At 71.7% G+C, this 53,727-nt stretch carries 56 protein-coding genes (1 of these 56 only partly in view); 27 read left to right on the forward strand and 29 right to left on the reverse strand.

The features are described 5' to 3' along the window. The first annotated feature begins 211 nt into the window (after positions 1 to 211). Positions 212 to 877: a hypothetical protein gene (locus tag ACGFU6_RS31965; protein ID WP_393616032.1), complete on the forward strand. Its 666-nt coding sequence runs from the start codon at positions 212 to 214 to the stop codon at positions 875 to 877. Between the two features lie 80 nt (positions 878 to 957). Then, positions 958 to 1,686 (forward strand): HEAT repeat domain-containing protein, encoded by a 729-nt coding sequence (locus ACGFU6_RS31970; protein ID WP_393616034.1) that lies wholly within the window; start codon positions 958 to 960, stop codon positions 1,684 to 1,686. A 61-nt stretch (positions 1,687 to 1,747) separates the two neighbouring features. Here ACGFU6_RS31970 and ACGFU6_RS31975 read toward each other — a convergent pair whose 3' ends face one another. Continuing rightward, the gene (locus ACGFU6_RS31975; RefSeq protein ID WP_123524347.1) at positions 1,748 to 2,101 is read right to left on the reverse strand and encodes a beta/gamma crystallin domain-containing protein; all 354 of its coding nucleotides are present in this window, start codon (positions 2,099 to 2,101) and stop codon (positions 1,748 to 1,750) included. A 332-nt stretch (positions 2,102 to 2,433) separates the two neighbouring features. Between ACGFU6_RS31975 and ACGFU6_RS31980 the strand changes: the two genes are divergently transcribed. Next, on the forward strand, positions 2,434 to 2,928 hold the full coding sequence (locus tag ACGFU6_RS31980; protein WP_393616035.1) for a hypothetical protein: 495 nt from the start codon (positions 2,434 to 2,436) through the stop codon (positions 2,926 to 2,928). Positions 2,929 to 2,964: 36 nt separating this feature from the next. On the opposite strand, the gene ACGFU6_RS31985 is transcribed toward ACGFU6_RS31980, so the two are convergent. Both ACGFU6_RS31985 and ACGFU6_RS31990 read right to left on the reverse strand, forming a co-directional pair. Then, positions 2,965 to 3,492, reverse strand: a complete 528-nt coding sequence (locus ACGFU6_RS31985; RefSeq protein ID WP_393616037.1) for a cupin domain-containing protein — start codon at positions 3,490 to 3,492, stop codon at positions 2,965 to 2,967. Positions 3,493 to 3,619: 127 nt separating this feature from the next. Continuing rightward, on the reverse strand, positions 3,620 to 3,829 hold the full coding sequence (locus tag ACGFU6_RS31990) for a hypothetical protein (protein ID WP_393616038.1): 210 nt from the start codon (positions 3,827 to 3,829) through the stop codon (positions 3,620 to 3,622). Positions 3,830 to 4,339: 510 nt separating this feature from the next. Here ACGFU6_RS31990 and ACGFU6_RS31995 point away from each other — a divergent pair. Next, positions 4,340 to 5,416 (forward strand): lytic polysaccharide monooxygenase, encoded by a 1,077-nt coding sequence (locus tag ACGFU6_RS31995; protein WP_393616040.1) that lies wholly within the window; start codon positions 4,340 to 4,342, stop codon positions 5,414 to 5,416. 303 nt (positions 5,417 to 5,719) lie between these two features. On the opposite strand, the gene ACGFU6_RS32000 is transcribed toward ACGFU6_RS31995, so the two are convergent. Further along, on the reverse strand, positions 5,720 to 5,959 hold the full coding sequence (locus ACGFU6_RS32000; RefSeq protein WP_393616042.1) for a DUF397 domain-containing protein: 240 nt from the start codon (positions 5,957 to 5,959) through the stop codon (positions 5,720 to 5,722). Continuing rightward, positions 5,956 to 6,750: a Scr1 family TA system antitoxin-like transcriptional regulator gene (locus tag ACGFU6_RS32005; RefSeq protein ID WP_393616140.1), complete on the reverse strand. Its 795-nt coding sequence runs from the start codon at positions 6,748 to 6,750 to the stop codon at positions 5,956 to 5,958. Before ACGFU6_RS32005 ends, ACGFU6_RS32000 begins: the two co-directional genes overlap by 4 nt. Before the next feature lie 527 nt (positions 6,751 to 7,277). On the opposite strand from ACGFU6_RS32005, the gene ACGFU6_RS32010 reads away from it, so the two are divergent. From ACGFU6_RS32010 to ACGFU6_RS32020, 3 genes are all read left to right on the forward strand, one after another. Further along, entirely contained in the window at positions 7,278 to 8,291 is a 1,014-nt protein-coding gene (locus tag ACGFU6_RS32010; protein WP_393616043.1) for a MarR family transcriptional regulator, read from the forward strand. A gap of 153 nt (positions 8,292 to 8,444) precedes the next feature. Next, entirely contained in the window at positions 8,445 to 9,734 is a 1,290-nt protein-coding gene (locus ACGFU6_RS32015) for an ATP/GTP-binding protein (RefSeq protein WP_393616045.1), read from the forward strand. Then, positions 9,718 to 10,338, forward strand: coding sequence for an RloB family protein (locus ACGFU6_RS32020; protein ID WP_393616047.1), 621 nt, complete (start codon positions 9,718 to 9,720; stop codon positions 10,336 to 10,338). The genes ACGFU6_RS32015 and ACGFU6_RS32020 overlap by 17 nt, the downstream gene beginning before the upstream one ends. A gap of 13 nt (positions 10,339 to 10,351) precedes the next feature. On the opposite strand, the gene ACGFU6_RS32025 is transcribed toward ACGFU6_RS32020, so the two are convergent. The 9 genes from ACGFU6_RS32025 to ACGFU6_RS32065 all read right to left on the reverse strand — a co-directional run bounded on the left by ACGFU6_RS32025 (position 10,352) and on the right by ACGFU6_RS32065 (position 21,435). Then, on the reverse strand, positions 10,352 to 10,900 hold the full coding sequence (locus tag ACGFU6_RS32025; protein WP_393616049.1) for a GNAT family N-acetyltransferase: 549 nt from the start codon (positions 10,898 to 10,900) through the stop codon (positions 10,352 to 10,354). A 152-nt stretch (positions 10,901 to 11,052) separates the two neighbouring features. Beyond that, on the reverse strand, positions 11,053 to 11,646 hold the full coding sequence (locus ACGFU6_RS32030) for a TetR/AcrR family transcriptional regulator (protein WP_393616051.1): 594 nt from the start codon (positions 11,644 to 11,646) through the stop codon (positions 11,053 to 11,055). Continuing rightward, positions 11,634 to 12,371, reverse strand: a complete 738-nt coding sequence (locus ACGFU6_RS32035) for an enoyl-CoA hydratase family protein (protein WP_393616053.1) — start codon at positions 12,369 to 12,371, stop codon at positions 11,634 to 11,636. Before ACGFU6_RS32035 ends, ACGFU6_RS32030 begins: the two co-directional genes overlap by 13 nt. Continuing rightward, positions 12,368 to 13,993, reverse strand: a complete 1,626-nt coding sequence (locus tag ACGFU6_RS32040) for a 4-coumarate--CoA ligase family protein (protein WP_393616055.1) — start codon at positions 13,991 to 13,993, stop codon at positions 12,368 to 12,370. The genes ACGFU6_RS32035 and ACGFU6_RS32040 overlap by 4 nt, the downstream gene beginning before the upstream one ends. A 156-nt stretch (positions 13,994 to 14,149) precedes the next feature. Next, positions 14,150 to 15,310: an acyl-CoA dehydrogenase family protein gene (locus ACGFU6_RS32045; RefSeq protein ID WP_393616057.1), complete on the reverse strand. Its 1,161-nt coding sequence runs from the start codon at positions 15,308 to 15,310 to the stop codon at positions 14,150 to 14,152. Continuing rightward, a complete protein-coding gene (locus ACGFU6_RS32050) occupies positions 15,307 to 17,310 on the reverse strand; it encodes an acetyl/propionyl/methylcrotonyl-CoA carboxylase subunit alpha (RefSeq protein ID WP_393616059.1) in 2,004 nt (667 codons plus the stop codon). The genes ACGFU6_RS32045 and ACGFU6_RS32050 overlap by 4 nt, the downstream gene beginning before the upstream one ends. Positions 17,311 to 17,321: 11 nt before the next feature. Next, the gene (locus ACGFU6_RS32055) at positions 17,322 to 18,929 is read right to left on the reverse strand and encodes an acyl-CoA carboxylase subunit beta (RefSeq protein ID WP_393616061.1); all 1,608 of its coding nucleotides are present in this window, start codon (positions 18,927 to 18,929) and stop codon (positions 17,322 to 17,324) included. Continuing rightward, positions 18,926 to 20,629: an acyclic terpene utilization AtuA family protein gene (locus tag ACGFU6_RS32060; RefSeq protein ID WP_393616141.1), complete on the reverse strand. Its 1,704-nt coding sequence runs from the start codon at positions 20,627 to 20,629 to the stop codon at positions 18,926 to 18,928. Before ACGFU6_RS32060 ends, ACGFU6_RS32055 begins: the two co-directional genes overlap by 4 nt. A gap of 11 nt (positions 20,630 to 20,640) precedes the next feature. Then, the gene (locus ACGFU6_RS32065) at positions 20,641 to 21,435 is read right to left on the reverse strand and encodes a TIGR03084 family metal-binding protein (RefSeq protein WP_393616062.1); all 795 of its coding nucleotides are present in this window, start codon (positions 21,433 to 21,435) and stop codon (positions 20,641 to 20,643) included. Positions 21,436 to 21,652: 217 nt separating this feature from the next. On the opposite strand from ACGFU6_RS32065, the gene ACGFU6_RS32070 reads away from it, so the two are divergent. From ACGFU6_RS32070 to ACGFU6_RS32080, 3 genes are read left to right on the forward strand one after another with little or no spacing between them, the layout of a single operon-like run. Further along, complete coding sequence (locus tag ACGFU6_RS32070) at positions 21,653 to 22,198, forward strand: hypothetical protein (protein WP_393616064.1); 546 nt, start codon at positions 21,653 to 21,655, stop codon at positions 22,196 to 22,198. Positions 22,199 to 22,218: 20 nt separating this feature from the next. Beyond that, positions 22,219 to 23,448 (forward strand): sensor histidine kinase, encoded by a 1,230-nt coding sequence (locus ACGFU6_RS32075; protein WP_393616066.1) that lies wholly within the window; start codon positions 22,219 to 22,221, stop codon positions 23,446 to 23,448. Positions 23,449 to 23,459: 11 nt separating this feature from the next. After that, positions 23,460 to 24,125, forward strand: a complete 666-nt coding sequence (locus ACGFU6_RS32080) for a response regulator (RefSeq protein ID WP_393616067.1) — start codon at positions 23,460 to 23,462, stop codon at positions 24,123 to 24,125. Between the two features lie 11 nt (positions 24,126 to 24,136). Here ACGFU6_RS32080 and ACGFU6_RS32085 read toward each other — a convergent pair whose 3' ends face one another. Together ACGFU6_RS32085 and ACGFU6_RS32090 are read right to left on the reverse strand one after the other, a co-directional pair. Next, positions 24,137 to 25,096: an alpha/beta fold hydrolase gene (locus ACGFU6_RS32085; protein WP_393616069.1), complete on the reverse strand. Its 960-nt coding sequence runs from the start codon at positions 25,094 to 25,096 to the stop codon at positions 24,137 to 24,139. A 227-nt stretch (positions 25,097 to 25,323) separates the two neighbouring features. Then, entirely contained in the window at positions 25,324 to 25,842 is a 519-nt protein-coding gene (locus ACGFU6_RS32090; RefSeq protein ID WP_393616071.1) for a DinB family protein, read from the reverse strand. A gap of 197 nt (positions 25,843 to 26,039) precedes the next feature. Here ACGFU6_RS32090 and ACGFU6_RS32095 point away from each other — a divergent pair, with 197 nt between their 5' ends. Beyond that, the gene (locus ACGFU6_RS32095; RefSeq protein WP_393616073.1) at positions 26,040 to 26,519 is read left to right on the forward strand and encodes a hypothetical protein; all 480 of its coding nucleotides are present in this window, start codon (positions 26,040 to 26,042) and stop codon (positions 26,517 to 26,519) included. A 48-nt stretch (positions 26,520 to 26,567) separates the two neighbouring features. Here the strand turns inward: ACGFU6_RS32095 and ACGFU6_RS32100 are convergent, their stop codons facing one another. After that, complete coding sequence (locus ACGFU6_RS32100) at positions 26,568 to 27,830, reverse strand: MFS transporter (RefSeq protein ID WP_393616075.1); 1,263 nt, start codon at positions 27,828 to 27,830, stop codon at positions 26,568 to 26,570. A gap of 113 nt (positions 27,831 to 27,943) precedes the next feature. Here ACGFU6_RS32100 and ACGFU6_RS32105 point away from each other — a divergent pair, with 113 nt between their 5' ends. Next, positions 27,944 to 28,321 (forward strand): ArsR family transcriptional regulator, encoded by a 378-nt coding sequence (locus ACGFU6_RS32105; RefSeq protein WP_393616076.1) that lies wholly within the window; start codon positions 27,944 to 27,946, stop codon positions 28,319 to 28,321. Positions 28,322 to 28,355: 34 nt separating this feature from the next. Here ACGFU6_RS32105 and ACGFU6_RS32110 read toward each other — a convergent pair whose 3' ends face one another. Beyond that, complete coding sequence (locus tag ACGFU6_RS32110; RefSeq protein WP_393616078.1) at positions 28,356 to 29,129, reverse strand: SDR family oxidoreductase; 774 nt, start codon at positions 29,127 to 29,129, stop codon at positions 28,356 to 28,358. Between the two features lie 128 nt (positions 29,130 to 29,257). Here ACGFU6_RS32110 and ACGFU6_RS32115 point away from each other — a divergent pair, with 128 nt between their 5' ends. Continuing rightward, a complete protein-coding gene (locus tag ACGFU6_RS32115; protein ID WP_393616079.1) occupies positions 29,258 to 29,596 on the forward strand; it encodes a winged helix-turn-helix transcriptional regulator in 339 nt (112 codons plus the stop codon). A 33-nt stretch (positions 29,597 to 29,629) separates the two neighbouring features. On the opposite strand, the gene ACGFU6_RS32120 is transcribed toward ACGFU6_RS32115, so the two are convergent. Then, entirely contained in the window at positions 29,630 to 30,634 is a 1,005-nt protein-coding gene (locus ACGFU6_RS32120; RefSeq protein WP_393616081.1) for a DMT family transporter, read from the reverse strand. A 191-nt stretch (positions 30,635 to 30,825) separates the two neighbouring features. Between ACGFU6_RS32120 and ACGFU6_RS32125 the strand changes: the two genes are divergently transcribed. Further along, positions 30,826 to 31,728 carry a LysR family transcriptional regulator gene (locus tag ACGFU6_RS32125; RefSeq protein WP_393616082.1) on the forward strand — a complete coding sequence of 301 codons (903 nt, stop codon included), beginning with the start codon at positions 30,826 to 30,828 and terminating at the stop codon, positions 31,726 to 31,728. Between the two features lie 56 nt (positions 31,729 to 31,784). On the opposite strand, the gene ACGFU6_RS32130 is transcribed toward ACGFU6_RS32125, so the two are convergent. Then, on the reverse strand, positions 31,785 to 33,200 hold the full coding sequence (locus ACGFU6_RS32130; protein WP_393616083.1) for a sensor histidine kinase: 1,416 nt from the start codon (positions 33,198 to 33,200) through the stop codon (positions 31,785 to 31,787). Further along, a complete protein-coding gene (locus tag ACGFU6_RS32135) occupies positions 33,197 to 33,874 on the reverse strand; it encodes a response regulator transcription factor (RefSeq protein ID WP_393616085.1) in 678 nt (225 codons plus the stop codon). Before ACGFU6_RS32135 ends, ACGFU6_RS32130 begins: the two co-directional genes overlap by 4 nt. 64 nt (positions 33,875 to 33,938) lie before the next feature. Here ACGFU6_RS32135 and ACGFU6_RS32140 point away from each other — a divergent pair, with 64 nt between their 5' ends. Continuing rightward, on the forward strand, positions 33,939 to 35,087 hold the full coding sequence (locus tag ACGFU6_RS32140; protein WP_393616087.1) for a glycosyltransferase: 1,149 nt from the start codon (positions 33,939 to 33,941) through the stop codon (positions 35,085 to 35,087). Then, positions 35,084 to 36,082: a GDP-mannose 4,6-dehydratase gene (locus ACGFU6_RS32145; protein WP_393616089.1), complete on the forward strand. Its 999-nt coding sequence runs from the start codon at positions 35,084 to 35,086 to the stop codon at positions 36,080 to 36,082. Before ACGFU6_RS32140 ends, ACGFU6_RS32145 begins: the two co-directional genes overlap by 4 nt. On the opposite strand, the gene ACGFU6_RS32150 is transcribed toward ACGFU6_RS32145, so the two are convergent. After that, positions 36,070 to 38,925: an FAD-binding and (Fe-S)-binding domain-containing protein gene (locus ACGFU6_RS32150; protein ID WP_393616091.1), complete on the reverse strand. Its 2,856-nt coding sequence runs from the start codon at positions 38,923 to 38,925 to the stop codon at positions 36,070 to 36,072. The two genes, ACGFU6_RS32145 and ACGFU6_RS32150, sit on opposite strands and share 13 nt — an antisense overlap. A gap of 267 nt (positions 38,926 to 39,192) precedes the next feature. Here ACGFU6_RS32150 and ACGFU6_RS32155 point away from each other — a divergent pair, with 267 nt between their 5' ends. The 8 genes from ACGFU6_RS32155 (at position 39,193) to ACGFU6_RS32190 (ending at position 46,717) form a co-directional block, all read left to right on the forward strand. Continuing rightward, entirely contained in the window at positions 39,193 to 40,716 is a 1,524-nt protein-coding gene (locus ACGFU6_RS32155; protein WP_393616093.1) for an ATP-binding protein, read from the forward strand. Then, a complete protein-coding gene (locus ACGFU6_RS32160; RefSeq protein WP_393616094.1) occupies positions 40,713 to 41,159 on the forward strand; it encodes a roadblock/LC7 domain-containing protein in 447 nt (148 codons plus the stop codon). Before ACGFU6_RS32155 ends, ACGFU6_RS32160 begins: the two co-directional genes overlap by 4 nt. After that, on the forward strand, positions 41,156 to 41,521 hold the full coding sequence (locus ACGFU6_RS32165) for a DUF742 domain-containing protein (RefSeq protein ID WP_393616096.1): 366 nt from the start codon (positions 41,156 to 41,158) through the stop codon (positions 41,519 to 41,521). The genes ACGFU6_RS32160 and ACGFU6_RS32165 overlap by 4 nt, the downstream gene beginning before the upstream one ends. Next, entirely contained in the window at positions 41,502 to 42,158 is a 657-nt protein-coding gene (locus tag ACGFU6_RS32170) for an ATP/GTP-binding protein (RefSeq protein WP_393616097.1), read from the forward strand. Before ACGFU6_RS32165 ends, ACGFU6_RS32170 begins: the two co-directional genes overlap by 20 nt. Then, a complete protein-coding gene (locus ACGFU6_RS32175) occupies positions 42,155 to 43,420 on the forward strand; it encodes a cytochrome P450 (RefSeq protein WP_393616098.1) in 1,266 nt (421 codons plus the stop codon). Before ACGFU6_RS32170 ends, ACGFU6_RS32175 begins: the two co-directional genes overlap by 4 nt. Then, a complete protein-coding gene (locus ACGFU6_RS32180) occupies positions 43,417 to 44,625 on the forward strand; it encodes a cytochrome P450 (protein WP_393616099.1) in 1,209 nt (402 codons plus the stop codon). The genes ACGFU6_RS32175 and ACGFU6_RS32180 overlap by 4 nt, the downstream gene beginning before the upstream one ends. Before the next feature lie 105 nt (positions 44,626 to 44,730). Then, positions 44,731 to 45,849: a phosphoserine transaminase gene (gene serC / locus ACGFU6_RS32185; protein WP_393616100.1), complete on the forward strand. Its 1,119-nt coding sequence runs from the start codon at positions 44,731 to 44,733 to the stop codon at positions 45,847 to 45,849. 160 nt (positions 45,850 to 46,009) lie between these two features. Beyond that, a complete protein-coding gene (locus ACGFU6_RS32190; RefSeq protein ID WP_393616101.1) occupies positions 46,010 to 46,717 on the forward strand; it encodes a Uma2 family endonuclease in 708 nt (235 codons plus the stop codon). Positions 46,718 to 46,736: 19 nt separating this feature from the next. On the opposite strand, the gene ACGFU6_RS32195 is transcribed toward ACGFU6_RS32190, so the two are convergent. Beyond that, entirely contained in the window at positions 46,737 to 47,762 is a 1,026-nt protein-coding gene (locus ACGFU6_RS32195; protein WP_393616102.1) for a S41 family peptidase, read from the reverse strand. Beyond that, positions 47,759 to 48,274 carry a GNAT family N-acetyltransferase gene (locus ACGFU6_RS32200; RefSeq protein WP_393616103.1) on the reverse strand — a complete coding sequence of 172 codons (516 nt, stop codon included), beginning with the start codon at positions 48,272 to 48,274 and terminating at the stop codon, positions 47,759 to 47,761. The genes ACGFU6_RS32195 and ACGFU6_RS32200 overlap by 4 nt, the downstream gene beginning before the upstream one ends. A gap of 104 nt (positions 48,275 to 48,378) precedes the next feature. Between ACGFU6_RS32200 and ACGFU6_RS32205 the strand changes: the two genes are divergently transcribed. Next, the gene (locus ACGFU6_RS32205) at positions 48,379 to 48,774 is read left to right on the forward strand and encodes a PPOX class F420-dependent oxidoreductase (RefSeq protein WP_393616104.1); all 396 of its coding nucleotides are present in this window, start codon (positions 48,379 to 48,381) and stop codon (positions 48,772 to 48,774) included. Between the two features lie 6 nt (positions 48,775 to 48,780). On the opposite strand, the gene ACGFU6_RS32210 is transcribed toward ACGFU6_RS32205, so the two are convergent. Then, positions 48,781 to 49,773 carry a WD40 repeat domain-containing protein gene (locus ACGFU6_RS32210; protein ID WP_393616105.1) on the reverse strand — a complete coding sequence of 331 codons (993 nt, stop codon included), beginning with the start codon at positions 49,771 to 49,773 and terminating at the stop codon, positions 48,781 to 48,783. Here ACGFU6_RS32210 and ACGFU6_RS32215 point away from each other — a divergent pair. Further along, positions 49,772 to 50,602: a GDSL-type esterase/lipase family protein gene (locus ACGFU6_RS32215; RefSeq protein WP_393616106.1), complete on the forward strand. Its 831-nt coding sequence runs from the start codon at positions 49,772 to 49,774 to the stop codon at positions 50,600 to 50,602. The two genes, ACGFU6_RS32210 and ACGFU6_RS32215, sit on opposite strands and share 2 nt — an antisense overlap. Here the strand turns inward: ACGFU6_RS32215 and ACGFU6_RS32220 are convergent. The 4 genes from ACGFU6_RS32220 to ACGFU6_RS32235 all read right to left on the reverse strand — a co-directional run bounded on the left by ACGFU6_RS32220 (position 50,538) and on the right by ACGFU6_RS32235 (position 53,557). Further along, the gene (locus ACGFU6_RS32220) at positions 50,538 to 51,179 is read right to left on the reverse strand and encodes a helix-turn-helix domain-containing protein (protein WP_393616107.1); all 642 of its coding nucleotides are present in this window, start codon (positions 51,177 to 51,179) and stop codon (positions 50,538 to 50,540) included. The genes ACGFU6_RS32215 and ACGFU6_RS32220 overlap by 65 nt on opposite strands. A 74-nt stretch (positions 51,180 to 51,253) precedes the next feature. Next, on the reverse strand, positions 51,254 to 51,892 hold the full coding sequence (locus ACGFU6_RS32225) for a TetR/AcrR family transcriptional regulator (RefSeq protein ID WP_393616108.1): 639 nt from the start codon (positions 51,890 to 51,892) through the stop codon (positions 51,254 to 51,256). Between the two features lie 102 nt (positions 51,893 to 51,994). Continuing rightward, entirely contained in the window at positions 51,995 to 53,020 is a 1,026-nt protein-coding gene (locus tag ACGFU6_RS32230; protein WP_393616109.1) for a hypothetical protein, read from the reverse strand. A 111-nt stretch (positions 53,021 to 53,131) separates the two neighbouring features. After that, a complete protein-coding gene (locus ACGFU6_RS32235; RefSeq protein ID WP_393616110.1) occupies positions 53,132 to 53,557 on the reverse strand; it encodes a hypothetical protein in 426 nt (141 codons plus the stop codon). 117 nt (positions 53,558 to 53,674) lie between these two features. Between ACGFU6_RS32235 and ACGFU6_RS32240 the strand changes: the two genes are divergently transcribed. Further along, positions 53,675 to 53,727 carry the start of a Scr1 family TA system antitoxin-like transcriptional regulator gene (locus tag ACGFU6_RS32240; RefSeq protein WP_393616111.1) on the forward strand. It continues 724 nt past the right edge of the window, so only the first 53 of its 777 coding nucleotides appear in the window; it begins with the start codon at positions 53,675 to 53,677; its stop codon lies off the right edge, out of view.

Raw genomic sequence — 53,727 nt, forward strand, 5'->3', positions numbered from 1 at the left:
GGGGGGCGGCGCGCGTGCCGCCCGCGTGCCCCCTGGGTGTCATTCAGTTCTAAATTCCCCCCCTCTTTGTCGCCCGCCCCGGGGGGGGGCGGCCCCCCCCCCCCGCCCCCCCGCCGCTCCGGCACGTCCGGCCGAGTGGCCGAGCGCTTTGTCCAGTTGTTGAACGCATCGGCTGCCCTGTCGGGCAGCTCTCACTGTCAGTTAGGTCAAAATGACACACAAGGGACGCATACTCCTCGCGGCTGCTCTCGCGACCATGGGGCTCGGGCTCACGGCCTGCAATGACAGCGACGACTCGGCATCGGCACAGGACTCGCCGTCGGCCTCCGCCCCGGCCTCGGCCGACCCGGCGGCGTCCGACTCGGCGGCGGCGGACCCGAGCAGCCCGTCCGCGGACACCGGCGACGACGGTGGCGCGCCGGCCGGAGGTGACGTCGCCGCACCGGGCACGAAGCTCAAGGTCGGCGAGAAGGCGGTTCTGCCGTTCGAGTACGGCGACAAGAAGGGCACCATCGCGGTGACCGTCACGGCGATCCAGAAGGGTGCCGAGGCAGACATGGCCGGATTCGGCGCGAAGGCGAAGGGCATGACGCCCTATTACATCCGGATGAAGGTGGAGAACGTCGGCGGCACCGACCTGTCGTACTCGTCGCTGAAGCTGCGCGGCGAGCTGGCGGACGGCGGTCCCACGGGCATCGTGCTGATCGGCGACCTCCCGGGCAAGTGCGACAACGACGGGGCGCCGCAGGACTTCAAGTCCAAGGGCGCGTCGTACGAGACCTGCTCGCTCAGCGCCACGAAGACGACGCCCATCGCGGCCGCCTCGTTCGACGAGGGCGACGCGTACAGCGACAGCCCGGTCCTCTGGACCAACTGAGCCTCCCCTCCCGTGCCTCCCGTGCCTCGCGCGCCGGGCGTCCCGTCCCCGACGGAACGCCCGGCCGGAAGGAACCTCGCGTGACCTCCCGCCTCGAAGACCTCGTCCGCCGGATGGACGGTGGCACGGAGGAGTCCATGGACGCGCGCGCCGAGCTGATCCACATCGGACGCCCCGCCATTCCGGTCGTCATCGACGGTCTGATGTCGCTCGGCCGGTTCGGCCGGCTGACGGCCATCGAGGTCTTCGAGGCGGTCAGGGACGTGCGCTGCGGACCCGCGTTGACCGGTCTGCTCGTCAGCGAGGAGAGCACCGAGCGGGAGTGGGCCGCCGTGGCCCTCGCGGACCTGGGCATCAGGGACGCGGTCGGGCCCCTGTGGGACGCGTACCGCGCCTGTGTGCGGCGGGCGACGCCGCCGGACCTCAGTGAGCCGGTCGCCTTCCGTGCGGCCCTCACCGGTCTCGGCGCCCGCCACCCGGTCCTGCCCGCGTCGATGGCAGGCTTGCGCACCGCGGCGCCGCCGGCTATCGGTCCCGCGTGGCCTGCCTTCCGCTGCGAGGCGATCGTGAACGCCCTCGCCGATCTGGAACAGGTCGTCCTGAACACCGTGTTCTGGTCGGTGGACGGCGACGCCACCCACCTGGTCCACGGCCCCCAGCTGGACTGGGACCTCGACTGGACGTCACCGTGGCCGGAGTTGGTGGAATCGGCCCGCGAGTGGGCACTGCTCGAAGCCTCCGAAACTCCCGCCGGCGAGAACATCGTGGTGACCGTCGAATGGATCGACCGCACCGACCTCCACCTGTGACCGCCGCTGCCCATTCGGGCGCCGGAGCGCGGGGCCCGAATGGACAGCGGCCACAGAGAGGTCAGAGGATTTCGATGTCCTTGACCTTCGGCGGGTTGTTCGGGAACGTGATGTCGGTCCACCGGTTGATGCGCACGGAATCGCCGTTGGCGTCGTAGTAGATGAGGTCGTTGTTGCCCGTCGAAATGCGGTCGACCCACCAGTTACCGAAGCCGGTCCGGCCCTTGTTGGCGTAGCAGTCCACGCTGGTGCGGCCGTCCAGGTGGGACCAGACCTTCAGGAAGTTCTCCCCGCCTCGGCACTCGACGTGGTCGATCGCGAAGGCGTTGCTCGTCGGCGTGACCATCGTGACCGCCGCGGTGGCCGCGATCGCCACGCCCACGGAACGGGCGATCCTCTTCGTCTTTGAAATCACAAGATCTCCTTCATTCGATATTCTGCATTCGGCATTCAGATTCGAACGGGAGAGCCATGCCGCCGCGAGCGAACAAAGAGACGTCGAAAACCCGTCCGCCCACTGCGAATTACTTCCACTCCCGCCCTCTTTCCTGCATGACGAAGATCGCTCAAGGTGCCTGCACATAGCAATCACCCGCGACTCCCAGGTCTGGAAATAGACCCTTTATGTCCAGATCAGGACGTGCGGGCGCTTTGCCGGAATTCGCCGTTGCGGGAGTTTCGACGCGCCCCTGACAATGCAGCCGGAGCACTGGGCTCATTGTCAGAGGGGTCATCTACGTTGCCCGCATGAAGCATTGGATACGTCGCCCGCTCCCGCATCACGAAGAGACCAATGTCGTCTTCTTCCGGGGAATGTCTCTGGACGCGCTCGTGCGGGGGCTCCTCGGCACCGAACGCATGCCGCTCGCGTACGGCACCGGCGGCGAGTGGGGGCTGGTCATGCACGACATGTTCAGCTGGGAGAGCGGTAACTACGACCTCGTCCGTTACGAGTCGTTGTGCCCGCCCGGCGCGGAGCTCGTCGTCCTGGTGACCGAGCCCTGCATCGCCAAGGCGCACGGCCCCGCGTTCGCGTACTACCGCGACGGGGACCTGATCACGCACTTCAGCTTCGAGAGCCCGTCCCAACCGGGGGGCGAGGAGCCCGGCCTGCTGACGCCCGCCCTGACCGCGGCGAGGCTGACCGGCCCGCACGCGGAGCTCGACGGAGATGATGACGAGGAGCGGATCATGGCCGCCGTCGCAGGCTTCTTCTCGCTCCCCGATCTCGACATGCCGTGAGGGACGCGGGGGTGTGAACGCTCCTGCCGCGTACGGCTATTCCGCCCGGCCGTTCCCGAAGTCGAAGTCCTCCACGAAGTAGCTGTCGTGCCGGATACGGAACTCCTTCAGCTCCTCCGGACCGCGCCCCGACATTTCCGCGACCTGCTCGAAGTACTCCTCACGCGGGGAGCCCGGGGAGAAGAGCATCAGCATGGACATGGGGTCGTCGGTCACGTTCTTGAAGGCGTGCAGACCGCCTACCGGCACGTACAGGAAGTCGCCCTCGCGGCCCGTGACCCACTTCTCTCCGTTGAAGAGCTCCAGTTCGCCGGAGAGGATGTAGAAGGACTCCGACATCGCCCGGTGGAAGTGCGTCTTCGCACCTGCCGAATTTGGCCCCAACACCCCTTTGTACAGACCGAATTCGCCGCCCGTCGATTCCTGCGTGGCGAGGTAGCTGGTCGACCCGCCCGGTGACGAGACCTCCGGCGGGGTGGCGGCCGGCCGGAAGGAGGCGTTCACTTCACCCCCGGTGCCGTGGTAGCGGGGCTCCGGGTAGCGCATGTTCTCGATGTACGACATCACGTACTCCTTCTCGGCGGGTTCACGATAAGGATGTCCGCCCACTCCGGGGTGCCGCATCGGGCCCGCGAACGATCCTCGCGGGTCCGGGGACCGAGGTCCGGCGACCTAGTCGGTTTCGTTTGGATCAACCGGTGTGGGTCGGATCGATGGTCATGGAAGGCGCCTTCGACTGGACGATGATCTCGCCCCAGTCGCCCAGGATCTTGTAGCTGTCCTCGTCGAGCTCGGTCAGGGCATCAATTGATCCGTGGTCGGCACTGCCGCTCGCGTCGATCGCAGCCTTGACGACGCCCTGGCCCGTCCAGTGCAGGGCACGTACGGATGAGAAGACCACTGTGGCCGGTCGAAAGCAGGCACGTTCCCCTGGTAGAGGGGCCCGGTATCTGGGGTGCCGTGGCAGAAGCAACAGATCGAGTGTGAGGATCAGGAGACCAGGGTGGACAGCGATGTCCAGTACGTAGCTGTCCTCCAGGCTGACGTTCTCGAACCTCGGGACGCTCGGGTGGTTGTCTTGCATTGTTTCCCCTAGGTGTTCTGTCCGGGGTGGTACCGCGTCCGACGAACACGCCTCCGCCTCCGCCGAGCAGACTGCTCGAAAGAGACCGGACAATGTCCGTCCGCCGGGGTTGCCAGAGGGTGGGGGCACTCCTACAGTCCCCTCCCAACACCTCATTTGGGAGCGCTCCCACAAAGTTGGCGGGAGCTCGCTCATTCCGTGCGCGCGTCCGGTTGCCACTTCGAAGGGGGCGTCATGCGACCGTCACCGCGCCGTACGGCGAAAGAGCGCTTGCCTCGCCAGCTGACCCCCCTCACAAGAAGGCACAGGAGAATCATGGTTCACAGCATGATCGGAAACAGAAGACGACTGGTTTCCTTAGTGGCCGTCCTGGCGACTCTACTGGGCGGCCTCGGCCTGGCCCTGGTCGGACAGGGCAAAGCGGAAGCGCACGGCGTGGCGATGATGCCCGGTTCGCGCACCTACCTCTGCTACGTGGACGGCCACACCAGCACGGGCGGCATGGACCCGTCGAACCCGGCGTGCCAGGCCGCGCTCGCCGAGAGTGGCGCCTCGGCGCTGTACAACTGGTTCGCGGTGCTCGACTCGAACGCGGGCGGTCGCGGCGAGGGCTATGTGCCGGACGGCACGCTGTGCAGCGCCGGTGACCGGTCCCCGTACAACTTCACCGGCTACAACGCCGCGCGGGACGACTGGCCGCGCACGCACCTCACCTCCGGCTCGACCATGACGGTCCGATACAGCAACTGGGCGGCCCACCCGGGGGACTTCAGGGTCTACTTGTCCAAGCCGGGCTACTCACCGACCACCGCGCTGGGCTGGGACGACCTGGATCTGATCCAGACGGTCACCAACCCGTCGCAGACGGGCTCCCCGGGCACGGACGGCGGTTCGTACAACTGGGACCTGAAGCTGCCTTCGGAGCGCTCGGGCAACGCACTGCTGTTCATCCAGTGGGTACGGTCGGACAGCCAGGAGAACTTCTTCTCCTGCTCCGACATCGCCTTCGACGGCGGCAACGGCGAAGTGACCGGGATCGGGGGGTCCGGCACCACTCCCACGCCGACCCCCACACCTACTCCGACGGACCCGCACACCGGGGACTGCATGGCGGTCTACACCGTGACCTCCGCCTGGAACGGTGGCTTCCAGGGCAGCGTGGAGGTCATGAACCACGGCACGACTCCGCTCAACGGCTGGGCCGCCGCGTGGAAACCGGGCGTCGGTACAGAGGTAAGCACTGTCTGGAACGGCGCGCTGAGCACCGCATCCGATGGCACGGTCACGGTCAGGAACCTCGATTACAACCGGACCGTCGCCCCCGACGACAGCACCAGCTTCGGCTTCACCGCCACCTCGACCGGAAACAACTTCCCGTCCGGCACGATCGGCTGCGTCGGCTGACAGTCGCCGTGGCACGGTGCCGACGCCCGCAGTGCGCCGGAGTCGCACCGTGCCACGGCAGGCCCGTCAGTCGGGCGAGGGCCACCGTGTGCGCCTGGCCGAGGGAGTCAGCGGCGGCGCAGGGGACGTCCGGCCGCACACCGGCGCCCTCCCGGTTCGTGCCGGACACGGGGTTGATGGCGCGGCCGGCTTCGAGGTGCGGGTGCACGGTCCAGCCCTGGCACGGGTGCGCGCCGCATGCCAGCAGGCCCTGCCGACCAGTAATACCCCGCCCGCCTAGGGCCGGCTTGGCCGTGCGGCGCCTCAGCTGCTGACGTGTGCGGTGAACGCGGACCAGGCGGTGGGCGGGAGGGCGAGGGCCGGGCCGTCGGGGTTCTTGGAGTCGCGGACGTGTACGGCGGCGGGGTGCGCGGCGACTTCGACGCAGGCATCGCCCTCGTCGCTGCTGTAGCTGGACTTCCGCCACTCGTAGGCGACTTCGAGGCACTGGCCGCCCTCGCTGCCGCTGTAGCTGGACTTGAACCACGTGCGTTCAGTGCTCATCGTTCTCCCAGCTCTCCCAGCAGACGGTCCAACAGGCCCAAACTGTCCTGTGGGCTGAGGGCCTGCGCTCGCAGCATCGCATATTTCTGGGACAGGATGCTGATCTCATCTGGGTCGGCGACCAGCAGGCTGCCGCGCTGTGTCTCGGAGTAGGCGACCTGTTGATAGTCCGGTGTTTCCAGCAGCGTGAACGGCCCGTCTAGCCCCGCGTGAGCGCGGTGGCTCAGGGGGAGGATCTGGAGGCTGACGCCCGGCAGCGTCGCGCACGTACGCAGGTGGCGGAGCTGCTCCGCATGCGCCTCGTCGTCCACGAGTTGGAGTCTCACGACCGGCTCCCAGATGACGAAGCTGATCGTCGGCGGCTCGCTGCGGTGCAGGATCTCCTGGCGTTCCAGCCGGGACGCGGTCTGGATCGCGATCTTCTCCTCGCTGAACACGGGCACGCGGTTGCGGAACACCGCCCGCGCGTAGGCCTCGGTCTGGAGCAGTCCGGGCAGGACCTGGTTGTCGTACCAGGACAGGGCCAGCGCCGTCCGTTCCAGGTCCATGTACCGCTCGGCCCAGGCGGGTACGAGGTCGACCTCCGGCATGTGTTCCACCGCCGTGGCCAGTGCGCCCTTCGTCTCCAGCAGCTCGTCGAGCCGGTTCGCCAGGTCCGGGAGGAGCGAGCGGCGGCCCTGCTCGATGGAGGCGATCGTCTCCACCTGCACCCCGGCTAAGTCGGCGAGTTGAGCTTGGGTCAGACCGGCCGCCACGCGGAACCGGCCGAGCAGCTTGCCTACGAGCTTCATGGCCGACGCGTTCTTGCGCTGCCGATTCCTGGGGTGCATACGGTCCCCACTCCCCACCCTTGTCCGTGGTTCACGCCTCGGCGCACTCGTACAAAAAATCTGTACGGGTGCCCTGTCGTCGGCCGGTCCGGCCGCGAGGCTCCTGGTCCGAAGCTCGCAGCTCGGGTCCCGAGCCTCGGGCTTCGGGAGGGGTGGTTCACTCGTTCGAGCGTACGCAGGGGTGGGTGCGGCCCGGGGCTCGGGGCTTGGGACCCGAGCTGCGAGCCACGAGCTCCGAGATTCGAGCGCCTTCTTTTAACCGGTAGGTAAAGAAGGGTGGTTGGGAAAACCTCCCCACCTCCCGGACCCACCTCCCGGACCCGCCTCCCTGGCCCGCGCCTGGCCTGTCGCGGGCTGCAAGTATGACTAATGGTGACGGCTTGCGACGGAGCGTGGTGACTGTCTACGGTGCGAGAAACTAAACGACCCCGACGCGGTGTAATCAGCACCGAGCCGGGGTCTGACCTCAAGATCGGGAAACACGATCCGTGGCTGTTCAGAACTTTAGTCCCGCCCTGCCCGCGTCAGCTGTGTCGCCCCCGTACCCGATGTCCCATCCCGGTTACGGCAAGCGCACCGTGCCGGACGAACTCCCGCCCCGCGCTGATGATTTCGCGCTGCTGCCGTTGCGGGAGCGCTATGTCGCCGGGTTCATCGAGCGGCTTCCCGAGGGCGCCACGATGAGTGTGAAGTGCCTCGCCAAGCAGATCCCGCTCTACGGGCAGCAGGCCGTCGGCTCGGCGCTGACCGCGCTGTCTGTGGCCGGGCACCTGCGGCGCGTGCGGTGTGCGGTCGGTGAGGGCGACCAGGTGCGGTGGGTGTTCAGGACCTACTGGTCACGGACCTCCCGGGGCGATGAGTGGTGGGCCGCGCACCTGGCCCCCGGGAGCGTGATCCAGGAGGACTGCGCACCCGTACCCGTGCTGGTGGCGAAGGTTGAGCCCGTGGAAGCTGCGGTGGCGGTGGCGGTGCCCACGCAGCGACCCCCCGAGCCGGAACGGCCCGCACCCGCACGCGTGCCCGTAACCACGTCCCCGTCGTCCCCCTCGCCCGCGTACCTCGCGCTCGCCGGGCTCGGGCGGGTCGACGCACGCCTGGCGCTCTCCGCCGCCGACTGCACAGCCCTGGAAGCCCTGGCCCAGCGGTGGTTCGCACGCGGCGTGGACGCCGACTACCTCACCCGTGCCCTCACCGCCGGACTGCCCGCCCACGTCGACTCACCCCTCGGCCTGATCCGCCACCGCCTCACCACCAAGATCCCGCCCGCACTCCCCACCACCCCCACACCACCACCCGCCAAAACCCCCACCCGCCGCGCGATGATGGAGTGCACCCAATGCGGCACCCCCGGCCGCCCCGAAGCACTCCCCGACGGACTCTGCCACCCCTGCCGCGAACCCGCGACAGCCATGGGCACCCCCGCTACCCCGACGAGCCAGCCCGCCGAACGCGACGTCACCACCCTCGTCGCCGGACTCCGCGACCTCCTCAAAACCCCCTGAGACGAATTCCGCCTCTCGGGCCCGGCACTGAGCCACGCAGACTGAGCCTGTAGGACCAATGCTGTGCGAAATTCCTTGATTGAGGTTGCCAGACCCCTCACTGCGCGTTTCACTTGCGCACATACGCGGAAAATCACACAGGGGAGGGCTCGCATGTTGCTGAACTTCAGGGTGTCGAACCATCGCTCCGTCCGCGAGGAACAAGAACTCCAGCTTCACCCCGCCTACGATGCCGACCGTCCTGCGGGTACGGCCTGGGCCGCAGTCCCCGTGGCGGGCCTCTTCGGTGCCAACGCCGCAGGCAAGTCGAACCTCGTGGGCGCGCTGGGATACATGGCCGAGATGGTCCTGAACTCGCATCGCGATGCGGAGCCGGGCGACGGTGTCTCCCGCAGCGTGTTCCGCCTGGACGCCGCGGCTGCCGACGAGCCGTCCTGGTACGTGGTGGACCTCCTGCTGCACGGAGTGCGCTACACCTACGGCTTCAGCGTCGACGACGAGCGAGTCCTCGACGAATGGCTCTACAGCTATCCGCACGGGAAGAAGCGCAAGATCTTCGAGCGCTCCGAGGGAGAGGTGGATCCGGGCGACTCACAGGCCAGACGCGAACTGGAACTGGTCGAGAACATCACTGAGCCGAATGTGCTGTTCCTGACGATGGCCGCACGCTCCAAGCAGAAGGACTTCCGCCCCGTCTACGACTGGTTCGCGACGGGCCTGGAGTTCAGCCGGAGCCGGTTCCGCTCCGGGCTTGGATTCGCCCCGGAGGCGCCAGGACCCGCGTGGGACACCCCCGGCCTCTTGGCTCTCTTGCGCTCGGCGGACTTGGGGATCGAGGAGTACGGCACCGAACGGCAGGTGCTGGACGAGGACGGCCTGCGTCGGCTGTACCGCGGACGAGTACCCCGGCGTGAGCTCGCCAGACTGGCGGCAAACGGGCCGAGGGAGTCGGTGCGACCGTGGATCGGCCACCGTGGGCGGGCCGGCGTGGTCCGCATGGACCTCCACGAGGAGTCCGCGGGCACCAAAGCGCTGCTGGAGCACGCCCCACGATTCCTGTCCGTACTGAGCCGAGGTGGCACGTTCATCGTCGACGAGATCGACTCCAGCCTTCACCCGCTGCTCACCACCCAGCTCATCAAGTTGTTCCAGGGACCGGAGACCAACCCGCGCGGCGCGCAACTCGTCTTCACCTCCCACGACGCCAGCCTGCTCGGCCGCGTCGACGGCGAGGACATCCTCAAGCGGGATCAGGTCTGGTTCGTGGAGAAGGACCAGTACGGGGAAACACGGCTGTTCGCCCTGTCCGAGTTCAAACCACGTTCCGGCGAGAACCACGAACGGCGATACCTGGGGGGCAGCTACGGCGGAGTGCCGTTCATCGACGAGAGCCTTGCCAAAGCTCTGGCAACACGGGGGGAACAGCATGGCTCGGCAACCTAAGCCGGACGGGCGCAAGCGCCCCTTACGCGAGTCCCGGCTCGGCAGGAGGACCGAGCTTCGCACTCCCCGCCTGCGATTACTGGTCGTCTGCGGCGCCGAGGTGACAGAACACACCTACATCCAGGGCCTCAAGAACGCCGCCCGGAACCCAGCGGTCTCGGTCAAGATCGTCAAGCACCCCAAGGCGCCCTCCCAAGTCGTAGAGCACGCGGCGAAACTGCTTGAGGCGGCCGATGGCGCCTATGACGAGGCATGGTGTGTTCTGGACGTCGACGAGTTCACCGACCTCGATCAGGCCCTGCGCGACGCCGACCGCCACCACGTCGGTATCGCTCTGTCGAACCCGTGCTTCGAAGTGTGGCTGCTGCTGCACTTCACCGATCACCGCAAACACGCCCCCTCTTACGACGGGCTCGTTCCGATTCTGAACAAGCACACGCCGGGCGGATACTCCAAGACGGACCTTGACTTCCGTCATTACCAGGACGGCTGGCGCGAGGCGGTCCGCCGGGCGAGGCAACTGGCTCCGGAGGGCAAGGAGCGGGAGGCCAACCCCTCGACGGGCATGTGGAAACTCGCGCTCGCCATCGGCGGGCCGCAGTAGGGCGGCGCCCCCCTCAGAGCCCAGGCCGGCTCAGCCCCCACGTCTGCAGGACGTACGGGCGCCCCTTCTCCTCGCCCTCGATCAGGGGGATGTCCAGCAGGCTGAAGCCCGCCCGGGTGGCGACCCCGACGCTCGCGGCGTTGTCGGCCTCCAGCTCCAGGATCACCTGGTCCGCGCCCAGCTCCTCGAAGGCGTACCCCGCCATCAGCCGTACCGCCCGTGCGGCCAGGCCGTGGCCCCGGTGGGCGGGGCCGACGGCGTAACCCAGCTCCGTGCCCTCCGGGGCGCGGCGCAGCATCACCTCGCCGAGCGGGGCGCCGCCGTCCACGGTGATCGCGAGCAGGATGGTCGAGCCCTCCTCCCGCAGCTGCCGGGCCTTGTCCAGGCGGGCCTGGGCGGCCTTCTCGTCGAAGGGCGAGACGATCGGGGTCCAGTGCGCGACGTCGGCGTGGTCGAACAGATCCGGCATCGCGGTCAGGTCGGCCTCCGTCCAGTCGCGCAGGACGAGGCCCTCCCCCGTCAGCTCGATCCGGGCGGGGAAGGGTGACGTGTCGCTGGTCATGGTGCGGGGCCTCCCTGGCCTGTCGGGACGGAGCAGGATATCCGGGCCCGGCGCTCCCCGGTGGGAGGCCGTTTCCCTCAACGACGAAACCGGTGGGCGGACTTGTGACATCGCCCCGGCATCGCCGCCGGACGGGCGGTGCCGCACCCCGGTCAGCCCAGCGCGTCCTCGATCATCGCCGCCCACTGCTCCACCACCCGGCGGCGGCGGGCCGTGTCGTCGGTGAGGACGTTGGCCAGGCCCAGGCCGCGTGCCATGTCCAGGAGCCCCTGGACCGTTTCGCGTACGCCGGGGCGGTTCTCGTCGGCGTACAGGAGGCCGACGGCGATGCGGTGGGTCTCGCGGCCCACGCGGGCTTCGAGTTCGGTGACGCGGGGCCGGAGCTGCTCCTCGTTGGAGGCGGCGACCCAGAGCTGGAGGGCGGCGCGGAAGAGCGGCCCGGTGTAGAGGTCGACCAGGGCGGCGACGACCGCCGCGCGGTCCTGGTCGGGCAGGGCCCGCAGGGCGGCGGAGCGTTCCTCCGCGACGTACTCGACGGCGGCGGTGAACAGGTCCTCGCGGGTGGGGAAGTGGTGCTGGGCCGCACCCCGCGAGACCCCGGCGCGTTCCGCGACGACGGAGACGGTGGAGCCCGCCCAGCCGTGTTCGGCCAGGCAGGACACCGCGGCTTCCAGGAGCCGCTTGCGGGTGGCCCGGCTGCGGTCCTGCTTGGGGCCGGGGCTTCTGCCCTGTGTCACCACACCCATGCGGGATCCCGTCGTTCGAGGAAGGCCGTCATCCCCTCGCGGGCTTCCTCGGAGGCGAAGAGGGCCGCCGATCGGGCGATGACGTCGTCCGCGTGCTGGTCGAAAGTCTCCAGCACACTAGCCGCGACCAGCTCCTTCGATGCCCGCAGCCCCTGTGGGGAGGCCCGGCGCAGTCCGTCGAGGACGGGGGCGAGGGCCTCGTCCACGTCGCCGTCGGCGGCCAGCGTGATGAGGGAGATCCGGGCGGCCTCGGCGGCGTCGAAGCGTTCGCCGGTGAGGTAGTAACGGGCGGCGGCGCGCGGGTCGGTGCGGGGCAGCAGCGGGAGGGAGATGACGGCGGGGGCGAGGCCCAGGCGGGACTCGGTGAGGGCGAAGGTGGCGCCCGGCCCGGCCACCGAGATGTCGCAGGAGCCGAGCAGCCCGAGGCCGCCGGCCCGGACGTGGCCGGTGACCCGGGCCACCACCGGTTTGGGCAGGGTGACGATCTGCCGCATCAGCGCGACGAAGGCCGCCGGATCGGCGGGGGCGGTCAGGTCGGCGCCCGCGCAGAAGGTGTTGCCGGTGTGGGTGAGGACGACGGCCCGGACGGTGTCGTCGGCCGCGCACGCGGCGAGGGCGGCCGAGAGCTCGCCGACCAGCCGCGCGGAGAGCGCGTTGCGGTTGGCCGGCGAGTCCAGGGTGAGGGTGGTGATGCCGCGCTCGTGCGTGGGGGCGGCCAGCGTCATGGGGTCTTCTCCGGGGTGTCGGGGGCGGTGCGGGTCTTCTCGCGGTCGCGCAGTTCGCGGCGCAGGATCTTGCCGGAGACGGCGCGCGGTACGACGTCGATGAACTCGACCCGCCGGACCTTCTTGTACGGGGCGACGCGCTCGGTGACGTAGGCCATGACGTCGTCCGCCGTGAGGTCGACGGGGGCGACGGTCCCCCGGCGGACCAGGAATGCCTTGGGGACCTCGTTGCCGTCGGCGTCGTACACGCCGATCACGGCGGCGTCGGCTATGGACGGGTGGCCGAGCAGCAGTGCCTCCAGTTCGGCGGGGGCGACCTGGTAGCCCTTGTACTTGATGAGTTCCTTGACCCGGTCGACGACGAACAGCCAGCCGTCCTCGTCCACCCGCCCGATGTCCCCGGTGTGCACCCAGCCGTCGGAGTCGATCATCGCGGCGGTGGCGTCGGGGCGGCCGAGGTAGCCCTTCATCACCTGCGGGCCGCGGATCAGGATCTCGCCGTCGGTGTTGGTTCCGGCGTCCTCGCCGGGGGCGTCGAGGGCGACGATGCGCATCTCGGTGTTGGGCAGCAGCGTGCCGACGGCCCCGGGCGGCGGGTTCTCGGCGGCCAGCGGGACGACGTGGGTGCCGGGCGACAGCTCCGTCATCCCGTACGCCTGGCGCACGGGCGGCAGGCCGAGGCGGCGCGAGCAGGCGGCGGCGAGTCCGGCGTCGAGCGGGGCGGCGGAGCTGACGATGTACTCCAGCGAGGACAGGTCGTACCGGTCGACGACCGGGTGCTTCGCGAGGGCCAGCACGATCGGCTGGGCCACGTACAGGCCGGTGATGCGGTGCGTCTCGATCGCGGTGAGGAACTGGGCGAGGTCGAAGCGCGGCAGGACGACGACGGTGGCGCCGGTCCGCAGCGGTGCGTTCATCAGGGCGGTGAGCCCGTAGATGTGGAAGAAGGGCAGCACGGCCAGGATGCGGGCGTCGGTGCCCATGGGGACGAAGGGGCGCAGCTGCTCCAGGTTGGTGGCCATGGAGCGGTGGGTGAGCATGACGCCCTTGGGGATGCCCGTGGTGCCGGAGGAGTACGGCAGGGCCGCGATGTCCTCGGCCGGGTCGATGGTGATCATCGGTTCGGGGGCGGTGGTGGCGAGCATGTCGAGGACCGAGGTGTGGCCTTCGGCCTGGTCGCAGACGAAGATCTCCTGGATGCCGCCGACGAGTTCGGCCGCGCGTCGGGCGGTGTTCAGGAGCGGGGACACGGTGACGATCCAGCGCGCGGAGGAGTCGCGGAGCTGGCCCGCGAACTCCTCGGCCGTGGCGAGCGGGTGCGCGGTGGTGACGGTTGCTCCGGCCCGGGTGGCGCCGAAGAAGACGGCCGGGTAGGCGATGGTGTTCGGGCTGTGCAGGGCGAGCACGTCGCCCTTGACGAGTCCGGCGTCGGCCAGCCCTGCGGCGATCTTCCGGTGGAAGGAGTCGAGCTGCCGGTAGGTGAGCCGGCTGTTCCCGTCCGTGCCGTCGATCAGGGCGACCCTGTCTCCGAACTCCGCGGCGGCCTGGCCCAGCACCGCGTCGTGGATGGCCGTGTCGAGTGGCAGGACGTCGGGGTAGTCGCTCCGGAACACGTGCGCCATGACGGGGAGTCCCTTCGATGCGGAATGGCGGGGCGGCAGCGGCGGGAGCCGGGCCGCCGCCCCGTACGACGCGTGGCGAGATGGCGTGCGGCGCCGGGCCGGGCCCCGGTGGGTGCGGTGGGTCCCGTACGGCGTGGAGGGACAGAATGGCGGCTGTCAGTACGACTTGGGGAGACCCAGGGACTGATGGGATACGTAGTTCAGGATCATTTCCCGGCTGACCGGTGCGATCCGGGCCACCCGGGACGCGGTGATCAGGGAGCCGAGGCCGTACTCGCGGGTGAGTCCGTTGCCGCCGAGGGTGTGCACGGCCTGGTCGACCGCCTTCACGCAGGCCTCGCCCGCCGCGTACTTGGCCATGTTGGCGGCCTCGCCCGCGCCGATGTCGTCGCCGTCGTCGTAGAGCCGGGCGGCCTTCTGCATCATCAGGCGGGCCAGTTCGAGTTCGATGTGGGCCTGGGCGAGGGGGTGCGCGATGGCCTGGTGGGCGCCGATGGGCTCCTTCCACACCTGCCGGGTCTTCGCGTACTCGACGGCGCGGCCGAGCGCGTAGCGGCCCATGCCGATGCCGAAGGCGGCGGTCATGATGCGTTCGGGGTTGAGCCCGGCGAAGAGCTGGAGGAGGCCCGCGTCCTCGTCCCCGACCAGCGCCTCGGCGGGCAGCCGCACGTCGTCGAGCACGAGCTCGAACTGCTTCTCCGGCGCCTGGAGTTCCATGTCGATCTGCGAGCGCTGGAAGCCGGGGGCCTCGCGCGGGACGATGAAGAGGCAGGGCTTGAGCTTGCCGGACCTGGCGTCCTCGGTGCGGCCGACGATGAGTGTGGCGTCGGCTATGTCGACGCCGGAGACGAAGACCTTGCGGCCGGTGAGCACCCACTCCTCGCCGTCGCGGCGGGCGGTGGTGGTGATCCGGTGCGAGTTGGACCCGGCGTCCGGCTCGGTGATGCCGAAGGCCATGGTGAGGCTGCCGTCCGCGAGGCCGGGCAGCCACTGGCGCTTCTGCGCCTCGGTGCCGAAGCGGGCGATGACGGTGCCGCAGATGGCGGGCGAGACGACCATCATCAGGAGCGGCGATCCGGCGGCCCCCAACTCTTCCAGAACGATGGAGAGTTCGGCCATTCCGCTGCCTCCGCCGCCGTGCTCCTCGGGAAGGTTCACGCCGAGGTAGCCGAGCTTGGCGGCCTCCGCCCACAGCTCGCGGGGGTGGGCGCCGTCGCGGACGACGGAGGTCATGTAGTCGCGCCCGTACCGCTTGCCCAGGGCGGCGACGGCTGCGCGCAGGGCCTGGTGCTCTTCGGTTTCGAGGACGGTGCTCATGCGGTCTCCTCAGCAGGTGTGGATGCGGCTTCCGTGACGACTGCGTGGTCCGGCTGCTCGGTGACGACGGCGAGCAGCGCGCCGACCTCCACCTGGAGGCCGGTGGTGGCGTGCAGGGCGGTGAGGGTGCCGGTGGCGGGGGCGAGGATGCGGTGCTCCATCTTCATCGCCTCCAGCCAGATCAGCGGCTGCCCGGCCTCGACGGCGGCTCCGGCGGCCAGCCCCTCGGCCAGGCGGACGACGGTGCCGGGCATCGGGGCGAGCAGGGAGCCGGGCTCGGTCCGCTCGGCGGGGTCGGTGAAGCGGGGCAGGGCGGTGAAGGCGTACAGGCCGGTGGCGGTGTCCACGTACCGCCGGTCGCCGTGGCCCCGGACCTCGAAGTGCCGGGTGACGCCCCCGGATTCGAGGCTGACGCGGGCCCGCCCGGCGGAGACGACGCGGATGCCGTCCGTACCGACGTCCAGGCCGTCGCGGGTGGGGCGGTAGGCGATCTCGTACTCGGCGCCGTCCGGTTCGCCGCGGTAGCGCCGGAGCTGGGGCTGCGAGGGGAGGTTGCGCCAGGCGCCGAAGCGGGCGGGGCCGGCCGCGGCCCCGCCGCCGGTGCCCGGCGCGGTGTCGCGGGAGGCCTCGGCGACGGCGGCGGCGGTCGCGGCCAGTCGCACCGCCGCCTCGTCGGGTGCGGGGGTCAGGGCCGCCAGGTGGCGTTCGTAGAAGCCGGTGTCGAGGCGGGCCGCCGCGAAGTCCGGGTGGCGCAGGGAGCGCACGAGGAGGTCGCGGTTGGTGACCGGGCCGTGCACGCGGGCGCGCTCCAGGGCGCGGGCCAGCAGGCGCACGGCTTCGGCGCGGGTGGGGGCGTGGGCGATGACCTTGGCGATCATCGGGTCGTAGTGCACGCCGATGGTGTCGCCGCCGGCGTACCCGGTGTCCAGGCGCACACCGCTCTCGTCCGGCACCTCGAACGAGAGCAGTGCTCCGGTCTGTGGCTGCCAGTCGCGGGCCGGGTCCTCGGCGTAGAGCCGGGCCTCGACGGCGTGCCCGGCGGGCTGCGGGGGCTCGGCGGCGGGCAGCGGTTCGCCCTCGGCGGTGCGCAGCTGGAGGGCGACCAGGTCGAGGCCGAACACGGCCTCGGTGACGGGGTGTTCGACCTGGAGCCGGGTGTTCATCTCCAGGAAGCAGGGCCGCCCGTCCTCGGTGACCAGGAATTCGACGGTGCCCGCACCCCGGTAGCCGACGGCCCGTGCGGCGGCCACGGCGGCGGCGTGCAGCCGTTCGCGCAGCCCGTCGTCCAGACCGGGTGCGGGGGCCTCCTCGATGACCTTCTGGTGGCGGCGCTGGAGGGAGCAGTCGCGGGTGCCGAGCGCCCAGACGCCGTCGTGCGCGTCGGCCATGATCTGGACCTCGACGTGCCGGCCGCGCTCCACGTACGGCTCGGCGAAGACCTCCCCGTCCCCGAACGCGGACAGCGCCTCGGCGGCAGCGGCCGTCAACTCGCCTGGCAGGTCGACCAGTTCACGTACGATCCGCATGCCCCGGCCGCCGCCGCCGGAGGCCGCCTTGAGCAGCAGCGGCAGGTCCTCGGCGCGGGCCGCGGCCGGGTCGACGGGGGCGAGGAGCGGCACCCCTGCGGCGGCCATCAGCTCCTTGGCCCGGGTCTTGGACGCCATCAGCTCGATGGCCTTGACCGGCGGGCCCACCCAGAGCAGCCCGGCGTCCTGGACGGCGGCGGCGAAGCCGGCGTTCTCGGAGAGGAAGCCGTACCCGGGGTGGACGGCGTCCGCGCCCGCCGCGAGGGCGGCGGCCACGACGAGGTCGCCGCGCAGATACGTGTCGCAGGGGGCGGCCCCCGGCAGCCGTACGGCGGTGTCGGCCTCCCGTACGTGCAGGGCGTCGGCGTCCGCGTCGGAGTACACGGCGACGGTGGCGATGCCGAGGGCCCGGCAGGTACGGAAGATCCGGCAGGCAATCTCGCCCCGGTTGGCGACGAGCAGGGTGGTGATCATGGTGTGGGCCCTCACATCCGGAAGATGCCGAAGCCGCCGCGGGCGCCCTCGACCGGTGCGGTGTGGATCGCGGACAGGCACATCCCGAGGACGGTCCTGGTGTCGCGCGGGTCGATGACCCCGTCGTCGTACAGCCGCCCGGACAGGAACATCGGCAGGGACTCGGACTCGATCTGCTGCTCGACCATGGCGCGCAGTCCGGCGTCCGCCTCGTCGTCGTACGGGCGTCCCTTCGCGGCGGCCGACGCGCGGGCGACGATCGACAGCACCCCGGCCAGCTGCTGCGGGCCCATGACGGCGGACTTGCTGCTCGGCCAGGCGAACAGGAAGCGCGGGTCGTAGGCCCTGCCGCACATGCCGTAGTGCCCGGCGCCGTAGGAGGCGCCCATCAGGACGGACAGGTGCGGGACCTTCGAGTTGGACACCGCGTTGATCATCATCGCGCCGTGCTTGATGATGCCGCCCTGCTCGTACTCCTTGCCGACCATGTAGCCGGTGGTGTTGTGCAGGAAGAGGAGCGGGATGTCGCGCTGGTTGGCGAGCTGGATGAACTGGGCGGCCTTCTGCGACTCCTCGCTGAACAGCACGCCCTGCGCGTTGGCGAGGATGCCGACGGGGTAGCCGTGCAGCCGGGCCCACCCGGTGACGAGGCTGGTCCCGTAGAGCGGTTTGAACGCGTCGAAGTCCGAGCCGTCGACCAGCCGGGCGATGACCTCGCGCGGGTCGAAGGGCACCTTCAGGTCGCCGGGGACGATGCCGATCAGCTCGTCCTCGTCGTACTTCGGCGGCTCGGCGGGCCCCGGATCGGCGTGCGCCTTGCGCCAGTTGAGACGGGCGACGATCCGCCGGGCCTGCCGCAGCGCGTCCTGCTCGTCGGCGGCGAAGTGGTCGGCGAGGCCGGAGGTGCGGGCGTGCATCTCGGCGCCGCCGAGCGATTCGTCGTCGCTCTCCTCGCCGGTGGCCATCTTCACCAGGGGCGGGCCGCCGAGGAAGACCTTGGACCGCTCCTTGATCATGACGGTGTGGTCGGACATGCCGGGCACGTACGCCCCGCCGGCCGTGGAGTTGCCGAAGACGACGGCCACGGTCGGGATGCCGGCGGCGGAGAGCCGGGTGAGATCGCGGAAGAGCGCCCCGCCCGGGATGAAGATCTCCTTCTGCGAGGGGAGATCGGCCCCGCCGGACTCCACCAGGCTGATGACGGGCAGCCGGTTGGCGAAGGCGATCTCGTTGGCGCGCAGGGCCTTCTTCAGCGTCCAGGGGTTGGAGGCCCCGCCGCGTACGGTCGGGTCGTTGGCGGTGATCAGGCACTCCACGCCCTCGACGACCCCGATCCCGGTGACGAGCGAGGCTCCGACCGTGTACCCGGCGGCCTCGCTGCCCCAGGCGGCCAGCGGTGACAGCTCCAGGAACGGGGTGTCCTGGTCGACGAGGAGCTCGATGCGCTCGCGGGCCAGCAGCTTGCCGCGCGAGCGGTGCCGCTCGACGTACTTCTCGCCGCCGCCCTCGAGCGCCTTGGCGTGCGCGGCGTCGAGGTCGGCGAGCTTGTCGAGCATGGCCGCGCGGTTCGCGGCGTATTCGGGGCTCGCGGTGTCGAGCCCGGTGGGCAGGACGGTCATGCGTGCACCTCCGGCGGGAGCAGGGCCACGGGTATCTCCAGGTGGCGTGAGCGGAGCCACTCCCCCAGGGCCTTGGCCTGCGGGTCGAAGCGGTGCTGGGCGGCGACGCCCTCGCCGAGCAGCCCGTGGACGGTGAAGTTCAGGGCGCGCAGGTGGGGCAGGACATGGCGTACGACGGTGAGCGGCGCGGTCTCCGGAAGGAGGTCCCGGAAGCGCTCGACGGTGAGCTCGTGGGCCAGCCAGCGCCACGCCGCCTCGCTCCGCACCCACACCCCGACGTTCGCGTCCCCGCCCTTGTCGCCGCTGCGGGCCCCCGCGACGAGCCCGAGCGGGGCGGTACGGGTGGGCTGCCCGGCCGCCAACGGCGCGGGCAGCGGCGGCTGTTCGAGCTCCTCGAGCTCCCGGGTCCGGGCGGCCGGCTCCTGCGCCTCGCGCCGCCCGTCCGGCAGCACGGCGAGGTGCGTGACGTCCTTGGCCGGTACGTACCGGGCCTCGAACACCCCGTAGGGCGCACCCTTTCCGGGCGGCGCCGTGACGTGGAAGCCCGGGTAGCTGCCGAGGGCGAGCTCGATCGCGGCGCCGGAGAGGGCCCGTCCGACGGCATCGGGGTCCTGGTCGCGGACGACGAGCCGGAGCAGGGCGCTCGCGGTCTCCTCGGTGCCGGCGTCGGCCCGGTCGGTACGGGCCAGCTCCCACCGCACCTCGTCCGGCTGCCGCCCGGCGCGTGCGAACGCGTCGGCGATCTGGTCCCTGACGAGCTGGGCCTTGGCCTCGATATCGAGGCCGGTGAGGACGAAGACGACCTCGCCCCGCCAGCCGCCGAGCCGGGTGAGCCCGGCCTTGAGGGTGGGCGGCGGGGCCTCGCCCCGCACCCCGGAAATCCTGACCCGGTCGGGTCCTTCGGCGGTCAGCCGTACGGTGTCGAGCCGGGCGGTGACGTCGGGTCCCGCGTACCGGGCGCCGCCGGTCTCGTACAGCAGCTGGGCGGTGACCGTGCCGAGGTCGACGACGCCGCCGGTGCCGTCGTGCTTGGTGATGACGGAGGTGCCGTCGGCGTGTATCTCGGCGACGGGGAAACCGGGGCGCCGCAGGTCGTGACCCTGGAAGAAGGGGTAGTTCCCGCCGGTGGCCTGGGTGCCGCACTCCAGTACGTGCCCGGCGACGACGGCTCCGGCGAGCGCGTCGTGGTCCTCGGGCCCCCAGCCGAAGTGGGCGGTCGCGGGGCCGGTGACGAGGGCGGCGTCGGTGACCCGCCCGGTGACGACGACATCGGCACCGGCCCGCAGACAGGCGGCGATGCCCGCTCCGCCGAGGTAGGCGTTGGCGGTGAGATACCCCTCGGGCACGGGCAGGCTGTCACCCTCGACGTGCGCGACGCGCACGGGCACGCCCACCTTTACCGCCAACTCCCTTATCGCATCGGCCAGTCCGGCGGGGTTGAGGCCGCCCGCGTTGGTGACGATGCGCACCCCGCGCTCCCCGGCCAGCCCGAGCCCCTCCTCCAGTTGCCGCAGGAAGGTGGTGGCGTAGCCGCGCGAGGGGTCCTTGAGGCGGCTGCGGCCGAGGATGAGCATGGTCAGCTCGGCCAGGTAGTCCCCGGTGAGGACGTCGAGGGGGCCGCCGGTGAGCATCTCGCGCACGGCGTCGAAGCGGTCGCCGTAGAACCCGGAGGCGTTGCCGATCCGCAGCGGCGCGGTCACCGGCGGCTCGGTCACCGGGCCGCCTTCGGGTCGCGCCCGGGACCGGCGGGCCCGGCGAAGGCCTGCGCGATGCCCAGCCACACCTCGGCGTCGGGGCCCTCGGCGCGTACGGCGAGGTCGTCGCGGTGGGCGCGCTGGGTGACGAGCAGGCAGAAGTCATGCAGCGGGCCGGTGACCCGCTGGGCCGCGCCCTCGGGCCCGTACGTGATCAACTCGCCCCCCGGTCCATCCAGTTCCACCCGGAACTCCTCACCCGGCGCCTTGATCCCGCGCACGAGGAAGGCGTAGTCCCGCGCCCGCACCCCGATCCGCGCGACGTGCCGCAGCCGGGCGGTGGGCGTGCGGGTGACACCGACCGCGTCGGCCACGTCCTGGCCGTGCGCCCAGGTCTCCATCAGCCGCCCGGTCGCCATCGAGGCGACACTCATGGGCGGCCCGTACCAGGGGAACCGCGTCCCGGCGGGGGCCGCCCGAAGGGCCTCCTGGAGCCGTTCGCGCCCGGTGCGCCAGTGGGTGAGCAGGACATCGGGGGCGTACGCCGCCACGACCTCACCGGCCGCGTCGTCGACGAAGCCCTCGGGGTCCCGCATCGCCCTCGCGACCTCGTCGCCGAAGCTCGCGGGGTCGGTGGCGGAGAGCAGCGCCACCTCGTCGGTCCAGCTCAGATGGGCCACCTGGTGGGCGACGCTCCACCCTGCGGCGGGGGTTGCCCCTGCCCACTGCGGGGCGCTCAACCCGGCTACCAGCAGGTCGAGTTCCTCGCTCTCGCTGCGCAGATCGTCGAGCACGTCTGAGGCATCGGACACGGTGCACTCCCTCGGGGCGTGGCGGTGTGCCCCGGAGCCTGCCAGCGGGACCCAAAACAATCAAGCATGCTTGCATTATTTTTGCCAGAGGCCTCGGAACGGGGGCCCGGCACCCGGTGATCGCCTGGTCGTCTCCCCGTCCCGGCCACCGATCTCCACCTGTCGTTCCACCCATGGGTCCAGGTGCGAGAGGCCCGGCGACAGCAGTCTTGAGGGCATGACAACCACCGACTGGATCACCGACATCGCCCTCGTACTGGTCGTCTTCCGGCAGCTGCGGGAAGGCCGGCTGGACCTGAAGACCTTCCTGATCCCGCTGGGGATCGTCGCCTACGTGGCGCACTCGTACCTCCACAGCGTGCCCACCGGGGGCAACGACCTGGTGCTGATCGGCGTGCTGGTGGCCATCGGCGCGGCCCTCGGCATCGCGGGCGGCATCTACACCCGCATCCGGGCCGCCGGTGAACACCTGCTGATCAAGGCCGGCGTGGCCTCCGCGATCCTGTGGGTGCTCGGCATGGGCGCCCGCATGGGCTTCCAGATCTGGGTCTCGCACGGCGGCGGCGCCGACGACGTGGCGCGGTTCAGCATCGCCCACCACATCACCACGGATCAGGCCTGGGTCGCCGCCTTCGTCCTGATGGCGCTCACCGAGGTCGTCACCCGGCTCGCGACGATCTACATCCGGAGCCGGCTGGTCGCGCGGCCCGAGGACCGCGCTGCGGCGACGCGGCCCGCGCCGGCTCTCGACCGTACGGCCTGACCGTGAGTTATGGTCACGCCGTGCCCGAAGCACAGAGCGCCCCCGAAGAGCGACACGTGCCCGCAGCGCAGGACGCCCCCGGGACGGGGGCGTCCTCGCGCCGGGAGCCCGGACCCCGCCCCGTTCCCGGTCAGGACCCCCGTGTCCAGTGGGTCCTGACGCTGTTCATCATCGGGTCCGCCTTCGCGACGGTCCGCCCGCTCGGTCTCGGCGGCCGGGGCCTCGCGGTCGCCGCGCTCCTCGTGGTCAACTCCCTCGCGCTGGCGGCACGCCACCTGCCCGAGGCAAAGGTGCCGCCCCGCGCGGCCCTGGTCTGGCTGAGCCTCGGCATCGTCGCGGCGGCCGCCCTGATCGGCGTCAGCCGCAGCGGTTCGAGCTATCTCTTCGCGTACTTCCTCGTGGGCCATGCCGGATTCCGGCTGCCGGTGAGGCAGGCCGTCACCCTCGCGGCGCTCTCCAGCGCGCTGTGCGCCGGCGTCCTGTACTTCCACCTCGGCCCCGGCCACCACGAGCTGCCCTGGGCCCTCGGCCTGAGCACCGGTACCCCGGTCGTGATGGGCATCGTGAACCGAGGCCGCCAGCGCGCCATCCGGGCGGTGATCGACGCCGCCGAGTCCGCCGAGCGGGCCGCCCGTGCCGAGGCGAAGGCGGCCGTCCTGACCGAGCGCGGCCGGATCGCCCGTGACGTGCACGACGTCCTCGCCCACTCACTGGCCGGCATCAACATGCAGCTGGAACTGGCGGACGCGCTGATCGAGACCGGCGACCTGGAGAAGGTCCGTGCGGCGAACCAGAAGGCGCACAGCCTGGTCAAGAAGAGCCTGGAACAGGCCCAGTGGACCGTGCACGCACTGCGCGAGGACGCCCTGCCCCTGGTCGGGAGCCTGACCGCGCTGATCGACTCCTCCGGCCACCGCGGCGCCCTCACCGTCAGCGGGACCGTCCGCGAGGTGCCGTCCCGGGTGACCCAGAACCTGCTGCGGATCGCGCAGGAGTCGCTGACCAACGCCGCGCGGCACGCACCGGGCAGCGAAGTCCGGGTGGGGCTGACGTTCGACGCCGCATCGACGACACTGAAGATCCGCAACAGTGCGGCGACCCGGGCGGTGCGCGCGGGCGTCGGCAGCGGAATGGGGCTGATCGGCATGCGGGAGAGGGTCGCCCTGCTGGGCGGGACGATCACCGCGGGCCCGGTCACCGAAGGACCGGACGAAGGCGGCTGGCAGGTGGAAGCAGTGATCCCGGCATGAGCGAAACCGGCATGAGCGAATCCGCTCGGAGCACCCAGCGGTTGCGGGTCGTCGTCGCCGACGACCAGGCCGCCGTACGCGAGCCGCTGGCCGCGGTCCTCGGTCTGGCCGACGACCTCGACGTCGTCGCGACCGCCGCGGACGGGACCGAGGTGCTGGCCGCGGTCGCCGCGGGGCCGGTGGACGTGGTCCTCATGGACCTGCGGATGCCCGTCATGGACGGCACCGAGGCGACCCGGCGGCTCACGGAGGAGCACCCGGACGTGGCCGTCGTCGTCCTGACCACCTTCGCCGACGACGACTCCATCCTGGCCGCGCTGAGCGCGGGGGCGCGCGGCTACCTCACCAAGAACGCCGGGCGCCGCGACATCACCCGTGCGATCCGGGCCGCCGCGGCGGGACAGTCCGTGCTCGACCGCGAGGTCCAGGACCGCCTCCTCGCCACGGTCCGCACGAGGCCCCCGGCACCCGGACAGCCGCTGCCCGGCGACATCACGCCCCGCGAGCGCGAGGTCCTCACGCTCATCGGCCGGGGCCTGCCGAACCGGGCCATCGCGGAGCAGCTCTTCATCAGCGAGGCCACGGTGAAGACGCACATCAACAACCTCTTCGCCAAGGCCGACATCAAGGACCGCGCCGACGCAGTCCGCCGCGCGATCGGAGCGGGCCTGGCCTGAGAAGCCATTGTTCAGCTCGCCGGTGTGGCGACCATGCCCTCGATCTCCTTGAGCACGAGGTCGGGACGGTCCTTCGGGACGTCGTGGGAGCTGCCCTTGGCGGTGACGAGCGTCCGGCCAGGCCCGCTCTTGACGAAGAGGGTGGCGGCGTCGCGCCAGCGCTGGGCGTCCACGGGGGACGCTTCGAGCGGGGTCTTCTCCGAGACGATGTAGGTGGTCGGCACCGCGTCCGGCCAGACGACCTTGTGGAAGGCGCGGTGCATCGGGACGTAGCTCGCCGCGGTGGACAGGAGCTGGCGGTTCCTCGGGTCGTCGGGGTCCTTCTTCGCGGCGGCGACCTGGGGCGCGCTCGCCGCCGCGAGACGGGCGATCTCCTCGTCGGTGAAGAGCTGGGGCAGATTGGCGTCGACCAGGACGGCGCCGGAGAGCATCTTCGGGTTCTCCTTCGCGAAGTAGTTCGCGATCTCCCCGGCCTGGGAGTGGGACACCAGGGTCACGTTCCCGGTGACACCCAGCTGCCGGAGCCCCGACTTGAGGTCACTGACCGCGCTCTGCACCTTCCACGGTCCGGGCACCACGTCGCTCTGGCCGAGACCGGGCCGGTCGTACGTGATGACGGTGGCGCCGGTGTCCGCGTGGAGCTTGGGGACGAGGTCGTTCCAGTACGAGGAGTCCTCGCCGCCGCCCGAGTCCAGGACGATCGTGCGGCCGTTGCCCTGTGTGACGTGGAAGGCCACGCGGTGACCGTCAATGGTGATCATGCGCAGCTTCGACGCGCCCGCCGCGGCAGCCGGAGAGGCCGCCGGGTGCGAAGCGGCGGGCCGCGGGGCGGCGGCCGGGTGCGAGGCGGCGGACTTGGGGGCGGGGTCGCTGTCCCCACAGGCCGTGACGGCCCCGGCGGTCAGGGTCAGCAGGGCGAGGGCCGACAGAGCGCGGTACGTGGACCGGTGCTTCGGGGAAAGGCGCGGCATGGCTGATCCTTCGGGGACTTGAGGTGCGGGCTGCTTGCAGGTCCAATCATTCGGAAATGCGGCAGGCCGAAGAATCCGCCTGACATGCCTGTCGGCGGTGGCGTTGAAGCCAGTGAGCACGCGGGGGTTAACCCCCGAAGACGATCACGCGACGCACTGTCCGGGAGCTCCGTACCCCGTGCGAGCCGCACGGGGTACGCGCCGTGAGAGGGGTCGGGCTGCCCCTTCTACTGCTCCAGGGACGCCGCCTCGGCCATCTTCGCCGTGGTGCTGGCGCCGTCCAGAGCCTCGCGGATGATGTCGGCGTGGCCGCTGTGGTGGGCGATCTCCCGGAAGACGTGCCACAGGACGTGGCGCACGGTCCAGGTGACCGGCTCCGGGGGCGACCAGGGGTACGCCGGCAGGGTGACCTGCCGGTCGAGATCGGCCTCCTCGCGCACCGTACGGTCGAACTCCGCGGCTGCGGCGTGGAATGCGTCGAGCAGCGCGGGCAGGGTGTCCGCCTCGGACATCCGGTTGCCGTCGGGGTCGAGGTCGGCCCACTCGACCTTGGCCGGGGCCGTGCCGTCGACCACGGCCAGCCAGGTCCGCTGCACCTGGGCCAGGTGCTTCACCAGTCCGCCGAGCGTCAGTTCGCTGTCGGTCGTACGGGTACGGGCCCGCACATCGTCGAGATTCGCGACGGTGTAGAGAAAATTGGTGCGCTGATCGGTCACGAGCGCGATGAGATCGTCACGTTCCGGCAAGTTTCCTCCTGATTCGAGATCAGGCCCACGTCAGGGCCTGGCGTCGTCCTCACATGAGCCCGACCGCACCCCGGCCACACTGTGAATGGCGAGCTCTTGGCCAAGCTGTGACCGGCGCCGTCGATTGCCGGACTTGCGGGTACGCCTTCGCCTGGGGCACATCGCTCCGCCCGCGCCAATTACGAGGAGTTGCAGTGGTGAGTTCCGAGGTCCCCGCTGACGGCCGTTCCGACTTCGATTTCGTCTTCGGCCACTGGCACGTGCACAACCGCAAGCTCGCGGACGTGACAGATCCCGCCTGCGAGGAGTGGATCGAGTTCGACGCGACGTCCGCCGCGGAACCCGTCCTCGGCGGCCTCGGACACACCGACCGGATCTGGACGGACACCTTCGAGGGATTCACGCTGCGCCAGTTCGATCCCGGAGCCCGGGTGTGGCGCATCTGGTGGGCCTCCAGTGGCCGCCCCGGACATCTGGACCCTTATGTGGAGGGCGCGTTCACCGACGGCGTCGGCCAGTTCTTCTGCGACGACGTGCTCGGTGGGCATCGGGTCAAGGTGCGCTTCCGGTGGACCACGCGCGACGTGAACGCTCCGCGCTGGGAGCAGGCGTTCTCCTACGACGACGGCGCCACGTGGCGGACCAACTGGACCATGGACCTGACCCGGAGGCCGTGACCGGGCCCCGAGCCCCGGACCCGGGCCCGCGACATCCCTCGCGGCCGGTCAGACGGGATCCGTCACCTGGCTACGGGTGGCGACGACCACCAGGCCTCCGATGACCGCGAGGCCCAGCAGGGCGGCGCCGAAGATCGTGGCACCGCTGGTCAGTCCCGCCGCGTCACTGAGGTATCCGGCGGAGACGGGCAGGACGCCGGCCGGAATGTAACCACCCACGTTGAGGGCGGCGTTGGCCTCGGCCAGACGCTGCGGCGGGACACTGGAGTTGAGCAGTGACAGGCCGCCGAGCTGCCCCATACCCTGGCCCGAACCGGCCAGCAGCGCAGAGATGATCAAGGCCGGCACCGACGAGGTGTGCACGGCGACGATCAGCGTGGTCATGCTCAGCGCGGTGCTGACCGCGCCCGCCGTGAGAACCGTGCGGCGGCGCAGTCGCTGCACGGCGAACTGCACCCCGGTGGCCGCGAGGAACATCGCGAACGCCATGGCGCCGACCACGATCCGGCTGGTGGTGCCGAGCAGTCCGGACAGCAGCGAGGGGCCGAGCGAGAGCACGAAGGACGTGGCGGTGATGCCGGGCGCGAACACCGCTGTACCCAGAACGAGTTGACGACCGTTGCCGCGCGGCACACCGGGCACCCGTACCCAGGCGCCCCTGGTCCGCACCTCGGGACCGCGCAACGGCATGCGCAGCACCGCGAGCAGCGCGGTGGCCAGCAGGAAGGCCTCCACGACGAAGACCGTGACGGTCGGCGCCGGTGCCGTCTCGGAGAGCACGCCGGCCAGCAGCGGGCCGAGCCCCGCACCGAAGACCATCGCGCAGGAGGCGAGCAGGGCGGCGATCCGCTTGCGCCCGGGTCCGGCGACATCGGTCACCGCGGCCATGCCGGCGGAGACGACCGCGCCGACCGCGATCCCGCTGAAGAGCCGCGCCACGATCAGCGCCGGCACACTCGTGGCGGTCGCGAAGATCAGGCAGGCCGCCATGGCAAGCCCCAGGGCGGGCAGCAGAACAGGCTTGCGGCCGACCCGGTCGGAGACCACACCGCAGACCAGGAGCGAGCCGACGAGGCCGACGATGTAGAAGGCGAACACCACGGTCAGGGTGCCCTTGGAGAATCCGATGTCTCGCTGCCACAGCACGTACAGCGGGGTCGCCGCGTTCGAGAGCACGAAGACGGCGGTGACCGGCCAGGCGGCCAGCCACACCCACCACAGCGGTGCGGGAGCCCGCCCGCCGGCCGGCGCGACGCCGTTCCCGCACCTCCCGTCGACGGCCTGGACGGATGCGGTCCGGGTCTCGGACATGACTGTTCCTCCCGATCTTCCCCCGCCGGAACCCCGGCAGTACGAGTCGAATCGAACTTAACATGCAGTACGATAGAACTCGTACATAGAAATGGCGTCACGAGGAGTTGCCCATGCCCGCGCCCACGACCCCCGCACCCGTCGTCAAGGCGCTTCCCGAGCCGTCCGGCCTGCCCGAACCGCTCCCCGAACCGGCAGTCGGCGATCTGCGCCTCGAAACGGTTCTCGGCGCTCTCAGCGACCCTCTGCGGCTGACCGTCGTCCGCAAACTCCTCCTGGAGTCCGAGGGCTTCGACCACACCTGCGGCTGGTTCGGCTTCGACCGCCCCAAGTCGTCCCTCACCCACCACTTCAAGGCGCTGCGCGAGGCGGGCCTCACACGCCAGCGCCAGTACGGTCTCGAACGCCGCAGCCATGTCCGTGTCGACGACCTCAACGCACGGTTCCCCGGCCTGCTCGACCTGGTGGCGGCCTGGTCCCCGCAGGCCTGACCCGGAAGGCCGCGACCGGGCCCCGGGCCCGCGCTCAGGCAGGTCTGCCGGCCGGGCCGCCGACGAGGACGGACCAGCCGCCGTCGACCCGCAGCGTCGTACCGGTGGCCACGGCGAGTACGGGGTCGGCGGCCAGTGCCACCGCGGCGGCGACGTCGTCCGGCTCCAGCATCCGGCCCAGCACGGACTCGCGGGCGAGGAGGGCGGCGCGCTCGCCGGTCAGGACTTCGGCGGTGGCGGGCGTCCTGACTGCCCCGGGGGCGACGACGAGCACACTGACGCCGTCGCGTGCGCTCTCCGCGGCGACGTGGCGGGCGAAGGTGGCCAGCGCGGATTTCGCGGTGCCGTGCGCGAGCCGGCCTTCGCCGGCGTAGTCCGCCGCGGTACTGCCGAGGTAGATGATCCGGCCCGCGCCCTGCGCCCTCATCGGCCCGAGGACGCGCTTGGTGACGTGGAAGGCACCGGCGAGCTCGTCGGTGACCTTGGCCGCGAAGTCCGCCCACGACAGGTCGGCCAGCGCGGCAAAGGGCGGCGGGGCGGTGTTGGCGGCCGCGACTACCGTGTCGATCCGCCCGTGGGTGGCGAGGATCCCGGTCACCAGTTCGTCGACGGCGGCCGGGTCGGTGACGTCGGCCCCGGCGCTCGACGCGCTGCCGCCGGTGGACTCGATGGCACGCACGAGCTCGGCAGCTTCGGCTTCACCGGTGCGGTAGTTGACGATCACGTGGTGGCCGCGCGTTGCGAGTTGCCGGGCGATGGCCGCCCCCAGGCCACGGGCGGCGCCGGTGACGAGTGTGGTCGGTTTCATGCTTCCTCCTCAGGGCGTGAGCAGGTCGCTAACCTAAGGAGAGCGCGGATGGGGCGGAAGGCGCTCACCATGTGGTGCGGTGCTCACCCGACGGTGAGCGCGCAGTCCAGGGCCCCGGGGGAGGCGTGATGGGTGACGTGTTCCACAAGGACTGCCCGGCGCGTGAGGTGCTGGGACACCTCGCCGGCCGGTGGGCGATCCTGATCCTCACGGCGCTGCTGGCCGAGCCGCTCCGCTATCACGAGCTCCGCACGGTGGTCGCGGGCATCAGCGACAAGAGCCTCGCGGCCACGCTCCGCTCACTCCAGCAGGACGGGCTGGTGCACCGCCGCGTCGGCACGGGCCGGCCGCCGTCCGTCACGTATTCGGTCACCGGCCTGGGCCGGGGCGCGGCGGCGGCGCTGGAACCGCTGCTGCAGTGGATCCGTGCCAACGCGGCGGACATCACGGCACGCCGCGAGAGGTGACCGGGCCCGGTCACGCCCGGGCGGAGCGAGCGCTCAGGACTCCCGGGCGGGAGACCGCCCGCCGCCCGGCTTCCGTTTCCCGCCGCCCGGCTTCCGCCGGCCCCCCACCTGGCTGCGTACTGCGCCCATGCTCGCGCCGATGACCAGGGCGATGGCCAGAGCGTCCGTGGTGGAGAGTGCCTGGTCGAGGATGAGGAAGCCGGCCGTGGCCGCGATGGCGGGTTCCAGGCTCATCAGGATCGCGAAGGTGGGCGCGGGCAGCTTGCGCAGCGCCATGAGTTCGAGGGTGTACGGGAGCACCGAGCTCAGCAGCGCGACCGCCGCGCCCAGGCCGAGCGTGCTGGGCACCAGGAGCTTCGAGCCGGACTCCACGATGCCGAGCGGGAGCGAGAGCAGGGCGGCCACCACCATGGCCATGGCCAGCCCGTCGGCCTGCGGGAAGCGGCGGCCGGTGCGGGCGCTGAAGATGATGTAGGCCGCCCACATGGCTCCCGCGCCGAGTGCGTACGCGGCGCCCACCGGATCGAGCCGGTCGAAGCCCCCGCCGCTCAGCAGGATGACCCCGCCCAGCGCGAGGGCCGCCCAGACGACGTTGACCAGGCGGCGCGAGGCGAACACCGAGAGGGCGAGCGGCCCGAGCACCTCCAGGGTGACGGCCGCGCCGAGCGGGATGCGGTCGGCGGCCTGGTAGAAGAGCGTGTTCATGCCGCCCATCGCGACGCCGAAGGCGAGCACCGTGCCCCAGTCGGCGCGCGAGTGGCCGCGCAGCCTGGGGCGGCACACGACGAGCAGGACGAGCGCGGCGGCGGCCAGTCGCAGGGTGACGACTCCGAGGGCGCCGGCCTTCGGCATGAGCAGGACCGCGACCGCCGCGCCGAACTGCACGGAGAGGCCGCCCGCGACCACCAGGGCGACCGGGGCGAGCGCGGCTCCGCGCCCTGCGGCGGGGGCCGGGCCGCCCGGTTCGCCGAGGGCGGTGACCGCCTCCGGCAGTGCGACTGCGGCGGCCGGTTCTGCGGCGGTGCCCTGGTCGTTCACCTGTGGCCCGACTTCCCTAGTTCACGAATACATCAGCTGCGTCGACTACGTCGACCTACATCGGCAAGTGCAATATGATGCACTGCTCAATTTAAGATACTGCACTCACCCCGTGCAGCCCATCCCCTTACCGTAGGCACCTGCGCGTGGCGCGTGAAATGCCGACTGGGCTCCCGTTATGCTTCCGGCGCATGAGTACTGGGCAGGGCACGGGCCGGAGCGCCGGACGCGGGGTCGAGCTCCGTCATCTGCGCGCGTTCCTCGCGGTGGCCGACGAGTCCAGCGTCACCCGGGCCGCCGCCCGGCTCCGGCTCACCCAGCCCGCCGTCTCACGGACCCTCGCCGCCCTGGAGCGCCACCTCGGCATCCGGCTCGTCGACCGCTCCACCCACCACCTGGCCCTCACCCCCGAGGGCGTCGTCTTCCGCGACAAGGCCGCCGCCGCCGTGGCCGCGTTCGACGAGGCCGTCGACCCCGGCGGGTTGCGGAGGTGGCCGCTGCGGCTCGGGCACGCCTGGTCCGCGTTCGGCCGGTACACCACACCGTTGCTCCGCAGCTGGCAGGAGCGGTACCCGCAGACCCCGCTCGAACTCCTGCGGATCGACGACCGCACCGCCGGGCTGACCCGGGGCGAGGTCGATGCCGCACTGCTGCGCGGCCCGGTCGAGGCGCCCGGCCTCCTCACCGAGGTGCTGTTCGACGAGGAACGGGTCGCCGCCGTGGCGGCCGACGGCCCGCTCGCCGCCCGCCCCGCGCTCCGGCTCGCCGACCTGGCGACCGGCACCGTCGTCCTGAACACCGTCTCCGGCACCACCACCCCCGACCTGTGGCCGCCGGACGCGCGCCCCGCCGCCACCCTCACCGTCGCCAACACCGACGACTGGCTGACCGCCATCGCGGCGGGCCGGGGGGCCGGCGTCTCCACCGCCTCGACCGCCGCCATGCACCCGCACGCCGGCGTCGCCTACCGGCCGCTCACCGACGCGCCGACCGTGCCGGTGCTGCTCGCCCGCCGTGACGCACCGGGCCATCCGGCGCTCGCCGATCTCGCCGCGCTGGCCCGGGAGATCGTGGCGCGGGACGTCCCGGGGTGAGGAGCTCCAGGGGCCCGCTGCCGGCCAGGGCCCCGATACCCGGCCCAGGGACCCCGCTACCCGGCCGGGGGGCCCGCGCCCTCGGCCGGCAACACCAGCCGGAACAGCGCCCCGCCGCCCGTAGCCGCTTCCGCGGTGAGCTCGGCCCCGTGCGCCCGGGCGATCTGGCGGGCCATCGCCAGGCCGAGTCCCGAGCCGGGCAGGGCGCGTGCCGCCTCCGCGCGGTAGAAGCGGTCGAAGACGTACGGGATGTCCTGCGGGGCGATACCCGGTCCGTGGTCGCGGACCGTGATTTCCAGGGCGCCCGCGCGGACGGCCAGGCCCACCTCGACCGGGCTGCCGGCCGGGCTGAACTTGGCGGCGTTGTCGAGCAGGTTGGTCAGCAGCCGGGTGAGGCGGGCCGGTACGCCGGGCCGGGTCACGGGCCTCGCGGCGGGGTCGGTGTCGAGCAGGAAGGGCACGGCCGGCCAGTGGGCGCGGGCGGTCGCAACCGCGTGCTCGGCCAGGTCCGCCGGCCGTACCTCTTCGAGGAGCGGCCGGGGCTCCTCGTCCCGGGCCAGTTCGATGAGGTCGTTCACCAGGCCGGTCACCTCGCGCAGTTGGCGGCCCAGCGCCCCCGAAGCCCGGTCGCGCTGTGCGTCGGTGAGCCGTTCGGAGCGGGCCAGGAGTTCCGCGTTGGTGCGCAGCGCGGTGAGCGGTGTACGGAGTTCGTGCGAGGCGTCAGCGACGAGCCGGCGCTGGGCGGTGACCGACTGTTCCAGCTCGCCGAGCATCGTGTTGAAGCTGGCGGCGAGCCGGGTCACCTCGTCCTGCCGGCCGGTCGGCCCCGGCAGTTCGATGCGGTGGCGGGGGTCCCGGGTGGCGGCGATGCGTTCGGCGGTGGCGGTCAGCCGGGTGACCGGCGCCAGCACGGTGCGCGCCACCCAGTAGCCGAGGCCCGCCGCCACCAGCACGCCGGTGAGCCCGACCGCGGCCAGCAGCCCGGCGGCCTGGCGGACCCCCCTCTGCACCGTGTCCGAGCGCAGCGCGACCTGGACGGCCCGCCCCTGGCCCAGGGGCGTGGTCAGCATCCGGACGGGTCTGCCGAAGAGCGTGATGTTGCTGAAGTACGGGGCGCGTTCACCCGCCGCGACCTCCCGGACCGGGGCGGACACCGGCAGGAGATACGGTGCGGCCGGGTCGTCGGCGGGTGCGGCGGGAACGATCTGCGCGCAGGCGGGGGCGGACAGGAAGCGGCACTCACCCGCCAGGACGTCCGGTCCCTCGCCCCGGTGCTCCTGGATCAGCCTGGTCGCCGACTGGGTCAGGTTCAGGTCGAGCTGGTGGAACATCTCGTACCGGATCACGAAGAAGGCCGCCGTGCACACGCCGAGGGTGACCAGCGCCACCGCGGCGGAGGCCGCCAGGGCCAGCCGGGTGCGCAGCGGTCGCTGCCGCCGCCGGCGTACCCCGGTCGGGCGGAGGCGGCTCATGCCGTGTCCAGGCGGTAGCCGATGCCGTGCACGGTGTGCACCAGTCGCGGCTCGCCGCCCGCCTCCAGCTTCCGTCGCAGGTAACCCACGTACACCGCGAGGGAGTTGGAGTCCGGGCCGAAGTCCTGGCCCCAGACGAGCTCCAGGATCGTCTCGCGCGGGAGCACCTGGCCCGGGTGGCGGACGAGCAGTTCCAGCAGTGCGAACTCGGTGCGGCTGAATTCGAGCGGGCGGCCCGCCCGGAGGCCGGTGCGGGTGGCCGCGTGCAGCGACAGGTCCGCGAAGGACAGCTCCTCGTCCGGCGGCAGCGGTGCCGCTCTGCGCAGCAGCGCCCGTACCCGGGCACCCAGCTCGTCCAGCGCGAAGGGCTTCACCAGATAGTCGTCGGCGCCCGCGTCCAGCCCGTCCACGCGGTCGCTGACCTGGTCCAGCGCGGTCAGGACGAGCACCGGCGTACGGTCGCCGACCGCCCGGAGCCGGCGGCAGACCGCCAGCCCGTCGAGGACCGGCATCATCACGTCGAGCACGATCGCGTCGGGCTGCCAGGACGCCACCTCGGAGAGCGCGGCGAGGCCGTCGGCGGCGCCGCGCACCTCGTGCCCCTCCACGGTCAGCGCGTCCTCGACGGCCGCCCGTACTTCCGGCTCGTCGTCGACTACCAGGATCTTGGTCATGCCGTGAAGACTCTCAAAACGGACTCTTAGAACCTTCTTAGGCCGCTTCGTGAGTGTGGCGGCCATGCGCACACCACTCTCCGTCGTGATCGGTGCGGGCGGCACCGGCGGCCACATCTACCCCGGTCTCGCGCTCGCCGACGCACTGCGCCGGGCCGCCCCCGACGCCCTGATCTCCTTCGTCGGGACCGAGCGGGGCCTGGAGACCGAGCTGATCCCGCGGGCCGGATACCGGCTGCACACCGTCGACATGATCCCCTTCGACCCGTCCCTGGGCGCCAGGCGCTACCTGCTGCCCGCCGCGCTCCTCAGATCCGGTGCGCAGTGCCGCTCCATCCTGCGCGCCCAGGGCGCCCGGGTCGCGGTCGGCATGGGCGGCTACCCGAGCGCGCCGGTCATCCTCGGGGCGCGGATGGCCGGGCTGCCCAGCGTGATCCACGAGTCCAACGCCGTCCCGGGCCGGGCCAACCAGTTCGCGGCCCGGCTCACCCCGAACATCACCGTCGCCTTCGACCGGAGCCGCGCCCACCTGTCCGGCGGGCAGGACGCGGAGACCGTCGGCATGCCGATCTCCGCGGAGCTCGCGGCCCTGGACCGGGTGGCGCTGCGCGACGAGGCGCGACGCGCCTTCGCGATACCCGACGGTGCCCGGGTGCTGCTGTTCAACGGGGGCAGCCTCGGCGCGGCCCGGCTCACCGAGGCCGCGGTCGGGCTCGCCGCGCGCCGGCGCCACCGGACGGACGTCCACCTGCTGATCAAGACCGGCCCGGCGGCGCTGGAAGCGACCCGGCGGCGGCTCGCCGACGTGGGCGCCGGGCACATCGCCCACGCCGTGCCGTACCTCGACCGGATGGACCTCGCCTACGCGGTCGCCGATCTGGTCGTGTGCCGGGCCGGCTCCGCGACCGTCGCCGAACTGGCCACCGTCGGGGTGCCCGCCGTTCTCGTGCCCTACCCGCACGCCCCCGGCGACCACCAGACCCACAACGCCCGCGTGCTGTCCGACGCGGGCGCCGCCCACCTGATGCCGGACGCCGAGGCGACCGCCGACCGGCTGTCGGCCCTCGTCGAACCGCTGCTCGCCGAACCGGCCCGGCTCGCCGTGATGGGCCGCGCCGCCGATCCGGGCTGTCACGGCCGGGCGGCGGACCTGCTCGCCGCCCGGGTCATCCGTCTCGCCACCCCTTCGTACGACATGGAGAACTCCGCATGAGCATCAACTGGAACGGCCGTACGGTCCTGGTCACCGGGGCCGAGGGCTTCATCGGCTCGACGCTGGTCGACATGCTGGTCGACCGGGGGGCGAAGGTCCGCGCGCTGGTGCACTACAAGCCGTACGCGGAGAAGGGGCACCTCGCCCGCTACCTCGACGACCCGCACGGCCCCGTCGAGATGATCGCCGGTGACGTGGGCGACGCGGGACGGGTGATGGACGCCGTGGCGGGCTGCGACACCGTCTTCCACCTCGCCGCGCTCATCGGCATCCCGTACAGCTACGACTCCCCCGGGGCCTACGTCCGGACGAACGTGGTCGGCACCGAGAACGTGGCGGAGGCCTGCCGCCGCCACTCGGTCCGCAGGCTGCTGCACACCTCGACGAGCGAGGTGTACGGAACCGCGCTGACCGCCCCCATCAGCGAGACGCACCCCCTCCAGCCGCAGTCCCCGTACTCCGCGTCGAAGATCGGCGCGGACATGATGGCGCTGTCGCACTGGCACGCCTTCGAGCTGCCGGTGACCGTCGTCCGGCCGTTCAACACCTACGGTCCGCGCCAGTCCGCACGGGCCGTGATCCCGACGATCCTGGCCCAGCTGCACGCCGGGGCGACGCAGGTCCGGCTCGGTTCGCTGACGCCGACCCGGGACTTCACCTACGTCACGGACACGGCCGCCGGGTTCCTCGCCCTGGCGGACTGCGACCGCGCACTGGGGCAGTCCGTCAATCTGGGGACCGGCCGGGAGATCTCCATCGGGGACCTGGCGACCGCGTTGATCGCCGCGTCCGGGCGGGACGCACAGGTGGTCGTCGACCCGGCCAGGCTGCGGCCGGGCGGCAGCGAGGTGCGGCGGCTGCTCTCCGACAACACCCGGGCCCGCGAGTGGGCCGGCTGGCGGCCGGAGGTCTCCCTGGAGGACGGCCTGAAGCTGACGTCCAGGTGGGTCGAGGAGAACCTCCGACTGTTCGCGCCCGGCCGCTACCAGGTCTGATCCCCGGACGCCTCCGGCTCGTCCAGCCCCGCTGCCAGCACCTCCGCCAGGTGCCGCGCCCGCACGCCCCCCACCTGGCTCAGCTGCGTCCGGCAGGAGAACCCGTCCGCGAGGATCTCCGTGCCGGGCGCCGCCTCCCGTACCGCCGGCAGCAGCGCGTCCTCGGCACAGGCGACCGACACCTCCCAGTGGCCGCGTTCGAAGCCGAAGTTGCCGGCCAGTCCGCAGCAGCCGCCGGCCAGCTCACCGGTCAGGCCCGCCCGTTCGCGGAGCCGGCGGTCCGGTCCGTCGCCCAGGACCGCGTGCTGGTGGCAGTGCGTCTGGCCGGTGACCGGGCGGTCCAGGTGCGGGGGCCGCCAGTCGGGGGCGTACTCCTCCAGGTACTCGGCCAGCGTGTGGACCGAGGCGGCCAGCTCCGCGGCGCGCGCGTCGTCGGGCAGGAGTTCCGGCAGGTCCGTGCGCAGGGTGGCCGCGCAGCTCGGTTCGAGGACGATCACCGGGGAGCCGTGGGGGCCGGCCAGCCGGTCCAGGGTGCGGCGCATCACCGAACGGGCCTTGTCCAGCTGGCCCGTCGAGACGTACGTGAGGCCGCAGCACAGCCCCCGGCCGGGCGGGATCACCCGGCGCCCCGTCGCCGCCTCGACGACCCGCACCGCCGCCCGGCCGACCTCGGGCGAGAGGTACTCGGTGAAGGTGTCGGGCCAGACGGTGGCCACCTCGTCGTTGGAGAAGAGGTGCGTGCCCCTGCCCCGGCGCCGGTTCAGCCACCGGGTGTACGTCTCGCTCGCCAGCACCGGGATGGAGCGCTCCGGCGCGATCCCGGCCAGCCGTTTGGCGAGCGCCGCGAGCGGGCGCACCCGGGCCGCGGCGTTCAGCGCGCCCGCGAAGGGGGCCGCCAGGCGCAGCCACTGCGGGAGCCGTCCCAGCGCGTAGTGCGAGGCGGGGCGCAGCCGGTGGCGGTAGTGGTGGTGCAGGAACTCGGCCTTGTACGTGGCCATGTCCACGCCCACCGGGCAGTCGCTGCGGCAGCCCTTGCAGGACAGGCAGAGGTCGAGCGCGTCCCGTACCTCCGTGGAGCGCCAGCCGTCCGTGATCACGCCGCCCGCCGGGCCGGCCAGCATCTCGTGCAGCAGCCGGGCCCGGCCCCGGGTCGAGTGCTCCTCCTGGCCGGTCGCGCGGAAGGACGGGCACATCACGGCCGTTCCCGGGGCTTCCCGCGTACGGCATTTGGCGACGCCGACGCACCTGCGCACCGCCGCCGAGAAGTCGCCGCCGTCGTGCGGGTAGCCGAAGGCGACGTCGACCGGTGCGCGCGGCAGCACGTCGAAGCGGAGGTTCTCGTCGAGGCGGGCCGGGCGGGCGAGGATGCCCGGGTTCATGCCGCCGTCCGGGTCCCACAGGTCCTTGAACCGGCCGAAGAGGGCGACCAGTTCGTCCCCGTACATCCTGGGCAGGAGTTCGGCGCGGGCCTGGCCGTCGCCGTGTTCGCCGGAGAGCGATCCGCCGTGGGCGACCACGAGGGTGGCCAGTTCCTCGGAGAAGGTGCGGAAGCGGGTGACGCCGTCGGTGCTGAGCAGGTCGAAGTCGATCCGGACGTGGATGCAGCCGTCGCCGAAGTGCCCGTACGGGGTGCCGCGCAGCCCGTGTTCGGTGAGCAGGGCGCGGAAGTCGCGGAGGTAGGGGCCGAGGCGGGCGGGCGGCACCGCGCAGTCCTCCCAGCCGGGCCAGGCCTCGCTGCCCTCCGGTGTGCGGGTCGCCGTCCCGGCCGCGTCCTCCCTGATCCGCCACAGCGCCCGCTGCCCCGCCGGGTCGGTGACGACGGCGGTGTCCACGGCGTCCGGGGCCGCCGCCCGCGCGATCCGCTCCGCGTGGGACCGCGCCTCGGCGGGTGTCGCACCGCCCGTCTCGACGAACAGCCAGGCCGCGCCGCGTGGCAGCCCGGCCGGTTCGCGTACGAGGTCGGCGGCCATGCCCTCGACGGTCAGCGGGTGGTGCGGGAGGAGGCCGGGGGCGGCCTCGGCGGCGGCGGACTCGTCGGCGTAGCCGAGTACGGCCAGCGCGCGGGCCGCCGGTGCCTCGACGAGCCGCAGCGTCGCCTCCGTCACCACGCCGAGCGTGCCCTCGCTGCCGCAGAACGCGCGGGCGGGGTCGGGGCCGCGCTCGGGCAGCAGGGCGTCCATCGCGTATCCGGAGATGCGGCGCGGGAGCCCGGGGAATCCGGTGCGCAGCAGGGCGAGGTGGGCGGCGACCAGCTCCGTCAGCCCGGCGGGTCCGGGCGCGCCGGGTTCCAGGCGCAGGGTGTCGCCGCCGTAGCGGGCGACGGTCAGCGCGTGGACGTTGTCGGCGGTGGTGCCCCAGGCGACCGAGTGCGAGCCGCAGGAGTTGTTGCCGATCATCCCGCCGATGGTGCAGCGGCTGTGCGTGGAGGGGTCCGGGCCGAAGGTGAGCCCGTGCGGGGCGGCGGCGGCCCGCAGGTCGTCCAGGACGACGCCCGGCTGGACCACCGCGCTGCGGGAGGCGGGGTCCAGTTCGAGGATCGAGCGCAGGTGGCGGGTGAGGTCGAGGACGACGCCGGTGCCGGTGGCCTGCCCGGCGATGGACGTGCCGCCGCCGCGCGGCACCACGGGCACCCCGTGTGCCCGGCAGACGGCGAGCGCGGCGGCGATGTCGTCGGCGTCGCGCGGGGCCACGACGCCGAGGGGCACCCGTCGGTAGTTGGACGCGTCCATCGTCGTCAGGGCCCGTGCGGTGGCGTCGAACGCGACCTCGCCGCGTACGGCCGAGCGCAGCGCGTCGGCGAGTGCGGTGCGGTCGGGGCCGGTTGTTGCCGCGCGGGGTGTCATCCGGCCAGGATGCCGCCGGTCCGCGCCGGTGTGCCGTCCGGGCCCGCGCGTTTCCGCCGAATACGTCAATACGTCTGAATCTGTCGGGCTCCCGAACATATACGCAACAGAGAGCACCACAAGTTCTTCCCAAACAGATCGTCAATTCTCATATAGTGACTCAGACTTGTCTGGGAATAACTTCTTCCAGTTGTCGCATTTAATACTCACCGTACCGACTTGCCCGAACCGTCCCGTCCGCCGTCGTCCGCGTCCCAAGGACTCCGCTTGCGCCCCTCAACCAAGCCGACCGCACTGGCCCTGCTGGTCACGGTGGCCATCACCGGATCCCTGTGCCTCTGGGCCGTCGTAGCCGCCCCCGACTCGGCCAGGACCGCAGTGGCATGGGGAGCGGGTGCCGCCGCCGTGCTGCTGTCCGCCGCCGTCGCCACCACCGTCCACGCCCGCGCCACGCTGCGCCGGCTGCGGGAGAAGCACGCGGCCGAGAGCAGCCGGTTCACCGCCGAGACCTCCCGGATGGTGTCCGCCTCCGCCTACGACGCCCAGCGCTTCACCGCCGAGACGGCAAGGATGAAATCGGCCGCCGCCGCCGAGACGGACCGGATCAGCGCACAGGCCTCGGCCGACGCCGAGCGCCTCACCGCCGAGATCGCCCGGCTCAAGGCCCGCGCCTCGCGCAGCGAGACCGAGCGCTCCGCCGCCGTCGCCGCCTGTGCCAACGCCGCCGGCCGGATGCAGGCGCTCGCCACGAGCATGCTCGCCGACCTGCGCGACATGGAGAACCGGCACGCCTCCGAGGACGTCCTGGGCGATCTGCTGCACCTGGACCACCGCACCGCCCAGGCGGGGCGGCTGGCCGACTCCATCGCCGTGCTGACCGGCGCCCGCTCCGGACGCCGCTGGGCGAAGCCCATCGTCATGGAGTCGATCCTGCGCGGCGCGATGGGCCGGATCAGCGGCTACCAGCGCATCCGCCTGCACTCCACCAGCGATGTCGCCGTCGCCGGGCACGCCGCCGAGGGCGTCATGCACGCCCTGGCCGAACTCCTCGACAACGCCGCGAACTTCTCGCCGCCCACGGCCGAGGTCCACGTGTACGTGGAGGAGGTGCCGGCCGGCATCGTGCTGACCGTCGAGGACAGCGGCCTGGTCATGAGCGATGTGCAGCTGCGCCGCGCCGAGCGCGCCGTCTCCGCGCGGAACCAGGACCTGACCGGCCTCTCCGGCACCCGGCTCGGCCTCGCCGTCGTCGGCCGGCTGGCCCGCAAGCACGGGCTGACGGTCTCCTTCCGGCCGTCGGCACGCGGTGGCACCGGCGCCCTGATGATGCTCCCGCAGGAGATCATCGCCCGGACCCCGATGGCCGCCCCCGCCCCGGCACCGTCGGCCGCCCCGGAACCCGACGCCCTGCCCTCGGCCCCGCGCGAGCCCGAGCCGGTCCACACCTCCGGAACCGACCGCGGCGGCGCCGCCCAGGACAGCTCCCGCACCCAGGAGCTCCGGCGCTCCGACTCCCTGCCGGCCGCCGCCCCCGACGCCACCCCGGGCTCCGACACCACCGGCGGTCTCCCCCGGTTCGGCGAGAGCGGCCTGCCCAAGCGCTCCCGCGGCCGCACCCTCGCCGCCGCCGAATCCCGCGCCAGAGCCTCGGCGGACGCCGACGCCGACGCACCCGACGGAACGAACCCCCGGACCCGTACGTCCGACCCCAAGGCACAGGCAGCCCGCTTCAGCAGCTTCCGCCAGGCCGTACGGCCCACCTCCCCGCACCCGGAAGGCAACACCCGATGACCGCGACCACGGACGAGAAGCTCAACTGGCTGCTGGAGGGGCTCCTTGAGCGCACCCCCGGCGCCCGCCACGCCCTCGTGCTGTCCAGGGACGGCCTCAAGCTGTGCCGTACCCCCGAGCTCTCCGTAGACCAGGCTGACCAGCTGGCAGCGATCTCGGCCGGCATCCAGAGCCTGTCGCACGGCGCGTCCGTCGAGTTCGGCGACGGCACCGGCGGCGTACGGTCCGCGATGGCCGAGTTCTACGGCGGCGTGCTGTTCATCGTGGAGGCGGGCGCGGGCGCCCACCTCGCCGTCGTCGCGTCCGAGGACGCCGACGTCGGCCTCGTCGGGCACAACATGAGCGAGCTCGTCGAGCAGCTCGGCGAACACCTCGTGGCCCCGCCGCGCGAACCCTCCGGACCTCCCGGCACCCCCGGGGCCGCCGAGAACGCGGCCGTATGACGACCCGCGCCCGTCCCGGCCGGGACGACGACCCGGACCGGCTGTACACCCTCACCGGTGGCCGCAGCCGCTCCGACTCGGCCGCCTTCGACCTGGTGACCCTCGTCGTCTCGGAATGCGAACCGGCCCCCGGTATGCAGTCGGAGCACGTCGCGATCCTGCGAATGTGCGAACGGCCCACCGCGGTCGTCGAGATCGCCGCGGGCCTGAACCTGCCCGTCAGTATCGTGCGCATCCTGCTGTGCGACCTGCTCGACACCAGCCGGATCAGCGCCCGCCACCCTCGTACCGCACGCGTCGCGGACCGGCTCCCCGACCCCGACATCCTGGAACAGGTGCTCGTTGGACTCCGCAACCTCTGACCGTGCCGCCCTGCAGGCCACGGCCGACAACGGACTGAAGATAGTCGTCGTCGGTGGCTTCGGGGTCGGCAAGACCACCATGGTCCGATCCGTGAGCGAGATCCGTCCGCTCAACACGGAGGAGACGATGACCCGTGCGGGCGAGGCGGTCGACCACCTCGACGGCGTGCACTCGAAGACGTCCACCACCGTCGCCTTCGACTTCGGCCGGATCACCCTCGACGCACGCTCGGTGCTGTACCTGTTCGGCGCGCCCGGCCAGGAGCGCTTCTGGTTCCTGTGGGACCGGCTGTTCTCCGGGACGCTCGGTGCCGTCGTCCTCGTCGACACCCGGCGCCTCGCCGACTCCTGGTACGCCATCGACCGGCTGGAGCACCACGGCACGCCGTTCATCGTGGCGTGCAACGACTTCGGCGGGCCGCTCCACACCGAGCAGCAGATCCGGGAGGCGCTCGACCTCTCCGAGGACGTACCCCTCGTGGAGTGCGACGCCCGGGACCGGTCGTCCAGCAAATACGTCCTGATCACACTGGTGGAGCACCTGTACGCCCTCTCCAGGGGCACGGCCGGCACCTCCTCCGCCGCCACCACCCGTCCGGAGACCACGCCGGAGAAGACCCCGGAGCACGCCCCGTGACCCAGCCCACCGAACCACCCCCGGGCTGCCCGGCGCACGGCCGCGTGCCGCTGTCCGGGCCGCGGTTCCAGACCGAACCCACCCGGCTGTACCGGGAGATGCGGCGCGACCACGGCGCCGTGGCACCCATCACGCTGGACGGCGACATCCCGGCCTGGCTGGTGCTCGGCTACCGCGAACTGCACCAGGTCACCAGCGACCCGGTGCTGTTCAGCCGCGACTCCGACCTGTGGAGCCAGTGGGAGCGCATCCCCGACGACTGGCCGCTGCTGCCGATGATCGGCCGCAAGCAGCCCTCGATCCTCTACACGGTCGGCCCCCGGCACGTCGAGCGCGCCCGGATGATCAGCGACGCCCTGGAGGCGGTCGACCCCTTCTCCCTCAAGCGTCACGCGGAGGAGTTCGCCGACGAGCTGATCGACCGGTTCTGCTCCAAGGGCGCCACCGACATCATCGCCGAGTACGCGATGCTGCTCCCCGCCCGCGTCCTGGCAAGGCTCTACGGCTTCAGCGACGAGATCGGCGACGCGCTCGTCGGCTCGATCAACGACATGATCGACGGCCGGGAGCGGGCCCTCGCCGGGCAGCAGCACCTGGGCACCTCGATGGCCCAGCTGCTGGCCGACAAGCACGCGGTGCCCGAGGACGACGTCGCGACCCGGATGCTGGCCGACCCCGGCGGCTTCACGGACGAGGAGATCGCCCAGGACCTGATGGTCATGATGGCCGCGGGCCACCAGCCGACCGCCGACTGGATGGGCAACTCGCTGCGGCTGATGCTCACCGACGACCGGTTCGCCGCCTCGCTCTCGGGCGGCCGGCACAGCGTCGCCGAGGCCATGAACGAGGTCCTCTGGGAGGACCCCCCGACACAGAACGTCGCGGGCCGCTGGGTCTCGCGCGACACCCACCTCGGGGGCCGCCACCTCCAGGCCGGCGACCTGCTGCTCCTCGGGATCGCCGCCGCCAACGCCGACCCGCAGGTCCGCACCGACGGCTCCGCGCTGACCGGCGGCAACAACGCGTTCCTCTCCTTCGGCCACGGCGAGCACCGCTGCCCCTTCCCGGCCCAGGAGACCGCCGAGGTCATCGCCCGTACCGGCATCGAGGTACTGCTCGACCGCCTCCCGGACATCGATCTCGGCGTCCCCGCCGAACAGCTCACCCGGCGCCCGTCGCCCTGGCTGCGGGGCCTGACCGACCTCCCCGTCGCCTTCACGCCCACTCCTGCCACAGGACCCGCCAACGGAGGCCAGCAATGACCCGGATCGTCCTCGACCCCTTCGTCGCCGACCTCGACGGCGAGGGCGCCGCGCTGCGTGCCGCGGGCCCGCTGGCCGAGGTGGAGCTGCCCGGCGGCGTGCACTGCTACGCGGTGACGCACCACGCCGAGGCACGACAGCTGCTGACCGACGCCCGGATCGTGAAGGACATCAACGTCTGGGGCTCCTGGCAGCGCGGCGAGATCCCCCTGGACTGGCCCCTGATAGGCCTCGCCAACCCGGGCCGCTCCATGCTGACCGTCGACGGCGCCGACCACCGCCGGCTGCGCACCCTGGTGGCGCAGGCCCTGACGGTGAAGCGGGTGGAGCGGCTGCGGGCGGGCATCGAGGCGCTCACCACCGCGAGCCTGGACCGCCTCGCGGCCCTGCCCCGGGGCGAGAAGGTCGACCTGAAGGCGGAGTTCGCGTACCCGCTGCCGATGAACGTCATCAGCGAGCTGATGGGTGTCGACGGCGCCGACCACCCCCGCCTCAAGGAGCTGTTCGAGAAGTTCTTCTCGACGCAGACCCCGCCGGAGGAGGTCCCGCAGATGATGGCGGACCTCGGCGCGCTCTTCACGAAGATCGTCGACAGCAAGCGGGCCGAGCCCGGCGACGACCTGACCAGTGCCCTGATCGCGGCCTCCGACGACGGCGACCACCTCAGCAACGAGGAGATCGTCAACACCCTCCAGCTGATCATCGCGGCCGGCCACGAGACGACGATCAGCCTGATCGTGAACGCCGTCGTCGCCCTCCAGACCCACCCCGAGCAGCGCAAGCAGGTGCTCGGCGGCGAGGTGCCGTGGGAGAACGTGATCGAGGAGACCCTGCGCTGGAACACCCCGACGTCGCACGTACTGATCCGCTTCGCGACCGAGGACGTGGCGGTCGGTGAGAAGGTCCTCCCCAAGGGCGAGGCCCTGATCGTCTCCTTCGGCGCACTGGGCCGGGACGAGGAGCAGTACGGGCCGACCGCGGGCGAGTTCGACGCGACCCGCTCCCCCAACCGCCACATCGCCTTCGGCCACGGCCCGCACGTCTGCCCGGGTGCGGCCCTGTCCCGGCTGGAGGCGGGGGTCGCACTCCCCGCGCTCTACGAGCGCTTCCCCGAGCTCGAACTCGCGGTCCCGGCCTCCGAGCTGCGCAACAAGCCGATCGTCACCCAGAACGACCTGTTCGACCTCCCGGTCGAACTGGGCTGACCCGGCCCCCCGGGACGCGTGATCCGGCGTCCACCGACCGGATCGCGCGTCTCATCCGACGGACAGGATGCGTAGCCGCCGTACCGAGCGGCTACGCTCCGACTCGTGGCCGACATCCAGATTCCCGCTGACATCAAGCCCGCCGACGGGCGCTTCGGCGCCGGTCCTTCCAAGGTGCGGACGGAGGCGCTCGACGCGCTGGCCGCCACCGGAACGTCCTTGCTCGGTACGTCCCACCGCCAGGCTCCGGTGAAGAACCTGGTCGGCGCGGTACGTGACGGAGTGCGCGACCTCTTCTCCCTTCCCGAGGGATACGAGGTGATCCTGGGCAACGGCGGCTCCACCGCCTTCTGGGACATCGCGACGCACGGCCTGATCGAGGCGAAGTCGCAGCACCTCAACTTCGGCGAGTTCTCCTCCAAGTTCGCCAAGGCCTCGCTCCTCGCTCCGTGGCTGGCCGACCCGACCGTCATCGCCTCCGACCCGGGCACCCACCCGGACCCGCAGGCCGAACCGGGCGTCGACGTCTACGCCCTCACGCACAACGAGACCTCGACCGGTGTCGCAGCGCCCATCAAGCGCGTCGCGGGCGCCGACGCGGGCTCCCTGGTCCTGGTGGACGCCACCTCCGGCGCGGGCGGCCTGCCGGTCGACATCGCCGAGACGGACGTCTACTACTTCGCCCCGCAGAAGTCCTTCGCCTCCGACGGCGGCCTCTGGATCGGGATCTTCTCCCCCGCCGCCCTGGAGCGCGCGGCCCGTATCCACGCCTCCGGCCGCCACGTCCCGGAGTTCTTCTCGCTGCCGACGGCGATCGACAACTCCCTGAAGAACCAGACGTACAACACCCCGGCCCTGGCCACGCTGTTCCTCCTGAACGAGCAGCTGACCTGGATGAACACCCAGGGCGGCCTGGACTTCACCACCGGCCGCACGGCAGCCTCCTCCGGCCACCTGTACGGCTGGGCCGAGGAGTCCAAGTACGCCACCCCGTTCGTCACGGACCCGGCCAAGCGCTCGCAGGTCATCGGCACGATCGACTTCGCGGACGAGATCGACGCCACGGCCGTCGCCAAGGCCCTGCGCGCCAACGGCGTCGTCGACACGGAGCCGTATCGCAAGCTGGGCCGCAACCAGCTGCGCGTGGCGATGTTCCCGGCGATCGACCCGTCGGACGTCCAGGCGCTGACGGCGTGCATCGACTACGTGATCGAGAAGCTGTAACCGGTCCTCCGACACGTACGGAACGGCCCTGCACCCGCGACCCGGTGTGCAGGGCCGTTTCTGCTTCACACTCGCCGGGGTGACGCGGGGCATACCCGCCGCGAAGGCGTCGGCGGTCCTACGATGATGTTCTCGACATCTGCCTTTCAGGAGGCCCTGAATGCCTGCGGAAACAGTCGAGCGCCCCTGTGCCGATGAGCCGGAACGGCCGAAGCCCGAATCGCTGCTCGAAAGCGCCAACCGGCTCTCGGAGCGGCTCCCGGGTCACCGGGTCGAGATCGGCGGCGGCGTCATCACCGTGGCCCCGTTGCCGGACGGCGCGCACGGCCGCGCCCTGACCAAACTGATGCGTCCGCTGATCGAGGCGGGTCTCGACGACGGGGAATCGGCGGTCATCCAAGGGATCGGCGTCTGGCTGCCCAGCGGCCCCTCCGACTACGCCATCCCGGACCTGGCCGTCGTCGACGCCGATTTCGACGCGCACGTGGTCGAGAACAACTGCTACGACCCCGGCGCCTTCCGGCTCGTCCTGGAGGTCACCTCCGGCAACTACCAGAACGACCTGCGGCACAAGGTCACCGCCTACGCCGCCGCCAAGATCCCCGTCTACGTCATCCTCGACCGCAAGCACGGCCGGGTCCACGTCCTCACGGACCCCTTCACCAGCGGGTACGACACCCACCAGGTGTACGCGCCCGGCCACAGCGTCACGCTCCCCGACTCGATCGGCGCCAAGGTGGTCCTGGACGTCGCCGCCCTGGTGGCGGCGGGCCGCCCCAGCCCGAAGCTGAAGCCCGAGCCGTCGGAGGGGCCCACCCCGCCCCGGGAGCAGGAGCCGCAGCCGGAGCGGCAGCCGTCCGAGAGCTGAGGGCCGGTCGCCCGACCGGTCAGGAACCCCCCCGGCACGCCTTCTGCTTCCTGAGCCAGGCCGCGGCTTCCGTACGGGCCCGGTTGTGTCCGAGGGCCTCGGGGATCTCCACGTCCGGTTCGATGGGTCCGTCGTAGGTCCGCCCGGTCCGGTCGGCCTCGCGGGCCACGGTCAGGATGACCAGCGCACCGTCGGACTGTTCGTACGACACGTTCGCGGTGGGGTGGCCCGTGGTCGCCTCCCCGAACGTGCGGGTGTCCGGGCGGCCCCGGAAGGCGATGGTGACGGCCTCCCCGGCGCTCACCGTCCGGCGGCTGGTCAGGACGGCCACCGGCGGCGCCGGACGGGTCAGCGGCTTCGCCGGGCCCCATGTGTCCAGGTACTGGCGGGGGGTGCCCTTCGTGAGCGTCCAGGGGGACTTCCTGCCGTCCGCGTAGACGGCGTTCCCGACGGTGCCGTCGCCCAGCACCGATCCGACAGCGGCGAGCGGCCCCCACATGTCTCCGCCGTGGTTGCTCCGCAGGTCGATGATCCAGCCGCAGACGCCCTGGCCGTCGAGCCCGGCGACGGTCGAGCGCGCCGAGCGGACATAGGGGGCGGCCACACCGTCGGAGGGCTCCGAGGGAAGCGTCAGATGAGCGATGCCGCCCGCGAGCCGGCGGCCTTCGGGAAGCATCAGGTCCTCGGCCGGTGCGTTCAGGGATTCGTCGGCCTGCTCCGGGTCGTAGAAGGTGCTGTGCCCGTCGTTCAGGTCCCGCACCGCATGCCGGATCGCCTGGTACGTCTCGGACGGCGTCTGCGCCTTCCGCGCTTCCGCGAAGGCGTCCTGACGGAGCTTCGGCCAGTCCACGTCCTTGGTGACCAGGGAGTGCTTCTCCATCACGTCCAGGGCGGAGGTCAGGTAGGTGCGCGCCTTCGGCGACATTCCGTCCCCGGGAGCCGCGTCGGCGTCACCGCCCGCGCCGCCGCCCGTGCAGCCCACCGCTGCCGCCAGTACGACGAAGCCGAGGGCCGTCGAGAAGAGGCCCCGCGGCCATCCCCTCATCGCGCGTCCAGCCGCCACCGCACCTCACCGTCCTCCCACTCGTCCGTCCGCACGAGCCCCGCCGCGGCGGCCACCGCCGCCGACGCCGCGTGGTCGGGGTGGATGTGGGCGACGACCGTACGCACCGCTCCCCCGTCCAGCAGGTGCGCCACGAGGCCCACCGCCGCCTCCTTGGCGTAGCCCCGGCCCTGCCATCCGGACCCGATCACCCAGGCGATCTCCGCCCGCGCCTCGGGCACGTTCACCGTCGCCTGCACGTACCCGGCCAGGCAGTCGTCGCCGCGCACGGCGAGCACCCAGTTCCACCACCGCTCGGCCGGGTCCGGCGAGCCGGCGCTCTGGCGTGCGTAGCGGGCCCGCAGGGCGTCCGCGTCCAGGGGAGCGCCGCCGGTGAAGGTGTGCAGGGCCGGGTCGGAGAGTACGGCCGCCATCTCGTCCGCGTGCGCCACCCGCAGCGGCAGGGCGTCCAGGCGCTGGGTGGAGAAGGGCATCGGCCCGTGGTCCGTCGTCATGTGCGGATGATCATACTGCCGGGCCCCGGTGGCGGCCAGGAAAACGCCCGTCCGGCGGCCCGTCCGGGGATGACACGGCGCCGGGCCTGCGGATCATGGAAGGTATGGACACGATTGCTGAGCTCAAGCCCTTCGTGAAGCAGTACGCCGTCCTGCTCAGCACCCGTCGGCAGGACGGAACGCATGCCGACACCCCCGTCAACATCGCGGTCGAGGGCGACCACGCGTACATCCGTACGTTCTCGTCGGCCTGGAAGGTGGAGCGGATGCGCAACCACCCCACCGTGCGCATCGGCCCGTGCACACTGCGCGGCAGGCCGACCGGTCCGCAGATCACCGCCCACGCACGGCTCCTCCAGGCGGGCTCGAAGGAGAACACGCACGCCGCCCGGATGATGTCGCGCAAGCACCCGATCGTGCAGGGCGTGCTCGTCCCGCTCGCGCACAAGATCAAGCGGGACCGGACCCTGCACTACGAGGTCCGCCCGCTCGAAACGTGACCCCTGTCAGCCCTTGCGACGTCGCCTGCCCAGGAAGAGCACCAGCCCGATCACGGCCAGGACGCCGAGACCGGTCGCCGTGGTGCCCTTCACCGGCACACCGTCGCCTCCACCGCTGCCCGTACCGGATGACGACGACGGGGACTTGACGCCGGTACGGCCCGACTCGCCGCCGTTCTTCAGGTCCACCCGCACCACGTCACTCTGCTCGCCCTCGGAGCCGTACATCAGCGCCGAACCGTCGGCCGTGTACGTGACCGACTCGGCCTGCCCCAGCAGCGGGGACTCGACCGGGTAGTCCTTGCCGAGCCTGCCGTCCTTGAACACGTAGCCGCGCGCGCTGAAGTACGAGCGCAGCACCAGCTCCTTCCCGTCCGGCGAGAACGCCCCGTCCGTCACCCACGGCACCTCGCCGACCCGCCGGAAGATGTTGTCCGAGCCGGCCGTGAGCTTCGCGGGCCCCTCGTAGAGCCCGCCGCCGCCCTCCTTCTTCGAGGCGATGTACGCGCGCCCCGTCTTCGGGTGGACCATCAGCGCCTCCGCGTTGCGCGGGCCGTCCGCGTACTTCACGTCGAACTGCGTCGCGCGGACCGTCGCGTCCCGCAGCACCTTCGGCTCGGGGAAGCGGTAGATCCAGACGTGGTCCCAGCTGCCGTTGAGGTTGTCCCCGATGTCACCGACGTACAGATTCCCGTCGGGCCCCAGCGAGATCGCCTCCACGTCGCGCGGCTCCCCCACACCCTTCATGGTGATCTTCGCGACGGTCTTGCCGGTCCTGGAGTCGACGGCGAAGACGTACGGCCCGTCGTCGCTGTCGTTGTGCGTCCAGTAGATCCCCGGATGGGCACGGCTGGCGGCCAGTCCGCTGGACTCGGTGATCCGCGGGTCCTTGATCGTGAAGCTGCGGTCGGCCCCGCCGTCGTCGGCCACGGCGGGCACCGCCACCGCGAGGGACAGGAGCGCGGCGGCGCCGAAGGCGGTCAGTCGATGGGAGCGCATGGCACAAGTGTCCATCGTCACGTCGCAGGCCGAAGCCATGATCGGCCATGATGACGCCATGCGTTTCATGTTCGTCGGCGATTCCATGACCATCGGGCGCTCCGGCGACTTCACCTGGCGCTACCGCATGTGGCAGCACCTGGAGGCATCCTTCGGCGCCCCGTACGCGATCGTCGGCCCGCGCAGCGAGCTGCACGACACCGGCACGGGCACCCCGGTCTCCTACGCGTACGCCGCCGGGGAATTCCCCGCTCCCGCCCGCGCGCACCTGGCCGGCTGGGGCGAGGGCTGGCTGCACATGGCCCCGGTGATCGCGGACACGGTCGCCGCACACCGCGCGGACATCCTGCTCGTCTCGCTCGGCCTGATAGACCTCGGCTTCTACACGGACAGCGAGCAGACCGCCCGCAACGCCCGCGCCTTCCTCACGGCGGCCCGCACCGCGAACCCGCGCATCAGATGCGTACTGCTCCCCGTCATACCGAACATCCGGGCCGAGTCGGACGCCCCCTTCGCCGCCGAGTGCGCCCGCTTCAACGAACTCCTCGCCAAGGCCGTGGCGGACCTCGACGAACCGGCGTCCCCGCTGCTGCTCGCCTCCCGCCCGCCGGGCTACGACATCCACACGGACACCTACGACGGCACCCATCCCGGCCCGTCCGGCGAACACCGGCTCGCGGGTGCCTACGCCGACGCGATGCACCAGGCCTGGGGGCTGGGCGGGCCGTACGCCCCGGCGCGGGACCGGCCCGAGGCGCGGCCCCTCACTGCTTTGCCGACGGCTTCGCCCGTACGTGCATCCGCTCCCCCTGCGGTCCGAACAGGCTGAGGAACTCCACCGGTTCCGGCCCGACGTTGCCCCACCAGTGCGGGGTACGCGTGTCGAACTCGGCCACCTCGCCCGCCTTCAGCACCAGGTCGTGCTCGCCCAGCACCAGCCGCAGCCGCCCCGACAGCACGTACAGCCACTCGTACCCCTCGTGCACCCGCTGCTCGACCGGCCCCGGCGGGCCCGTCAGTCCGGGCATGACCTGCTTGTACGCGTTCACCCCGCCGATGTGCCGGGTCAGCGGCACGAACGTCATGCCGTGCCGGTTGAACGGGCGGAAGGTGACCCTCGGATCACCGGTGTCCGGCGCGCCGACGAGCTCGTCCAGCTGCACCCCGTACGCCTTCGCCAGCGGGAGCAGCAGCTCCAGCGTCGGCTTGCGGCCGCCGGACTCCAGCCGGGACAGCGTGCTGAGCGAGATCCCGGTGGTCTCGCTCAGCTGGGCCAGCGTCGTGCCGCGCTCCGTCCGCAGTGCGCGCAGCCGGGGCCCCACTCCGGTCAGGACGGACGAGAACTCGTCGCCCGTCGCGCCGCCGTCTTCCACGCCGTGGTGCTCGTGGTGCTCGTGTGCTGCCATTCCTCCATGATGCCTCCGCTTGCCGATCCGGCAACCGGCTTTGTCGGTCGGTACGGTCGGACGGAGGCCTCGGGTCAGGTACCCGGACGCATCATGGCCAGCGACATCCGGGTCAGCTCGCTGGTCAGCCAGTCGCGCGGGACCTGGCGCGGACGGCGCCCGTGGTGGGCGAGGAGCTCGTCGACGGAGTGTGTCAGCACCTGCACGACGACGGTGAGATCGCCCTTCGCTCCACGGCCCCGCTCGACTGCTCGCTCGGCCTCGCCGGTCAGGAACTCGACCCACACCGACCGCCACATCGCGAGGTGTTCGTCCATCGCCCGGCTCACCCCGAGGACCTCGACGAACGCCACCCTCGCCGCCCGCGAGTCCCGGGTGACGACCCGCACATAGGCGTCGAAGAGCCGGTGGAACCGCTCCTCCGTCGAACAGGCCTCAATACCCTCGGCCGAAAGCTCTCTCTCGACCGCCTGCATCCCGCCGGTCGCCACCTCGTCGTACAGGTCGACGAGCAGGGCCTCACGCGATTCGAACTCGCGATAGAAATCGCGCAGTTCCACGTGGGCAGCGGCGCAGAGATCCTCGACGGAGGTACGGGCATACCCGTACACGGCGAACAAGGTACGCCCGGCCGACATCAGTTGCTCACGGCACCGCACCGGGTCCCTCGTCACCCGAACTCCGTCCCATCGGTCAACCATGGCGTCCACCACCGGTCCTCCTCAGTTCGTCCAGGCCCCCGGGCCCACTCTCCTCGATCCACCGCACCGGCGGTGGAACCGCCACACCGTCACACCGGCGAACGGCCGTACGCCTCAGCCGGCACCGCCGGTCGCGTCCTGCGCGAGGACCGCCGCGACCCGTTCCCGCCAGGGCAACGGCTCGGGCTCCTCGACGTCCTCGCCCCGATCGGGGGCGTAGACCGGCCACTTGGCCGCGTGCGCCCGCCAAGCGGCCTCCTGCGCACAAGGCGCACACACCGTCTCGTCACCCCGGGGCCGGAACATGTGCTCCCGGCCCGGCCCCTCACAGGGCACGGGCGGCCGGGCCGCAGACAGCGCGGGCGTGGATGCGGCCGCGCACACCGGCTCCGGGAGCTTCTGCAGCAACCGGTACCGCAGGAACCCCACGGCCGACCGCACCCCGCCCTCGGGCAACTCGCTGACCAAGGCCAGCCGCAGCTCCGCCGCCCGCACCCCGCGCCGCAGCCAGTCGGCGGCGACGTCGGCCAGTCCCCGGGCCTCACGGACGCCGAGGTGGAGTTGCGGGTGCGCGTGCCGGAGGGAGAGCAGTACGTGCTCGGCCTCGACGACCTCGGCATCCCGCTCCAGGGCGGCTTCACCCTCCGGCTCGGACGGTTCGGACGGTGAAGTCCGGTCCGCTTCGGAGGGTGGGTGGGATGAGTTCTTCTCCTGTCGTTCTTCCACCGGTAGTTGACCACCGGCCGACCGACTACCCGGCTGACCGACCGCCGGAGAGTGACTACTCGGTCCCACCTGCGATGATTGCGGCCCGGAGTCGCGGAAGCGGCGGGCCTCTTCGGCGGAGATGGCCACATTGCTGACCAGTTGATCGGTCACCCACAGCCCTCCGTCCCGTTGCCGCCGCCACTCATGCACGAACTCCTGTGCCTTGAGCTGCTCCTTGGCCTTCTGGTAGGCACGCCCGGTGATCCCGAGCCGCCTGGCGTGCTCGCTGAGCGCCTTGTCCGTACGGCCCGGGGGCAGCCCCTGTACGTAGGTGATCAAGATCTTCGCGTCGCTGTCGAGCTTCGGATGCCGGATGACATCGTGCGACGCCTTCACATAGCCGTATGACGGCGAGATAGCATGAAAAAGCATTCTCGGTGGACCTCAAGCAATCCATCGCGGGGTGAAGGCCCTCGGTCGGGTGTTGGTAGCACCTCCGGGGGCCGCCCCATGCGTAAACACACACAGAGCGTGATAACGCGATCACGGTACATCACACTTCTCGGCCTCCACCACACCCATAAGCAGCTCGAACAGCAGTTCCGTATCTACGAACGGGACTTGGGCGGTGGGCCGCGAACGCCAGTCCAGCGGATACGTCAGCCCCTCCAGCGCGGGCACCCCGACGAACGCCGCCCCCTCCCGCACCATCGCCTCGGCCCCGACGGGCCACCGGAACGCGCGTGCGCTGCCGGGCGGCAGCAGAAAGCACATACTCCGCTCCCCGATCCGGGACCGGACGATGGGCCCGGCCTGGAAATCGGTGAACTGCATGACTTCGTACGCCACTTGCTCGCCCAGCAGGCCGATGATCCGCACGGCGTCGAAGTGGATCCCGGCATGACGCAGGGCGTGCCCGCTCGCGGGAATCCAGTTGGGCACCAGGTCAGGTGAAGTTTTCGGTTCCATACGTAGAGCGTCGGCGCCCACACGTACGGTGACCAGGGACGCAAGACATCTGTGCACTGCTGTGCACTTGGGGGGTGAGCTGTGCACTCCGATGGGCACGGTGGCAGTAATGCGGGGATGTTCGGCTCATTGCTGCGGTTCTACCGCGAACGGGCGGGCCTGTCGCAGGA

This window comes from Streptomyces sp. NPDC048462 (genome assembly GCF_043200175.1).
Taxonomy (GTDB): domain Bacteria; phylum Actinomycetota; class Actinomycetes; order Streptomycetales; family Streptomycetaceae; genus Streptomyces.

What these genes read in the sequence shown, in the direction of transcription:
- ACGFU6_RS31965 (WP_393616032.1), top strand. Translation starts at nt 212, where the DNA reads ATGACACACAAGGGACGCATACTCCTCGCGGCTGCTCTCGCGACCATG.
- ACGFU6_RS31980 (WP_393616035.1), top strand. Translation starts at nt 2,434, where the DNA reads ATGAAGCATTGGATACGTCGCCCGCTCCCGCATCACGAAGAGACCAAT.
- ACGFU6_RS31985 (WP_393616037.1), bottom strand. Translation starts at nt 3,492, where the DNA reads ATGTCGTACATCGAGAACATGCGCTACCCGGAGCCCCGCTACCACGGC.
- ACGFU6_RS31995 (WP_393616040.1), top strand. Translation starts at nt 4,340, where the DNA reads ATGATCGGAAACAGAAGACGACTGGTTTCCTTAGTGGCCGTCCTGGCG.
- ACGFU6_RS32000 (WP_393616042.1), bottom strand. Translation starts at nt 5,959, where the DNA reads ATGAGCACTGAACGCACGTGGTTCAAGTCCAGCTACAGCGGCAGCGAG.
- ACGFU6_RS32005 (WP_393616140.1), bottom strand. Translation starts at nt 6,750, where the DNA reads ATGAAGCTCGTAGGCAAGCTGCTCGGCCGGTTCCGCGTGGCGGCCGGT.
- ACGFU6_RS32015 (WP_393616045.1), top strand. Translation starts at nt 8,445, where the DNA reads ATGTTGCTGAACTTCAGGGTGTCGAACCATCGCTCCGTCCGCGAGGAA.
- ACGFU6_RS32020 (WP_393616047.1), top strand. Translation starts at nt 9,718, where the DNA reads ATGGCTCGGCAACCTAAGCCGGACGGGCGCAAGCGCCCCTTACGCGAG.
- ACGFU6_RS32025 (WP_393616049.1), bottom strand. Translation starts at nt 10,900, where the DNA reads ATGACCAGCGACACGTCACCCTTCCCCGCCCGGATCGAGCTGACGGGG.
- ACGFU6_RS32030 (WP_393616051.1), bottom strand. Translation starts at nt 11,646, where the DNA reads ATGGGTGTGGTGACACAGGGCAGAAGCCCCGGCCCCAAGCAGGACCGC.
- ACGFU6_RS32035 (WP_393616053.1), bottom strand. Translation starts at nt 12,371, where the DNA reads ATGACGCTGGCCGCCCCCACGCACGAGCGCGGCATCACCACCCTCACC.
- ACGFU6_RS32040 (WP_393616055.1), bottom strand. Translation starts at nt 13,993, where the DNA reads ATGGCGCACGTGTTCCGGAGCGACTACCCCGACGTCCTGCCACTCGAC.
- ACGFU6_RS32045 (WP_393616057.1), bottom strand. Translation starts at nt 15,310, where the DNA reads ATGAGCACCGTCCTCGAAACCGAAGAGCACCAGGCCCTGCGCGCAGCC.
- ACGFU6_RS32050 (WP_393616059.1), bottom strand. Translation starts at nt 17,310, where the DNA reads ATGATCACCACCCTGCTCGTCGCCAACCGGGGCGAGATTGCCTGCCGG.
- ACGFU6_RS32055 (WP_393616061.1), bottom strand. Translation starts at nt 18,929, where the DNA reads ATGACCGTCCTGCCCACCGGGCTCGACACCGCGAGCCCCGAATACGCC.
- ACGFU6_RS32070 (WP_393616064.1), top strand. Translation starts at nt 21,653, where the DNA reads ATGACAACCACCGACTGGATCACCGACATCGCCCTCGTACTGGTCGTC.
- ACGFU6_RS32080 (WP_393616067.1), top strand. Translation starts at nt 23,460, where the DNA reads ATGAGCGAATCCGCTCGGAGCACCCAGCGGTTGCGGGTCGTCGTCGCC.
- ACGFU6_RS32085 (WP_393616069.1), bottom strand. Translation starts at nt 25,096, where the DNA reads ATGCCGCGCCTTTCCCCGAAGCACCGGTCCACGTACCGCGCTCTGTCG.
- ACGFU6_RS32100 (WP_393616075.1), bottom strand. Translation starts at nt 27,830, where the DNA reads ATGTCCGAGACCCGGACCGCATCCGTCCAGGCCGTCGACGGGAGGTGC.
- ACGFU6_RS32105 (WP_393616076.1), top strand. Translation starts at nt 27,944, where the DNA reads ATGCCCGCGCCCACGACCCCCGCACCCGTCGTCAAGGCGCTTCCCGAG.
- ACGFU6_RS32110 (WP_393616078.1), bottom strand. Translation starts at nt 29,129, where the DNA reads ATGAAACCGACCACACTCGTCACCGGCGCCGCCCGTGGCCTGGGGGCG.
- ACGFU6_RS32115 (WP_393616079.1), top strand. Translation starts at nt 29,258, where the DNA reads ATGGGTGACGTGTTCCACAAGGACTGCCCGGCGCGTGAGGTGCTGGGA.
- ACGFU6_RS32125 (WP_393616082.1), top strand. Translation starts at nt 30,826, where the DNA reads ATGAGTACTGGGCAGGGCACGGGCCGGAGCGCCGGACGCGGGGTCGAG.
- ACGFU6_RS32130 (WP_393616083.1), bottom strand. Translation starts at nt 33,200, where the DNA reads ATGAGCCGCCTCCGCCCGACCGGGGTACGCCGGCGGCGGCAGCGACCG.
- ACGFU6_RS32135 (WP_393616085.1), bottom strand. Translation starts at nt 33,874, where the DNA reads ATGACCAAGATCCTGGTAGTCGACGACGAGCCGGAAGTACGGGCGGCC.
- ACGFU6_RS32140 (WP_393616087.1), top strand. Translation starts at nt 33,939, where the DNA reads ATGCGCACACCACTCTCCGTCGTGATCGGTGCGGGCGGCACCGGCGGC.
- ACGFU6_RS32145 (WP_393616089.1), top strand. Translation starts at nt 35,084, where the DNA reads ATGAGCATCAACTGGAACGGCCGTACGGTCCTGGTCACCGGGGCCGAG.
- ACGFU6_RS32150 (WP_393616091.1), bottom strand. Translation starts at nt 38,925, where the DNA reads ATGACACCCCGCGCGGCAACAACCGGCCCCGACCGCACCGCACTCGCC.
- ACGFU6_RS32160 (WP_393616094.1), top strand. Translation starts at nt 40,713, where the DNA reads ATGACCGCGACCACGGACGAGAAGCTCAACTGGCTGCTGGAGGGGCTC.
- ACGFU6_RS32165 (WP_393616096.1), top strand. Translation starts at nt 41,156, where the DNA reads ATGACGACCCGCGCCCGTCCCGGCCGGGACGACGACCCGGACCGGCTG.
- ACGFU6_RS32180 (WP_393616099.1), top strand. Translation starts at nt 43,417, where the DNA reads ATGACCCGGATCGTCCTCGACCCCTTCGTCGCCGACCTCGACGGCGAG.
- ACGFU6_RS32190 (WP_393616101.1), top strand. Translation starts at nt 46,010, where the DNA reads ATGCCTGCGGAAACAGTCGAGCGCCCCTGTGCCGATGAGCCGGAACGG.
- ACGFU6_RS32195 (WP_393616102.1), bottom strand. Translation starts at nt 47,762, where the DNA reads ATGAGGGGATGGCCGCGGGGCCTCTTCTCGACGGCCCTCGGCTTCGTC.
- ACGFU6_RS32200 (WP_393616103.1), bottom strand. Translation starts at nt 48,274, where the DNA reads ATGACGACGGACCACGGGCCGATGCCCTTCTCCACCCAGCGCCTGGAC.
- ACGFU6_RS32205 (WP_393616104.1), top strand. Translation starts at nt 48,379, where the DNA reads ATGGACACGATTGCTGAGCTCAAGCCCTTCGTGAAGCAGTACGCCGTC.
- ACGFU6_RS32215 (WP_393616106.1), top strand. Translation starts at nt 49,772, where the DNA reads ATGGCACAAGTGTCCATCGTCACGTCGCAGGCCGAAGCCATGATCGGC.
- ACGFU6_RS32210 (WP_393616105.1), bottom strand. Translation starts at nt 49,773, where the DNA reads ATGCGCTCCCATCGACTGACCGCCTTCGGCGCCGCCGCGCTCCTGTCC.
- ACGFU6_RS32220 (WP_393616107.1), bottom strand. Translation starts at nt 51,179, where the DNA reads ATGGCAGCACACGAGCACCACGAGCACCACGGCGTGGAAGACGGCGGC.
- ACGFU6_RS32230 (WP_393616109.1), bottom strand. Translation starts at nt 53,020, where the DNA reads ATGCTTTTTCATGCTATCTCGCCGTCATACGGCTATGTGAAGGCGTCG.
- ACGFU6_RS32235 (WP_393616110.1), bottom strand. Translation starts at nt 53,557, where the DNA reads ATGGAACCGAAAACTTCACCTGACCTGGTGCCCAACTGGATTCCCGCG.